The organism is Streptomyces sp. G45 (genome assembly GCF_049542095.1).
In the GTDB taxonomy this organism is placed as follows: Bacteria; Actinomycetota; Actinomycetes; order Streptomycetales; family Streptomycetaceae; genus Streptomyces.
Genome location: NZ_JBMUZU010000001.1, coordinates 857708 through 915378, shown reverse-complemented (window position 1 = coordinate 915378; position 57671 = coordinate 857708). Strand labels below are relative to the sequence as shown.

The following is a 57671-nucleotide window of genomic DNA, read 5'->3' as shown; positions in this document are numbered from 1 at the left end:
GCTGTGCTTGAGCTGCTCGCCGCGCGCCCGTGCCCAGCCCGCGTTCTCCCCGATGACGACCATGTCGTTGCCGTAGCTGAGCGCGGTGCGGCCCCGGCAGAAGCCGAGGAAGTCGCCCAGCGCCTCGGCGGGGGCGCGGCCCTCGCGGTCCACCGCCTCCTGGGTGATGCCCGTGAGCCCGGTGAAGTACGGGGACAGGCGCGGGTTGACCACGGGGCGCACCAGGGCCTCGTACTCCTCGACGACGGACAGGTCCGCGTCCAGGCGCAGCGCGCCGATCTGCACGATCTCGCGCAACTGCCCCGGCTCCGCCCAGTCCTGCTCCAGGGCTCCCGGCCAGGTGGTGAACTCCAGATCGAAGACGACGAACGTCGACACACGCGACACGTGCGCAACTCCTTGCCTTGGGGGCGGGGTGCGCATCCTAGGCACGCCGGGTGACCGCCGGGCGGACGGTCACCCGGGGGAGCCGGTCGCGCCCCGCCCTTCCCCCTTACTGGAACACGTTCTACTGTGTGCGCCGACAGGCCGGGACACCGCGGAAGGCGCCGTCACAGGGGCCGACACTGGGACCGTCAGGAGGGGCCGTGCACCTCGAACACACGCCTGAGCAGCAGCGGTTGCGCGCCGAGTTGCGCGCGTACTTCGCCGGACTCGTGCCCGACCACGGCGCGGCGCGGTACGCCGAGCCCGCCGCCCAGAAGCGGTTCTACCGCGAGACGATCCGCCGCCTCGGCGCCGACGGCTGGCTCGGCGTGGGCTGGCCGAAGGAGTACGGCGGGCGGGGCCTGACGGCCGTCGAGCAGTTCGTGTTCTTCGACGAGGCCGCCCAGGCGGGCGTCCCGCTGCCGCTGATGGCCCTCAACACCGTCGGGCCCACGCTCATGCGCTACGGCACCGACGAGCAGAAGGCCGCCTTCCTGCCGAAGATCCTCTCCGGCGAGATCGACTTCGCGATCGGCTACAGCGAACCCGACGCGGGCACCGACCTCGCCGCGCTCAGGACCCGGGCCGTGCGGGACGGCGACACGTACGTCGTCAACGGCCAGAAGATCTGGACCACCAACGGCGACACCGCCGACTGGGTGTGGCTCGCGGTGCGCACCGATCCCGACGCCCCGCCGCACAAGGGCATCACCATCCTCCTGGTGCCGACCTCCGCCCCCGGCTACTCCTGCACCCTCATCCACACCCTCGCCGGGCACGACACCACGGCCAGCTACTACGAGGACGTACGCGTGCCCGTCACCCACCGCGTCGGCGAGGAGAACCACGGCTGGCGGCTGATCACCAACCAGCTCAACCACGAGCGCGTCACCCTCGCCGCCCACGGCACCATGGCGATCCGCGCCCTGCACGACGTGCGCCGCTGGGCCGCCGGGACCAAGCTCACCGACGGCCGCCGCGTCATCGACCTGCCGTGGGTGCGCCGCCGCCTCGCCCAGACCCACGTCCGGCTGGAGGCGATGAAGCTCCTCAACTGGCAGATGGTCAGCTCCGTCCAGGACGGCACCCTCACCCCCCAGGACGCCTCCGCCGTCAAGGTCTACGGCTCCGAGGCCCGCCGCGACGCCTACGCCTGGCTGATGGAGGTCGTCGGCGCGGCCGGAGCCCTCAAGGAGGGCTCACCGGGCGCGGTCCTCCACGGCGAACTGGAACGCGGCTACCGCTCCGCCGTCATCTTCACCTTCGGCGGCGGCAACAACGAGATCCAGCGCGAGATCATCTCCTGGATCGGCTTGGGAATGCCACGCGTTCGACGCTGAGACCGCCACGGGGAGGGCGCCCGGCCCGCGTGCCAGCGGGATGCTTGGCGCTCGCTCCACCGTGCGCCCTCCCCGGGGCGCCCGCGGCACCGCCCGTTCGCGCGCGGCCATCCCCTCGCCAGGCGCTCGCCGCTTCCGGGAGCCAGGCCGGGGACCTGGCCGTGAAGGCCACCTTCGAGAGGGGCTACGGGTGGCCCATGGGGAGCCGAAGCGTTCGGCTCGCTCGCCAGTCCGTTTCGTCGCCCTGCCGCTCATGGCGGCCCGGCTCGGCCGCGACGAGAAGGCGGCGGAGGACCTGCTGGAAGGCTTGGTGGACGCGGGACTCCTGACGTCGACGGGCCCGGGCTGCTACCAGATGCACCACCTGGCCCGGCTCTACGCTCAGTCGCGTACGGGCTCCATGGGGCCCGCGGAACCTGTGGAGCGTACGGACGGTGGCGAGCCGCCCACGTGGGGGCTTGCCTGACGGCCTCTCAGGCTCCCCTGCCCGAGGGGGCGGGCGTCCGGCGTCGCTGGCCGGTGGGCCGTTCCGCCTTCAGGGACAGCGCAGCGGGCAGCGCCGCGAACGCGGTGCGCAGTTCGGCCGCCAGGGCCGGGCGGTCCGGGGCCTCGGGGAGGTGCACCCAGGTCTCCAGGGCGCGCTGGTGGGCGGCCACCAGGAGGTCGACGGCCAGGCGCGGGCGCAGGTCGCGGGGGTCGTCGAGGGCGAGTTTGCGGCGCAGGACCTCGGCCGCCGCGCGGCTCGTGCGGTCGCAGAAGTGCAGGCCGTGGGCGTCCATCGACGGGGTCCTCGCGGCGAGTCGACGGCTCAGCCGGACGCGGTGCGCCCAGCCGTCGTCCGTCATGCGGTCGAGCGCGGCGAACAGCGACACCTGGAGCATCCCGAGAGCCGTCCCGCCGTCCGGCTCCCGCCCCTCGAAGTCGTCGAGGAACGCCGCCCACAGGTCCTGGGTCGGCGCCATGGCCACGTCTTCCTTGCTCGTGAAGTACCGGAAGAACGTGCGCTTGGAGACCTCCACCGCCTCGCACAGGTCGTCGAGCGTCGCCCCGTCGAAGCCCCGGTCCGTGAACAGCTCAAGGGCGGTGTCGATCAGGGACTGGCGGGTGCGCAGCTTCTTGCGCTCGCGCAGGGAGAGCCGCGGGGCGGTGTCGGCGCCGGTCGTCGGCGCATCGGTGCTGGCCATCGAAGGGAGTGTAGCGCGGGCGCCAATGCCTCTTGTAGGTTAATGCCACTCAGTGGCACATTTCAGTGCCGCGCCGATCCCCTGAAGGGCTGCTTCGCCATGCGTGCACTCGTCGTCGACCCCGCCGCCCCCGGCCGCCTGCGCCTGGGGCAGGTCCCGGAGCCGGAACCCGGCCCCCACCAGGCGCTCGTCCGCGTCACCGCCACCTCGCTCAACTTCGGCGAGGTCAAGCACGGTCTCGCCGAGGCGCCCGCCGGATCCGTCCTCGGCTGGGACGCGGCCGGTGTCGTCGAGCGGGCCGCGGCCGACGGGTCCGGGCCCGCCGCCGGAACGCCGGTCGTGACCCTCGCCGCCGACGGGGCCTGGGCCGAGCTGCGCGCCGTCGACACGGACTGGATCGGCGCCGTCCCGGCCGGGGCCGACCCCGGCGCGCTGAGCACCGTCCCCGTCGCCGGTGCCAGCGCCCTCCAGGCGCTGCGCCGGATCGGCCCGCTCCTCGGCAGGCGCGTCCTGGTCACCGGCGCCACGGGCGGCGTCGGCCGCTACGCGGTGCAGCTCGCCCGCCGGGGCGGCGCGCACGTCATCGCGTCGACCGGTGACCCCGCGGCGCACGGCGAGGGCCTGCGGGCGCTCGGCGCGCACGAGGTCGTGACCGGCCCCGACGCGCTGACCGCCCCCGTGGACGGCGTCGTCGACAACGTCGGCGGGCGCCAGCTCGTCGAGGGCTACGCCCGGCTCGCCGAGCACGGCACGCTCGTCTCGGTGGGGCGGGCGGAGCAGCGGCCGGACGAGTTCCCCGCCGGGGCCTTCAGCGGCGCGCCCGCCGCGCACGACCGGGCGCTCGTCAGCTTCTACCTGCTGCGCTGCGCCGGGGTCGGGGCCGATCTGGCGACGCTGGCCGGGCTCGTGGCGTCGGGGGAGCTGGACGCGCAGGTCGCCTGGCGCGGCTCCTGGGGCAAGGCGGCCGAGGCCTGCGAGCTGCTGCTCGGGCGCCGCCTGCACGGCAAGGCGGTGCTGGACCTCGACTGAGGGGGCGGGGCCGGTCGCTTGAGGGGGAGGGGCCGGTCGCTCTCCGGCGCGTCCATGGCGCCGGGGGCCGCGTGGGCCCCGCCGGTCCCGCTCCGGTCGCTTCGGCTTGACATGCAGCCGAATGGCTGCCTAGCGTTTTAGGCAGCTAAACGGCTGCATGTGGGAGGGGTGGAGCGGAGATGGACAGCGGGATGGACGAGGTCTTCAAGGCGCTCGCCGACCCCAGTCGGCGGCGGCTGCTCGACAGCCTCAACGCCCGCAACGGGCAGACGCTGCGCGAGCTGTGCTCCGGCCTCGACATGGCCCGGCAGTCCGTCAGCAAGCACCTCGCCCTGCTGGAGGCGGCCCACCTGGTCACCACCCTCCGCCGGGGCAGGGAGAAGCTGCACTACCTGAACGCCGAGCCGATCAACGCCATCGCCGACCGCTGGATCAGCCGCTACGACCGCGCGCGGGTGCACGCACTCGCCGACCTGAAGCACGCACTGGAGAGCATCCCCATGACCAGCACCGACAGCACCGACAGCATCACCGGCACCGACAGCACCACCGACGTGCCCCGGGCGGACGCCACCGCCTTCGTCTACTCCACCTACATCAGGACCACCCCGCAGCAGCTCTGGCGGGCCCTGACCGAACCGGCCTTCACCCGCCGCTACTGGAACCTGGAGTTCGTCACCGACTGGCAGCCCGGCTCCGTGATGGCCTGGGAGGGGCAGGGCCTCACCGGCGCCGACCCCGAGCAGGTCGTCCTGGAGTCCGACCCCTACCGGCGGCTCTCCTACACCTGGCACACCTTCACGCCCGCGTTCGCCAAGGCCGTCGGGCTCGACGACGACACCCTCGCCGCGATCGCCGCCGAGCCGCGCTCCAAGGTGACGTTCGACATCGAGCAGGTCGGCGAGACCGTCAAGCTCACCGTCGTCCACGACGGCTTCGAGCCCGGCAGCACCGTCCGCGCGATGATCGACGACGGCTGGACGCTGCTCATCTCCAGCCTCAAGACCCTCCTGGAGACCGGCGAGAAGCTCCCCGACGCCCCGGAGTAGCCTGCGGGCAGGAGGTGGGGCATGCCCGCTGCGGACCCCGGGCTCTTCGGGCCCACGTCGGTGACCTGGCAGCTGCACGGCGACCCCATGATGTGGGTCGCCGGAGTGCGCGCCCTGTACCTCCAGGCGCTGCACCCCCGCGCGGTCCGCGGCGTCATGCAGAACTCCGACTTCCGCAGGGACGCCTGGGGCCGCCTCATGCGCACCGCGCGGTTCGTCGGCACCACGACGTACGGCACCACCGAGGCCGCAGAGAAGGCCGGGGCCCGCGTCCGCAAGATCCACACGATGCTGACCGCCACCGACCCGGACACCGGCGAGGTCTACGGCGTCGACGAGCCCGCCCTGCTCCTGTGGGTGCACTGCGCCGAGATCGACTCCTACCTCCACGTCGTACGCCGCTCCGGCTTCCCGATGAGCGACGCCGCCGCCGACCGCTATGTCGCCGAACACCGCGAAAGCGCCCGCCTGGTCGGCCTCGACCCCGCCCGCGCCCCGGCGTCCACGGCCGAACTCGCCGCGTACTTCGAGGGGGTGGCGCCGGAACTCGCCGCCGGGCCCGAGGCGCGCGCCGTCGACGCCTTCCTGCGGCGCCCGCCCACGCCACCGCTGCTCGTCCCGGCACGCGACCTGCTGTGGCGGCGCGTGGCCGACCTGGCCTACGCGTCGCTGCCCCGCCACGCCCACGCGCTCTACGGCCGCCCCGCCCCACCGCCCGCGACGGTCACCCGCCGCCTCGTGCGCACCGGCGCCGCGCTGCGCCGCGTCCCCGCCCGCGTGCGCTGGCAGCTGCCGCCCAAGCACATTCTGCGCGCCATGGCCCGGCTCGGCCCGGGCAGCCGCCCGGCCCCGTACAAAGTCGACAGACAGGACGCCATACTGGACGGGCCGGGGAGGGCACAGCGAGGCGACGGGGGCGATGGCGCGAGATGCCGGAAGAGGGGGACACCAGGCTGATCCAGGGCCGGTACAGGCTGCTCGACCTCATCGGCCGCGGCGGCATGGGCGAGGTGTGGCGCGCCCGCGACGAGTCGCTCGGCCGCCGGGTCGCCATCAAGTGCCTCAAGCCGCTCGGCCCCCAGCACGACCCCGGGTTCACCCGCGTCCTGCGCGAGCGCTTCCGGCGCGAGGCGCGGGTCGCGGCGGCGCTCCAGCACCGCGGCGTCACCGTCGTCCACGACTTCGGCGAGAGCGACGGCGTCCTCTTCCTCGTCATGGAACTGCTGGAGGGCCGCAACCTCAGCCAGCTCCTGGAGGACGTCCAGGCGCACCCGCTGCCCGTCCCCGACGTCGTGGACATCGCCGACCAGGTGGCCGCCGCCCTCGCCTACACCCACGAACAGGGCATCGTGCACCGGGACCTGAAGCCCGCGAACATCATGCGCCTCGCCGACGGCACGGTGAAGATCTGCGACTTCGGCATCGCCCGCCTCGGCCACGACATCGGCTTCACCTCCCGCCTCACCGGCACCGGCATCGCCATGGGCACCCCGCACTACATGTCGCCCGAGCAGATCAGCGGCGCCGAGGTCGACCAGCGCAGCGACCTGTACTCCTTCGGCTGCGTCCTGTACGAACTGGCCACCGGGGCGCCGCCGTTCGACCTGGAGGACGCCTGGGCGATCCTCGTCGGCCACCGCGACACCCAGCCCGAGCCGCCGCGCCGGCGCCGCGGCGAACTCCCCGAGTACTTCGAGCGGATCGTCCTCGACCTGCTCGCCAAGGAGCCCGACCAACGGCCCCCCGACGCCCGGGAGCTGGGCCGCCGCATCGCCGCGGGCCGCATCGCCTCCGGCGCGCCCGCGCCGCCCGGGGCGTCGTCGCTGTGGTACGTGCCCACCGTCGTCACCTCCCCGGCGCGCCGCCCGGCCCCGCCCCCGCCCGCCCGGCGCGAGCCCCTGCTGCCGTCCTGGACGCGGGGCATGACGACCGGTCACAAGGCGACCGGCGCCGCCCTCGGCGCCGCCCCGCCGGACGCCGCCGCGGGCCTCACCGGCGAGTGGATCCCGCGCGCCACCGGGCGGCCCACGGTCGTGCCGCCGCCCCCGCCCGAGCGCCCGAAGCCGTCGGCGGACGTCCTCGCCACCCTGGCCGGGCGCCACAACGCGGGCCTGAGCCTGGCCCGGCTCGGCCGCTGGGCGGAGGCGGGCGAGGTGCACCGCGCCGTCGCCGCCGAGCGCGAGCACGTCCTCGGCCCCGACCACCCCGACACGCTCGCCAGCCGGTACGAGGTCGGCTTCACCCTCAGCCGCACCGGGCGGCCCGCCGACGCGCTGCGCGAGTACGGCCGCGTCGCCGACGGCCGCGAGCGCGCCCTCGGCCCCGAGCACGGCGACACCCTCGCCGTCCGCCAGGAGATGGCGTACGTCCTCGGCCAGCTCGGGCGGCACTTCGAGGCCCACCAGGTGTACACCTCGGTGCTCGCCGCGCGGGAGCGCACCGCGGGCCCCGACCACCCCGACACGCTGCGCTGCCGCCACAACCTGGCCTTCAACCTCAGCCGCCTCGGCCGCCTGGAAGACTCCTACCGGCTCGCCCGCCAGGTCGCCGACGCCCGCGCCCGCGTCCTCGGCCCCGACCACCCCGACACCCTCGTCACCCGGTACGAAGTCGCGTACGCGCTCGGCCAGTTGGGCCGCTGGCCCGAGGCGCTCCAGACCTATCGCGACGTCGCCGAGGCACGCACCCGGGCCCTCGGCGCCGACCACCCCGACACCCTGGCCGCGCGCTACGAGGTCGGCATCAGCCTCGGCCGCCTGGGCCGCAGCGCCGAGGCCCTGGAGCTGTACCGGGCCCTCATCGACGACCGCACGCGCGTCAGCGGCCCCACCGACCCCGAGACGCTGCGCGCCCGCCATGGCCTCGGTGTCAACCTGGGCCGCCAAGGCCGCTGGGAGGAGGCCCTCGCCGAGGCCCGCGACGTGTGCGCCATCCGTGAGCGCGTCCTCGGCCCGCACCACCCCGACACGCTGGTCAGCCGCCGCGAGGTCGCCGTCGGCCTCGGCTGGCTCGGCCGCTGGACGGACGCCCTCGCCGAGTACCGCCGCGTGGCCGCCGCCCGCGAACAGGTCCTCGGCACCGGCCACCCCGACACGCTCGCCAGCCGCAGCGACGAGGCCCACTGCCTGGAGCAACTGGGCCGGGGGAGCGAGGCGGTGGCGCTCTACCGCAGGGTCGCGGCACTGCGCCAGCAGCGCGCCACCCAGGGACGCTGACCCGTCCGGCGCGGCCCGCACGGCGGGCGCACGGCGGCTTACGCATGCCGATCCGTGTTACGAAGGACCATGCGAACCAGCTACGACGCCGTCGTGCTCGGCGGCGGCCACAACGCCCTGGTGGCCGCCGCCTACCTGGCCCGCGCGGGCCGCTCCGTGCTGCTCCTGGAACGCCTCGGCGAACCGGGCGGCGCCACCGTGTCCAGCCGCCCCTTCCCCGGCAGGGACGCCCGCGTCTCCCGCTACTCGTACCTCGTCAGCCTGCTGCCCAGGAAGATCGTCCGGGATCTGGACCTGGACTTCCGGGTGCGGACCCGCGCCGTCTCGTCGTACACCCCCACCGTCCGCGACGGGCGGCCCACCGGACTGCTCGTGGGCGGCGGCGAGGCCCGCACGAGGGAGTCCTTCGCCCGCCTGACCGGCGACGACCGGGAGTACGAGGCCTGGCGCGCCTTCCACGCCCTCACCGCCCGCGCCGCCACCCGGATCTTCCCGACGCTCACCGACCCGCTGCCCACCCGGGCCGAGCTGCGCCGCGCCGTCGACGACGAGGCCGCCTGGCGCACCCTCTTCGAGGAGCCGATCGGCGCCGCCGTCGAGGCCCGCTTCGCCGACGACCTGGTCCGCGGGGTGATCCTCACGGACGCCCTGATCGGCACGTTCGCCGACGCGCACGACCCGACGCTGCGGCAGAACCGCTGCTTCCTCTACCACGTCATCGGCGGCGGCACCGGCGACTGGAACGTCCCCGTCGGCGGCATGGGCGCCCTCACCCGCGCCCTCGTCGACGCCGCCCGCGCGGCGGGCGCCGAGCTGCGCACCGGCCACCAAGCCGTCCGCGTCGCCACCGACGGGCGGCACGCCGAGGTCACGTACCGCACCGGCGACCAGGAAGCCACCGTCGGCGCCCGGCACGTCCTGGCGGGCACCTCGCCCCACGAACTGGCCGCCCTCACCGGCCGCACCCCGCCGCCGCCCGCCGAGGGCGCGCAGCTGAAGGTGAACATGCTGCTCAAGCGGCTGCCCCGACTCCGCGACCCGCGCGTGGACCCGCGCGAGGCGTTCGCCGGGACCTTCCACGTCGCGGAGGGGTACGAGGAGCTGGCGCGCGCCCACGCCGAGGCCGCCGCGGGCACGCCGCCCACGGCCCCGCCGTCCGAGATCTACTGCCACTCGCTGACCGACCCCACGATCCTCGGCCCGGACCTCGCCGACAGCGGCCACCACACCCTGACCCTCTTCGGCCTGCACACCCCCGCGCGCCTGTTCACCGAGGACACCAACGACGCGGTGCGCACCGCGCTGCTGGCCGCCACTCTCGACCGGCTCGACCGGCACCTCGCGGAGCCGATCGCCGACTGCCTGGCCACCGACGCCGACGGCCGCCCCTGCGTCGAGGCGAAGACCCCGCTCGACCTGGAGCGCGACCTGCGCCTGCCGGGCGGCCACATCTTCCACGGCGACCTGTCCTTCCCGTACGCCGACGAGGAGCGGGACTGCGCCGGGCAGCGGTGGGGCGTGGCGACCGCGGACGCCAACGTGCTGCTGTGCGGCGCGGGCGCCGTCCGCGGCGGCGGGGTCAGCGGGATCGCCGGGCACAACGCGGCGATGGCCGTCCTTGAGGCGGCACGGGAGCGGTGACCCGGGGGCGTCCGCGCTGGTGTACGGTCGGATGACCATGGCTTCCCGACGAGACGACCGCAGCGCGGACACCCTCACCTTCACCGAGCGGGCCCGCCGCAAGCAGCTCATCGAGTGCACCATCGACCTCATCTCGACGCGGGGCTACCCGGCGACGTCGCTCGCCGCCATCGCCGAGCACGCGGGCCTGTCCAAGGCGGCCGTCCTGTACCACTTCGCCTCCAAGGACAACCTGACGCAGGCGGCCCTGGCGCAGGTCCTGGAGGAGTTCACCGCGTACGTCAGCGAGCGCGTCGCCGCCGAGAGCGACCCGCGCGCCGCCGTGGTCGCCTACGTCCGGGCGATGGTCGGATACCAGCAGGCCAACCGCCGCCACGTCCGCGTCATCACGGAGATGCTCCTGGACGACGGCGGCGGCACCCGACTGAAGACCCCCGGCAGCCATGACACGGCGGGCCGCTGGCAGGCCCTGGCCGAACTGCTCGCGGCGGGCCAACGGGCGGGCCGGTTCCGCCCGTTCGACCCCACCGTGGTGTCGCTGGCCGTCGGCGGCGCCATCGACGGCGTCATCAGCCACTGGCTGGCCCACCCGGACCTGGACCTGGATGCGGCGGCCGACGAACTGGTCGCGTTCACGCTGCACGCGATCGAACCGCGCACGCCGTAGGAAGCGAACGGGCCGCCGCGACACGGTAGTTGACGACGGAGGGTGACGACGGAGGGTGACGACAGAAGCTGACGGCTGATCAGCCCGGCGGCGTGAGCAGGCCCTCCACCACCCGGCGCGCCTTGTCCACCGCGCCCGTGTCGCCGAGGCGCAGCGCGATGTTCGCGGCCGTGAGCACCGCGTCGATCTGGAACGCGGCGAGATCGGTGTCGAGCGCGGCGATCTCCCCGGTGTCGACGGCGTGCCGCAGCTCCCGCGCCAGCAGCGCCAGCCACTCCTGGTGGTGGCCGAACAGGGCGTCGTGCACCGGCCCCGGGCGGCTGTCGAAGTCGGGGCGGTTCGCCGCCCAGAAGCAGCCGCCGGTGAACAGCGGCGCCGTCGCGTACCCGATCCAGCTCTCCAGGAGCGCCCGCAGGCGCGCGGCGCCGTGCGGTGTGCCCGCCACCGGCCGCACCACCGCGTCCACGAACGCGTCCCGGGCCGCCTCGACCGCGGCGAGTTGAAGCTTCTCCTTGGACCCGAAGAGCGTGGCGACACCGCTCTTGCTCAGGCCGAGGTCGGTGGCGAGCCGCCCGATGCTGAGTCCGTTGAGCCCCTCCAGGGAGGCCACGTCGGCGGCGTGCCGGGCGATCGTCCGCCGCGTGCGGGCACCGCGCAGCAGGCGCCGGTCGGTCGTCGCCCCGCCCGGGGCGCGCGTCGGGTTCGGGGGCGGGGGTGCTGCTGGCTCACTCATGCGGCCATCCTCCCATGCCTTGCAGAGAAGTACGAACGATCGTACGGTCACTTTGTGACCACGACAGCGCACGACCCCGCCGCCCCCGCCGATCCCTCCCCTCTGACCGAGGAGACCGACCCGCCCTCTCCTCTGACCGAGGAGACCGACCCGCTCTGCCTGCCGCCCGCCCGCGCCGCCGAACTCCTCGCCGCGGCGCCCTGGCGCCGCTTCGCCGCCCTCGGCGACAGCCTCTCCGCGGGGGTCGGCGACCCCAGCCCCGGCTACGCGTCCCTGGGCTGGCCCGACCGCCTCGCCGACGTCCTGCGCCGCGTCCGGCCCGACCTCGCGTACCACAACACGGGGGTGGTCGGGGCGACGGCCGAGCAGACGCTCGCCGACCAGCTCGACGCGGTCGCCGCGTTCCGGCCGGACCTGCTGCACGTGTCGTGCGGCGCCAACGACCTGTTCCGGCGCAAGCTCGACTTCGCCCTCCTGGAGAAGACCCTGCGGCTCGTGTACGAGCGCGCCGCCGCGACCGGCGCGCGGCTCACCACCTTCGCCTTCGGCAGGGCCTTCGCGGTCCCCTCGGTCCCCGACTGGGGCGACCGGATACGGGCTCTGAACGCCCTCATCAGGGAGCTGGCCCGCACCCACGACGCCGTCCTGGTCGACTTCTGGGACCACCCCCTCAATACCCGGCCGAACCTGCTGAGCGCCGACCGCATCCACTTCAACGCATCGGGCCAGGCCATCGTCGCCGCCGAGCTGGTCAGGGAACTGGCCGCGCTGCTCGCGCGGACCGACCCCCGGCGTGCCGACCTGCGCGGCACCGGCGGCGGGCGCACGCTGGAGGCATGACAGCAGCACAGGGACCACCCATCGTCGTGCACCGCCCGTCCCCGACGGGCGGCCGCCGCGTGGAGGTACGCGGCCAGCCCGTCGGCCTCGCCCACGACCTGGCGGACGTCGCCGAGTTCCTCCGCCGGGCGGGCCTGGACGTCGACCCCGTGGAGATCGCCGTGTCACCGCTGATCGACTGGCGCGGCGGCGGACCTGAGGAGTGGGAGGCGGACGACGGGAGTTGAGCCCCCGCGTCCCTCACCCGGCAGGCCTCAGCGCACCGCGCCGGGGCCTGCCGCACGCTCGAAGCCTCCCGCCCCCGGGGCCCGTTCGGCGCGGCTGTCCAGACTGTCAAACTTCGCCGCGCCCGTTTGTACACATACGGCTCATGACGGAACCCCAGGTCGGAGCGGTAGCCTGGTCAGGACGTCACCACGGGGCCGCGCACACGGGCGGAAGCCCGAAGCGCGCTGTTCGCGCAGCGGTGCCGGACCGGCCGCGGCCGAGAGCGCACCGCTCTTCGCGCACGCGGCCCCAGTGTTCCTTCCCGGGCGGCGAAAGAGCTCCCACTGCGCCTCCTGGCTCGCGACCTGCGGCGCGGTGAGGGCCCAACGCCGGGAATCCCACCCGAATCGACGAGGGGTACTCCCATGAGTGAGTCTACGGACGCCAACCGCTTACCACGACGTGCCGCATGGACCCGCAGAGCCAGGGGCCTCCTGGCGCACGCCGCGAGGGGCGCCGCGTACTCCTCGGGGAGCGCGGCACTGTCCGCGCTGGTGCTGTGGTGGCAGAGCCGCCACTGACCGGCGGCGGAGCGACGGCGGCGGGAGATCCGCCCCACGGGTGGATTGCCGGGCGTCGGCCACCTCCAAGGGGGACGGCGTCACGTGCCGCGGTGAAGCCGTGCGGCAGAGTGCCACTGCCAGCCCATTCCCCGAACCAAGGAGCTGACATGGCCAAACGTGCCGCAGCAGTGGCCGCGGCGGCGATCATCGGCCTGACGGCGGTGTCCGCCGCCACGGCGTCGGCCGCCGCCGTCCCGTCGAAGACGACCGGAGCGCCCGCCGCGCACCAGTCCTTCGCCCACGTGTGCACGGTCAACGACAATGGAGTCAACTACCGGGGCGGACCAGGCCCGGAGTACCCGGTCCTCGGACAGGTCAACCGGGGGCAGAACCTCAACTACCGCGGCCACCAGGGCAACTGGGTCATGGGTGACCTGTGGGGCGGCGCCACCGGAGTGTGGATCCACACGGCCTACCTGGACAACTGCTGAACCCGGCCCTGTGACAGGGCGCGGCGGCGTCCAGGCACCGAAGACGGCCTGGGCGCCGCCGCGTTCATGAGCGTCCATGGGAGCCCATGGGGGTTCATGAGAGCGGTGTGCGAGGGGTGCCGTTCCGGCCGGGCTCCCGGTACTCCTCGCTTCGCCCGTCGCGTAAACCCGTCGCCTCGCGCCGCTCCGCTTGCGACGATCTCCCCATGGCGACGACCGTGGCGATACGCCGACTCGACCTGGGATACTTCGTGCGGCCCGCGGGGGAGACCGGAGGACCGGAGCCCCGGGTGGAGCCCGCGCTGGCCTATCTGGTGCGGCACGCGCGGGGGTACCTGCTGTTCGACACCGGCATCGGGGACGCGGGCGCCGAGACGGAGGCGCACTACCGGCCCCGGCGGCGATCGCTGCCCGAGGCCCTGGCCGCCGCCGGGGCGAGCCTCGCCGACGTCTCCCTCGTCGTCAACTGCCATCTGCACTTCGACCACTGCGGGGCAACCCGCACTTCGCCGGTACCCCCATCCTCGTCCAGCGGACCGAACTCGCCGCCGCCCGCGAACCGGGCTACACCGCCCGGCAGTTGGTGGACTTCCCCGGTGCGGTGTACGAGGAGCTGAGCGGCGAGGCGGAGGTCTGGCCGGGGGTGCGGGTCGTGCCGACGCCCGGGCACACGGCCGGGCACCAGTCCCTGGTCGTCGACCGCGGCGACGGTGAGGTGGTGCTCGCGGGGCAGGCGCGCGACACCGCGTCCCAGTTCGCCGCGGACCAGCTCGCCCTGCGGGCGGAGCGCGACGGCGTCGGCCCGCCGCTGCCGTCGTACCCGGAGTGGCTGGAGCGGGTCGCCGACGCGCGGCGGGTGTGCTTCGCCCACGACCACGCGGTGTGGGACCGCGCCGGTGTCTGAGCGTCACACGGGGCGCTCCCTGCCCTCCCAGTACGGCTCGCGCAGCCGTCGCTTGTAGAGCTTGCCGTTGGGGTCGCGCGGCAAGGCCGCGACGAAGTCCACGCTCCTGGGCCGCTTGTAGCCCGCGAGGTGCCGCGCGCAGTGGCGCAGCAGGTCCGCGGCGAGGGCGTCGCCCGGTGTGTGCCCGTCGGCGGCCTCCACGACGGCCTTGACCTCCTCGCCCCAGTCGTCGTGCGGGACGCCGAACGCGGCGGCGTCGGCGACGGCGGGGTGGGCGAGCAGCACGGACTCGATCTCGGCCGGGTAGATGTTGACCCCGCCGGAGATGATCAGGTCGATCTTGCGGTCGCGCAGGTAGAGGTAGCCGTCCTCGTCCAGATAGCCCAGGTCGCCGACGGTGAAGAAGTCACCGATGCGGTTGTCGCGGGTCTTCGACGCGTCCTTGTGGTACGAGAATCCGCCGGTGGTCATCTTCATGTGGACGGTGCCGAGTTCCCCGGGCGGCAGCCGGTTGCCGTCGTCGTCGAAGACGGCGAGTTCGCTGATGGGCCAGGCCCTGCCGACCGTGCCGGGCCGCTTGAGCCACTCCCGTGCGGTGGCGAAGGCGCCGCCGCCCTCGCTGGCCGCGTAGTACTCCTCGACGCACTCGCCCCACCACTCGATCATCGCCCGCTTCACCTGCTCCGGGCAGGGCGCCGCCCCGTGGATGGCGTGCCGCATCGACGACACGTCGTACGCCGCCCGCACCTCCTCGGGCAGCGCGAGCAGCCGGTGGAACTGGGTCGGCACCATGTGGGTGTGCGTGCACCGGTGGGCCTCGATCAGGCGCAGCATGTCGCGGGGCGTCCACTTGTCCATGACGACCAGGGGATGGCCGATGTGCAGGGCCGCGCCCGCGAACTGGAGGACCGCCGTGTGGTACAGCGGCGAGCACACCAGGTGCACGTTCCCGTCGAACGGCCTGATGCCGAAGAAGCCGAGGAAGCCGCCGAGGTGGGACTCCTCCGGGAGTCTGCCGGGCAGCGGGCGACGGATGCCGCGGGGCCTGCCGGTGGTGCCGGAGGTGTAGTTCATGACCCAGCCGAGGGTGCGGTCGTCGGGCGCCGACTCGCGCTGCCCGGCGAGGAGTTCGGGGTAGGGGCGGAAGCCGGGGACCTCGCCGACGGCGTAGCGGTGCGTGGCCGGGAGCCCCGCCTCGTCGGCCGCGGCGACGGCGGCGTCGGCGAACCGCTCGTGCGCGATGAGCGCTTTGGCGCCGGAGTCGGAGACGATCCAGGCGACCTCCGGGCCGACCAGGTGGTGGTTGACGGGGACGAGGTACAGGCCCGCCTGCGTGGCGGCCAGATAGGCGGTGAGGAGTTCCACGCCGTTGGGCAGGACGGCGGCGAAGGCGTCGCCGCGCCGCAGGCCCGCGGCGCGCAGCCCGTGCACCAGCTGGTTGGCGGCGGCGTGCAGCCGCCCCGCGGTCCAGCGGGACCCGTCCGGCGCGGTGAGGACGACGCGGTCCGGGTCGGCGTCGGCCTGGGCCCAGAAGCCGTTGGGTGGGGTGCTCATGGGGCTGCCTCCTCGGTGGCGTGGCGTCGCGTGGCATCCAGGGGGCGCCGCCCGGTGCGGCGGCGCGTGATCCGTGCGGTGCGCCGTACGGCGTCACCCGCCCCGCTCGGCGATGCGGTGCAGGCGCTCCACGGCCCGCTCGAAGCCCCGGGTCAGGTCGTCGAAGACGGCCTGGACGCCGCGTTCGCCGGTCATCCGGCCGACGATCTGCCCGACGGGCGTGCCGAGCAGCGGCTCCACCTCGTACTTCTGGATGCGGGACACGGCGTCGGCGACGAGCAGCCCCTGGAGCGGCATGGGCAGCGGCCCCGGGCCCGCCGGGTCGTCCCAGGCGTCGGTCCACGCGGTGCGCAGCTGCCGTGCGGGCTTCCCCGTCAGGGCGCGGGAGCGCACCGTGTCGCCGGACTCCGCGGCGAGCAGCTTCTCGGTGAGGGCGCGCGAGCGCAGCTCGGCCTCCGTGGTGGTCAGCCACAGGGAGCCCAGCCAGACGCCCTGGGCGCCGAGCGCGAGCGCCGCCGCGATCTGCCGCCCGCTGCCGATGCCTCCGGCGGCGAGCACCGGCAGCGGCGCGACGGCGTCGACGACGTCGGGCGTGAGCACCATCGAGGCGATCTCACCGGTGTGGCCGCCCGCCTCGTAGCCCTGCGCGACGACGACGTCGATGCCCGCGGCGGCGTGCTTGCGGGCGTGCCGGGCGCTGCCCGCCAGGGCGGCGACGAGGACGCCGTGGTCGTGGGCGCGGGCGACGACGTCGGCGGGCGGTGAGCCGAGCGCGTTGGCGAGCAGCTTGATCGGGTAGTCGAAGGCGACGTCGAGCTGCCCGCGGGCGACCTCCTCCATCCAGCCGGTGATGCGCCAGCCGGACGCCTCCCCGTCGGCCAGCTCGGGCACGCCGAACCGGGCGAGGACGTCCTTGACGAACTGCCGGTGGCGCTCGGGGATCATCGCCTCCACGTCGGCCTCCGTGACCCCTTCGACCTTCTTGGCGGGCATCACCACGTCCAGGCCGTAGGGGCGCCCGTCGGCGTGCTCCTGCACCCAGTCGAGGTCGCGCGCGAGGTCGCCGGGCGCCGTGTACCGCACCGCGCCCAGCACCCCGAAGCCCCCCGCCCTGCTGATCGCGGCGGCGACGGCGGGGAACGGCGTGAAGCCGAACACGGCGTACTCGGCGCCGAGGCGGCTGCTCAGCTCGGTCTGCATGCGCGCAGGATGCCGCAGCGGCCCGGCCGACGGAAGACACTTTCTGATACAGCGTCAGATTTCTTGGCCGCGACCGCCGCGTGGGCCCCGCCGCCCTCGGCTAACCGATCGGTCAGACTGCTGACCGATCGGTCAGACTGCTGACCGATCGGTTAGAGTGCTCGCGTACGACGCTCGTACACGACGAGGGAGGACGTGAACCATGGAGCGCACGACGTGCTGTGTCGTGGGGGGCGGACCCGCGGGGATGATGCTCGGTCTGCTGCTGGCCCGCGGCGGGGTGGACGTGACCGTCCTGGAGAAGCACGGGGACTTCCTGCGGGACTTCCGCGGGGACACCGTGCACCCGTCGACGCTGCGGCTGCTCGACGAACTGGGCCTGGGCGAGCGGTTCGCCCGGCTTCCGGCGCGCAGGCTGCACGAGATGCGGATGCACATCGACGGCAGCACGGTCGTCGCGGGCGACTTCCGCCGCATCCCCGGCCGCCACAAGTACATCGCCATGGTCCCGCAGTGGGACTTCCTCGACCTGCTGGCCACCGCCGCCGCCAAGGAGCCGCACTTCAGCCTGCGGATGCGCACGGCGGTGACGGGACTGCGCAGGGACGCGGCGGGCCGGGTCACCGGCGTCACCTACACGTCCGACGACGGCGGCGCGGGCGAGCTGGACGCGGACCTCGTGGTCGCCTGCGACGGGCGGGACTCGCTGGTGCGGGACGCGGCCGGGCTGCGGCCCGACTACGTCGACGTGCCCATGGACGTCTGGCAGGTGCGGGTGCCCGCGCCGCGCGACGAGCTGAAGAGCGGGCGGGTGTTCCTCAGCGTCCGCGACGGCCAGGTCGCCGCCACCATGGACCGCGGCGACTACTACCAGACCTCCTACCTCATCGCGAAGGGCGCGGACGCCGCGCTGCGCGCCCACGGCGTCGACTGGTTCCGCGACCGCCTCGGGGACCTGCTCGGCTGGGACCGGGACGCGACCGGTGAGATCCGCTCCTGGGACGACGTGAAGCTCCTGGAGGTCACCATGGGCCGGTTGCGCCGCTGGTACGCCGACGGGCTGCTCTGCATCGGGGATGCCGCGCACATCATGTCGCCGGTCGGCGGTGTCGGCGTCAACCTCGCGGTCCAGGACGCCGTCGCCGCGGCCCGCATCCTCGCGGCCCCGCTGCGGCGCGGCACCCTCACCGTCGCCGACCTGCGGCGGGTGCAGAAGCGGCGCTGGCTGCCCATGGCGGTGACACAGAAGTCCCAGCAGGGCGAGCACGACATGCTGGTGGGCCCCGCCCTGGCCGGAACCCTCCGGGGCGACCGGCTGCCGCCGCCGTTCAGGCTCCTCCAGAAGGTGCCGCCGCTGCGCACGGTGACGGCGTACCTGGGCGGCGTGGGCGTACGGCCCGAGCACGCGCCGCCGTTCGCGCGAAGGGCGCCCGAAGCGGCGTGACTCCGGGGCGCGGCCCGCTTCACCCGGCGGCGGCCAGCCACTCCAGGGCCGCCGCCGTCAGCGCCGTCACGCCGGTGGTGAGCGTCGGCTCCGGGACGGGGGCGAAATGGGGGAGTGGTTGGACGGGACGTCCTGGTCGATGGTCCCCGCGGCCGCCGCGGCGGCGTACCGGCCGGGGTCGCAGCCGCCGAACAGCCAGTAGCACAGGGGCGCTCCGGACGCCGTGCCGAAGGCGCCGACGTCCTCGCTCCCGGTCACCGGCCCGGGGTCGATCACCTTGTCCGCGCCGAGCACCGCGGCGATCGCGCCCATGGTGCGCGCCACCGCCGCCGCGTCGTTCTCCACGGCCGGGAAGGCGTCGAGCACCGTGAACTCCGGCTCCCGGTCCGCCCCGGCGACCAGGGCCTCGCCGCGCACGATCCGCTTCACCGCGGCGTGCACCCGGGCCCGTACGCCCTCGTCGTACGTACGGATGCTCAGCCGCAGCTCGGCCCGGTCCGGGATGACGTTCGCCGCGTCGCCCGCGCGCAGCGCGCCGACCGTGACCACCGCCGTCTCGCCGCCCGGCACCTCCCGGGACACGACCGTCTGGAGCCGCATCACCGTCGCCGCGGCCATCACCACCGCGTCGACGGACGTCTCGGGCCGCGAACCATGCCCGCCCCTGCCGTACATGACGACCCGCCAGGAGTCGGACGCCGCGAACGCCGGGCCCGCATGGCAGGCGACGGTGTCCGCCGCGAACGGCGCCACGTGCTGCCCGAGGACCACGTCGGGCCTGCCGAAGCGCTCGAACAGCCCGTCGTCGACCATCGCCCGCGCGCCGCGCCCGGTCTCCTCCGCGGGCTGGAACACGGCGACGAGGCGCCCGCGCCACGTGGCCCGCGCGTCGGCCAGCAGCCTTAACGCGCCCAGCAGACACGTCACGTGCATGTCGTGACCGCAGGCGTGCATGACGCCTTCGGTGCGCGACGCGTAGGGCAGCCCGGTCCGCTCGGTGACCGGCAGCGCGTCGCAGTCGGCCCGCAGCAGCACGGTCGGGCCCGGCCCGTGGGCGAGGACGGCCACGACGCCCGTGCCGCCGACCCCCCTCGTCACCTGGTACCCGTACCGCTCGGCGCGGCGCGCGATCTCGGCCGCGGTGCGGTGCTCCGCGAAGGCCGGTTCCGGGTGGGCGTGCAGGTCGCGGTAGAGCGCGGTGAGTTCCCCGCGGACGCCGTCGAGCCCGGCGAGCGCCGCTGGTTCGCGGACCGTGTCCATGTCCGTCCTCCTCGCTCCGCCGTACGGTCACCGGGCGCGCAGCCACGCGTCGAGCGCGACGAAGTCCGCGTCCGTCAGTCCCCGCCGCGGGTCGACGCGGTGCGCCAGCGCGGGCGCCGCGTAGTGGTCGGCGACCCACGCGCGGTCGGCGTCGGTGATCTCGTCGTCGACCCAGGCGAAGGGCCGCCCCGCCGCCCACGCGCACAGACCCCGCGTCTTCCAGTGCACCCCGCCCACCCCCTCCTGAACACCCTCACCGCCGCCTTCGGCACCCGGCCAGCTCACGACGGGCAGCGGCCCCAGGCCCAGGCGCGGCGCCACGCAGGCGTTGGCGTCGTCCATCCAGGTGGTGGCCCACACCAGCTCGCACGGCAGCGCCGCAAGACGCGGACCGTGAGCGGGGTCGACCCGGGCCAGCAGCGGGTTCCCCTCGTCGTCCGGCGACACGGGAGCCGCGGCCCCGCCGAAGGGGATGAGGGGGCCGTCGACGTCGAGGAACAGCAGAGGGCGGGGTCCGTTCACCGCAGCACGGTATCCCCGCGCGGGCCGGTACGGGGAGCGGTCCGGGGCCGCGCTTCCCGGAACGGTGGGTCAACTGGGCTTCTTCCGGGGCCACTTGCGGGTGTCGCGTGGTTCCACGTATGGCTCGCGCGTCTCCGGCAGGCCCCCGCTGATCGCCCGCTGCCGGGCCAGTTCGGCGTCGAACTCCAGGCCGAGCAGCACCGCCAGGTTGGTCAGCCACAGCCAGACCAGGAAGACGACGACGCCCGCCAGCGTGCCGTACGTCTTGTTGTACGAGCCGAAGTTGGCCGCGTACAGCGCGAAACCGGCGGAGGCGACCAGCCACAGGAAGACGGCGAGGGCGCTGCCCGGGCTGAGCCAGCGGAAGCCCGCCGTACGGGCGTTGGGCGCCCGCCAGTACAGCAGCGCGATCATCAGCACCACCAGGGCGAACAGGACCGGCCACTTCAGCACGGACCACGCGGTGACCGCCGCGTCGCCCGCGCCGAGGGCGTCACCGGCGCGCTCGGCCAGCGGCCCGGTGAACACCACGATGAGCGCGCTGGCCGCGAGCAGCACCAGCAGCACCACGGTGAGGCCGATGCGCAGCGGCGTCAGCTTCCAGACGGGGCGGCCCTCCGCCATGTCGTAGACGGCGTTGGCCGCGCGGATGAACGCGGCCACGTACCCCGAAGCGGACCACAGTGCCGCCGCCAGGCCGAGCAGGGCCACCACACTGCTGGCGCCGCCCCTGTCCTGCAACTGCCTGACCGCGTCGGTCAGCAGGTCGCGCACGGGCCCCGGCGCCAGCTTCTCCAGGTTGTCCAGGACGGTACGGGTGGCCGACTCGCCGATCACGCCGAGCACGGACACGAGGACGAGCAGCGCCGGGAACAGCGACAGCACCCCGTAGTAGGTGAGGGCCGCGGCACGGTCGGGCAGGTCGTCGTCCATGAACTCCGAGACGGTGCGGCGCAGCACCGCCCACCAGGAGCGGGCGGGCAACTGGCCCGGCTCGTCGGGGGCCGCCGCCTCCACCTCGGGCCCCGGGCCGGGATCCGGCGGCGCCTTCTCCCCGCCCGTGCCGTGCGCGCCGCCCGTGCCGTGCGCCCCGTCCCTGTCTGGTGCCCCGTCCGTGCCCCGCGCGGGGTCCGGTGCCGTGGTGCGCCCTCGGTCCTTCTCGTCTCCCTCTGTCATACGGGCGCGGGTTACCCCGGTGGGCCCCGCCATTCCGGTCCGTGCGCCCGGCCGCGCGGATGGTGTCGCGTTCGGGGCGGCGCACGCCCGTGAGGGGGGCGCGTCAGCGGGCGAAGCCCCCTCACGGGTGTGCCGGGCCGGTCAGCGCTCGCGCACCGAGACCGTCCTCATGTCCGGCGCCTCGCGGATGTCCTTCTCGCAGAACCGCCACGTCACCCAGCGCTTGGCGGCGTACAGCCGGGTCTGGTCGCTGGAGTGCGGGGACGTGGGGTCGGAGGACTGGGAGTAGGACAGGAGGGTGCGGGCCCGGGGGCAGGCGGAGGCGTCCCAGCCGACGGCCTGGAGGTGGCTGGTGCCGTGCCGGATCTCCGTATAGGCGCCGCTCCGCGGGTCCCACTGCCCGTCGATCTTGTTCCAGACGCCCAGGGACTCCGTCCCGCCGTGGACGGGCAGCCGCTCGCCGCCCCGGACGGCGTACTGGTGGTCGCCGAGCCGGGCGTCGAGCGGGACGCCCGCCGCCCTCAGCTCGGCGACCGCGTCGGCGAGCGCGGTGGCGAAGCCGGGGTCGTCCGTGTTGAGCGTGTGCGGGGTGCGCACCGGGTCGGACGCGGAGAACGGCACCTTCCACCGGCGCGCGTCCGGCACCTTCGCCGTGAGCGCGCGCCAGAAGCGGTCGAAGAACAGCGCGCCCCGGCTGTGCGGGTTCATCGTGCGGTCCCAGGACTTGAGCACCGCGCAGGCCTCGCGTACGTCGACGGCCTTGCCGTCGCTGGTCGTCGCCGTTTGGGAGGGGAGCGCGGCGCAGGCCCGCGCGGCGTCGGCCGCCGCGAGGTCACCGGCGGGCGCGCGGTTGGCGAACTGCTGCCGCTGGAGGTCCCGGACGGTCAGGCCGCCGCGCTCGGCCATCGCGGCGACGTCCTCGATGGCGCCGCGGGTGCGCGCGGAGCGCTGCGTGCCGACGGTGCCGAAGATCCGCTCGTACCCGGTGAGGGGCCGGTCGGCGTTGGACAGCCAGGCGCTGTCGTTGGAGTTCTCCGCGTACGGGGCGTCCCGCAGTGTCGGCGCGCGCGACGGGCCGAAGACGCCCGGCTGCACGGCGTCCTTGTCGGAGCCGAGCGCGCAGGAGCGGCGCGCGCCGTCCAGGACGGCGACGCCCGACGCCGGGTAGGTGAGCTTGCCGAGCGCCGTGGAGCAGCGCGCGGCGAGGCCGTCGGTGACGCGCGGCAGGACCTGCGACTGGGTGAGCAGCGAGTGGCCGTTCCGGTCGGCGGCGACGGTGTTGACCCACGGCAGGCCCTGGGTGCGGCGCAGCGCCCGCTGGACGTCCCCGACGGAGCGGGACGCGGCGAAGCCGAGGGCGGTGTCGCTGCCGCGCAGGTTGGCCGCGTTGGGGTCGTTCAGGGCGTACGCGGTCCTCGCCGTCCAGGGCAGGGCGAGGTCGGGGCCGAGCGCGGAGACGACCGGGCCGTAGCGGGTCCACCACTGGGTGCGGGTCACCGGCGGTCCGTCCTTGACCGGCACGGTCACCGTGCGCCGCGTCATCCGCTCGCGCCTGCCGTCGACGACGTACGCGGTGGGGTCGGCCGGGTCCAGGGTCAGCTGGTGCAGCGTGAAGGGGACGCCCGTGGCGACCGTGTGGCTCCACGCCACCCGGCCGTTGAAGCCGATGCTGACGCTCGGCATGCCGATCAGGGTGCCGCCCGCGACGTTCAGCTCGCCGGGGATGGTCTGCTGCGCCTGCCAGAAGCGGCGGCCGCCGTGCCAGGGGTAGTGCGGGTTGCCGAGCAGCAGGCCCCGGCCGCCCGCGGTGGTCGCGCCGCTGAAGGCCACCGCGTTGGAGCCCATGTCGGCGTCGGCGGGGGAGAACGCGCGGCGGACCGCCTCGGCCGTGCGGCGCGTGCCGGGGGCTTCGGGCGCGCCCGTGGCGCCGGGGGGCCGCGCGGCGGTGATGCCGTCGACGGCCCGCCCCTGACCGCCGAGCACGGCGATCGCGAACCCGAGCCGGGCCTGGTCGAGGGCGGTGACCGGCCGCACCCAGGCGGCGCCCGCGCACGCCGGGTCCGTGACGCGGTGCTGCCGCAGCCAGGCGTTGTAGCCCGCGGCGAAGCCGCGCATCAGCTCCCTGGCCGCGCGGCTCGGGCCCTGGGGCGCGGGCTGCTTCAGTAACCGCTCGACGGTGCCCGCGGCCCGGACCCCGCGGAAGTACTGGTCGCTCGCGAGGTTCGTGCGCGCCGACGACAGCTGGCCGCCGGGATCGCCGTCGGGGCCGAAATGGCGCGAACGCTCGCCGCGCACGGTGAGATAGCTCTCCGCGAGGACGCAGACCTGGTCGGCGGCCTGCGCCCAGCCGGTGCCGAAGCCCAGGTCGGCGTAGCTGTCGGCGCGGATGTGGGGGATGCCGTACTCGGTGTAGCGGATGGTGGCGGACAGGCCGCCGCCCGACGGGTGGGCGTCGCCGCGGGGTGCGGCCGCCTGGGCGGGCGGCAGCAGTGCCGCCGCGGTCACGAGGGCCGCGCCCAGCGTCATGAGGGGTCTGGTGTGGAAGCGCACGATGCCTCCCAAGTGGTGCGAGATGAGGGGTTGTTGGAGCGTACCAACCGGTATGCCGCCTGTCCGGGCACGTCGGACGGCGGCGCGGGCACGATGGCTGGAACGCGCCGTGCGCGCCGCACGCGGCCCGGCGGCGGCACGCGTCTTGACCGCGGGCGGAGCGGCCCGGAGGATCACGCCATGACGACGGGTGCACACGGCGACACGGTCGACGCGATCCTGCGGCGCAGCGCGCGCCGCACCCCGGACCGCACGGCGCTGCGGTACGGCGACCGGGCGTGGACGTACGCCGAGCTGGACGACGCGGTGTCCCGCGCGGCCCGCGTGCTGCGCGAGGCCGGGCCCGCCCGGGGCGACCGCGTCGCCGCCTACGGCCACAACTCGGACGCCTACGTCATCGCCTTCCTCGCCTGCGCCCGCGCGGGCCTGGTGCACGTCCCCGTCAACCAGAACCTCACCGGCGACGACCTGGCGTACCTCGTCCGGCAGTCCGGCAGTACGCTCGTCCTCGCCGACCCCGGCCTCGCGGACCGCCTGCCGGACGGCGTGCGGACGCTGCCGCTGCGCGACGCCGCCGACTCGCTCCTCGCCCGCCTGCCCGCCACGGCCGCGTACGACGGTGAGGCGCCCGGCGGGGAGGACCTCGCCCAGCTCCTGTACACCTCCGGCACCACGGCCCTGCCCAAGGGCGCGATGATGACGCACCGCGCCCTGGTGCACGCGTACATGAGCGCGCTGCACGCCCTGGACCTGCGGGGGACCGACCGGCCGGTGCACTCGCTGCCGCTCTACCACTCGGCGCAGACGCATGTGTTCCTGCTGCCGTACCTGGCGGTGGGCGCCGAGAACACGATCCTGGACGCGCCCGACGCCGTACACATCTTCGACCTGGTGGAGGCGGGGCGCGCGGACAGCCTCTTCGCGCCGCCCACCGTGTGGATCGGCCTGGCGCAGCACCCCGAGTTCGCCACCCGCGACCTGAGCGCCCTGCGCAAGGCCTACTACGGCGCGTCGATCATGCCCGTGCCGGTCCTGGAGCGGCTGCGGTCGCGCCTGCCGGGGCTCGCCTTCTACAACTGCTTCGGGCAGAGCGAGATCGGCCCGCTCGCCACCGTCCTCGGGCCGGACGAGCACGAGGGGCGCCTGGAGTCGTGCGGGCGGCCCGTGCTGTTCGTCGAGGCGCGGGTCGTCGACGCGTCCGGCACCGAGGTGCCCGACGGCACCCCGGGTGAAGTCGTCTACCGCTCGCCGCAGCTGTGCTCGGGCTACTGGGACAAGCCCGAGGAGACCGCCGAGGCGTTCCGCGGCGGCTGGTTCCACTCCGGTGACCTCGTGGTGCGCGACGCCGAGGGCTACTTCACGGTCGTCGACCGGGTGAAGGACGTCATCAACTCCGGGGGAGTGCTCGTGGCCTCGCGGCAGGTGGAGGACGCCCTGTACGAGCACCCCGCGGTCGCCGAGGCCGCGGTGATCGGGCTGCCCGACGCCCGCTGGATCGAGGCGGTGACCGCCGTCGTCGTCCCCGCGGGCGAGGTCACCGAGGCCGACCTCGTCGCCCACACCCGCGAGCGGCTGGCCGCCTTCAAGGCACCCAAGCGGGTGGTCTTCGTGGACGCCCTGCCGCGCAACGCCAGCGGGAAGATCCTCAAGCGGGAACTGCGGGACCGCTTCGCGGACGACTGAACCCGCCGCGGCCCCCTTCTCCCGTCGCGAGCAGCCTCGTAGGCCCAGGTGAGCCGCGTCTCACCTGGGCGGCGGCACTTGTCTATGCAACGAGTTGCATAGAACGATGCGGGCATGGCGCTTGAGCACGCGATCCTCGTCTCCCTCCTTGAGCGGCCGGGCTCCGGCTATGAGCTGGCCCGGCGCTTCGACCGGTCCATCGGGTACTTCTGGGCCGCCACGCACCAGCAGATCTACCGCGTCCTCAAGCGCATGGAGAGCGCCGGGTGGGTCGAGGTGCGCGAGGTGGCGCAGCGGGACCGGCCGGACAAGAAGGAGTACTCCGTGGCCGCTTCCGGCCGCGACGCCCTCTCCGCCTGGCTGCACGAGCCGATCGAACCGGAGAGCGTCCGGCACGAGCTGGCCGTGAAGATCCGCGGCGCGGCCTTCGACGACCCGGCCGCGCTGATCGACGAGGTGGAGCGGCACCGCGCGGCCCACGCGGCGCGCCTCGCGCACTACCTGGCGGGGGAGCGCCGCGACTTCACCGGCCCCGAGGCCCCCGCGGCGCTCGACACCGGGCAGCAGCTCCAGCACGCCGTGCTGCGCGGCGGCATCGCGTACGAGCGCATGACGCTCGACTGGCTCGACGACGTGCTCGCCACGCTCCGCCGCCTCGGCGCCGAGGGCTGACGCCCCCGGCCCCGGGCGCCGACCCTTCCCCTGGTCCCACCATCCCCACGTCCCGCGCAGGAAAGGCGAATCCCCATGGCCGACCCCCTCCTCTTCCACCCCCACACCTACGACCCGAGCCACTTCGACCCCGAAACCCGCAGGCTGCTGCGCGCCACGGTCGACTGGTTCGAGGCGCGCGGCAAGCGCAAGCTGATCGAGGACTACCGCTCGCGCGCCTGGCTGGCGGAGTTCCTGGAGTTCTCCGCCAAGGAAGGGCTGTTCGCGACCTTCCTCACCCCGGCCGCGGCCGCCGACGGGCACGAGGACAAGCGCTGGGACACCGCCCGGATCGCCGCGCTGAATGAGATCTTCGGCTTCTACGGCCTCGACTACTGGTACGCGTGGCAGGTCACCATCCTCGGCCTCGGCCCGGTCTGGCAGAGCGACAACGCCGCCGCCCGCGCCCGCGCCGCCGAACTCCTCGACCAGGGCGAGGTGTTCGCCTTCGGCCTGTCCGAGAAGACGCACGGCGCCGACATCTACTCCACCGACATGCTCCTGGAGCCCGACGGCCGGGGCGGCTTCCGCGCCACCGGCTCCAAGTACTACATCGGCAACGGCAACGCCGCCGGGCTCGTCTCCGTCTTCGGCCGCCGCACCGACGTCGAGGGCCCCGACGGCTACGTCTTCTTCGCCGCCGACAGCCGCCACGAGGCGTACCACCTGGTGAAGAACGTCGTCGACTCCTCGAAGTACGTCAGCGAGTTCCGCCTGGAGGACTACCCGGTGCGCGCCGAGGACGTGCTGCACACCGGCCGCGCCGCCTTCGACGCCGCCCTCAACACCGTCAACGTGGGCAAGTTCAACCTGTGCACCGCCTCGATCGGCATCTGCGAGCACGCGATGTACGAGGCCGTCACGCACGCCCACCACCGCGTTCTCTACGGCCGCCCCGTCACCGCCTTCCCGCACGTGCGCCGGGAGCTGACCGACGCCTACGTCCGGCTCGTCGGGATGAAGCTGTTCAGCGACCGCGCCGTGGACTACTTCCGCTCCGCGGGCCCCGACGACCGCCGCTATCTGCTCTTCAACCCGATGACGAAGATGAAGGTGACCACGGAGGGCGAGAAGGTCATCGACCTGATGTGGGACGTGATCGCGGCCAAGGGCTTCGAGAAGGACACCTACTTCGCGCAGGCCGCCACCGAGATCCGCGGCCTGCCCAAGCTGGAGGGCACGGTCCACGTCAACCTCGCCCTGATCCTGAAGTTCATGGGCAACCACCTGCTCGCCCCGGCCGAGTACCCGCCCGTGCCGACCCGCCTGGACGCGGCCGACGACGCCTTCCTGTTCCGGCAGGGCCCGGCCCGCGGCCTCGGCGCCATCCGCTTCCACGACTGGCGCGCCGCCTACGACGCGTACGCCGAGGTGCCCAACGTCGCCCGCTTCCGCGAACAGGCCGACGCGCTCTGCGAGTTCGTCACCACGGCCGCCCCCGACGAGGCGCAGAGCCGCGACCTGGACCTGCTCCTGGCCGTCGGCCAGCTCTTCGCTCTGGTGGTGCACGGGCAGCTGATCCTGGAGCAGGCCCGTCTGACCGGCCTGGACACGGACGTCCTCGACGAGCTGTTCGCGGTCCTCGTACGGGACTTCTCCGCGCACGCGGTCGAGCTGCACGGCAAGGACTCCGCGACCCGGGCCCAGCAGGGCTGGGCCCTTGCCGCCGTGCGGCGCCCCGTCGTTGACGGGGCCCGCTCCGCGCGGGTGTGGGAGCGGGTCGCTGCGCTGGCCGGGGCGTACGAGATGACTCCGTAACTTCCGGTGCGCCCCCTAAGGGGCGCGGGGAACTGCGCGACCAGCCCAAGAAAAGCCGCAGACGCGTCTGCGTGGTCACCCAGCAGGCGCGTCTGCGGCTGTGTCCGTGGCTGAGCGCGCAGTTCCCCGCGCCCCTTTCGGGGCGCTGGTGTCAGGGGCGGCTGGTGAGGTAGCCGCCCATCGACGTGAAGTACTCGTTCGCGGTCAGCTCACGGCCGTCCTCGGTGCGTACGCGCGTGATGGCGAGGCCGTGGTTGCGGCCGGTGCGGGCGTCCGCTCCGGCGACGATCACGACGCCGTCGCCCTCGCGGTAGAAGATGCGGCCGGGCGTGCCGCCGTAGCGGCCCTTGGAGACGTCCGCCGCGAGGACTTCGAGGCGCTTGCCCTTGTGGAAGGTGAAGGCGCTCGGGTACGGCTCGGACTGGGCGCGCACCAGGCGCTCCAGGTCCTCGGCGGGCCAGGTCCAGTCGATGCGGATGTCGTCCTCGGACCGCTTGTGGAAGAAGCTCGCCTGGGAGCGGTCCTGCGGGGTGAAGTCCGTGTCCCCGGCGGCGATGCGGTCCAGGGCGGCGACGGTCACCGGGGCGATGAGATCCACCGTCTTGTGGAACAGGTCGGTCGCGGTGTCCTTCGGCCCGATCGGGACCGCCTCCTGCCGGACGATGTCACCGGCGTCCAGCTCGTCGTTCATCATGTGCGCGGTGACGCCCACCTCGGACTCGCCGTTGATGAGGGCCCAGATGATCGGGGAGAACCCGGCGTACTTCGGCAGCAGCGAGTCGTGGACGTTCAGCGTGCCGTGGCGCGGCAGGCCGAAGATGCGCGGGGGGATCCAGGTGCGCCAGTTGTTGGCGACGATGATGTCCGGGTCCGCTGCCTTGAGGGCCTCGAACAGCTCGTCGTCGTCGGGGCGGTTGCGGATCAGCACCGGGACGTCGTGCTGTTCGGCCAGGTCGGCGACCGAGTCGCTCCAGATCTTCTCGTAGGCGTGGTCGCTCTTGGGGTGCGTCACGACCAGGACCACGTCGTGCTCGGAATCCAGGAGGGCCTGAAGGGTCCGGTGCCCCCAGGTCTGATAGCCGAACATGACGACCCGCATGGGGTTCCTCCTCAGGGCAGGGATTGATCGTCGTCAGTAAAGCAAGGCTTCCCTTAGTAATCAATGTGCACCCTGGGCGTCACCGCTGGCAGGTAGTCGCTCCAAGTAGTCCGATTTGTCCGTCGACACCTGTGCCCGTTTAACTTAGGCTCACCTAAACTCCATTGTGTGGCGTTCCGTCAGCGCGCCCAGAGGGCCCGAGCGTCCCCCATGGATCAGAGGGATAACGTACTTCGACATGAGCACGACTGAACTGGCGCGGCCCGCGCCCGTGGGCACGGAGGTTCGCCGACGGCGGGTCACGGGGCTCGGCCTGCTGCTGGTGGTCCTCACGGTCGCGGCGATCGCCTCCCTGGCCGTCGGCGCACGGGCGTTGACCCCCTCCGAGGTGTGGCACGGACTGTTCGCCGGACCCGAGGCCGACCAGCGGCTCAACGAGATCAGGCTCATCGTGCAGACGGTGCGCGTCCCCCGCACGGTGCTCGCGATCGTGGCGGGCATCGCCCTCGGAGTCGGCGGCGCCCTCATCCAGGGGTACACGCGCAACCCCATCGCGGACACGGGCCTGTTGGGCGTGAACGCGGGCGCGTCGTTCGCCGTCGTGTCGGCGGTCACCCTGTTCGGGCTCTCCAACCCCTTCCAGTACGTGTGGTTCGCGTTCGTGGGGGCGGCGGTCGCCGGTGTCGTGGTGTTCGGGCTCGCGTCCATCGGGCGCGGGGCCGGGAACCCGCTGACGCTCGCCCTGGCCGGGCAGGGCCTCACGGTGTTCCTCACGGCGATGGCCACGGCGGTCGCACTGTCGGACCAGGCCGCCCTGAACGCCTTCCGGTTCTGGAACTCCGGCTCCGTCGCCGGGGTCAAGTTCGACGTCATCTGGCCGATCGCCGGATTCGTCTCCGTCGGCCTGGTGCTCGCCGCGGTCACGCTGCCCGCCGTCAACCTGCTCAACCTGGGCGACGACGTGGCCCGCGGCCTCGGCGTGAACATCGCGCTGAGCCGGACCGTCGGCATCGCCGCCATCACGCTCCTCGCGGGCGCGGCCACGGCGGCCTGCGGCCCCATCGCCTTCCTCGGCCTCATGGTCGCCCACGTCGCCCGCCACCTGACCGGCCCCGACTACCGCTGGCTGGTGCCCTACGCGGGTCTGCTCGGCGCGGTCGTGCTGCTGGTCTGCGACATCCTGGGCCGACTGGTGGTGCGGCCGGGCGAGCTGGACGCCGGAGTCGTGGTCTCCCTCGTCGGCGCCCCGTTCTTCGCGGTCCTGGTGTGGCGCGGAAAGTTCAAGAACGCATGACGCGGCGGCGCGGAGAGCCCCACGGCGGCGAAGAGTCCACGAGCGGCGAAGACCCCCACGGCGGCGGAGAGTCCACGAGCGGCGAAGAGCCCCACAGCGGCGGAGAGTTCGAGAGCGCATGAACGGGACAGAAGTGAAGCCGACGGTGGCGCCGGGCGTGCGGCTCGGCAGCGTGTCGTTCGTCTGGCGGCCGTGGCTGGTGCTCGTGACGCTGCTGCTCGCGGCGGCGACCTTCCTGGTGTTCTGCCTGTCCATCAGCACGGGCGACCTCCCCATCGGGCTGCCCCAGGTGATCGCCACCCTCTTCGGACAGGGCGAGCGCGTCGACGAGTTCGTCATCATGGACCTGCGGATGCCCCGGGCCCTGGCCGGGCTCGTCGTGGGCGTCGCGCTCGGCGTGTCCGGCGCCATCACTCAGTCCGTCGCGCGCAACCCGCTGGCCAGCCCCGACATCCTGGGCATCACCGGCGGCGCCAGCGCCGTGTCGGTGTTCCTGGTGACGGTCTCCGGCGGGGCGAGCGCGGCGGTCGCGGGCACCCTCGGCCTGTCCACCGCGGCCCTCGTCGGCGGCCTCTGCACGGGCCTGCTCGTCTACTTCCTGGCCTGGCGGCGGGGGATCGACGGCTTCCGGCTCATCCTGATCGGCATCTCCGTGAGCGCCGTCATGGAGGCGCTCACCACCTGGCTGCTGACCACCGCCGACATCAAGGACGTGGCCCGCGCCCAGGCATGGCTGGTGGGCTCCCTGGACAACCGCTCGTGGGACGAGGTGTGGCTCGCGCTGTGGGGCACCCTCGCCGTCCTGGTCGTCGTGGCGGGCGTCGCCTTCCAGTTCAAGCCCCTGCACTTCGGGGACGAGGTCGCCGCGGGCCTGGGCGTGCGCTACACCCGCGTGCGCGCCGTGCTGCTCCTGTGCGCCGTGCTGCTGGCCGCGTTCGCGGTGAGCGCGGCGGGCCCGGTGCCGTTCGTCGCGCTGGTCGCCCCGCAGGTGGCGATGCGCCTGGCGCGCTGCCCCACCCCGCCGATGGTCGCCTCGGGCCTGGTGGGCGCGCTGCTGCTCATCGGCTCCGACCTCGTCGCGCGGACGGCCCTGTCGGTGACACTGCCGGTCGGCGTGGTCACCGCCGCGTTCGGCGGCCCCTTCCTCATCTACCTCCTGGTGCGGGCCAATCTGAAATAGCTGGTACAAAGGTGAGGCAAACCTAAATAAATGCATGGAACGAGGGGGGCCTGTGGTCGCTCAGTACATCACCGAGACCGAGTCGAAGGTCGATGAGGCCTCGCGGCTCGCCGCCAGGGGCGTCACCGTCGGCTACGGCGCCCGGACCGTCATCGACGGCCTCGACGTGGCGATACCGCCCGGCGTGATCACCACGATCATCGGCCCCAACGGCTGCGGCAAGTCGACCCTGTTGCGCACCCTCGCCCGCCTGCTCAAGCCGACCAGGGGCTCGGTCGTGCTCGACGGCGACGACATCGCCAAGCTGAAGACCAAGGACGTGGCGAAGAAGATGGGCCTGCTGCCGCAGGCGCCCGTCGCCCCGGAGGGCCTCACCGTCGCCGACCTGGTCGCCAGGGGCCGCCACCCGCACCAGAGTTGGCTGCGCCAGTGGTCGTCGGACGACGCCGCCGTGGTGGAGCGGGCCCTGGCCATGACCGGCGTCTCCGACCTCGCCGACCGGCCCGTGGACGCCCTCTCCGGCGGTCAGCGCCAGCGCGTGTGGATCTCCATGACCCTGGCCCAGGGCACCGACCTGCTGCTCCTCGACGAGCCCACCACCTACCTCGACCTGGCCCACGCCGTCGACGTGCTCGACCTGGTGGACGACCTGCACGAGTCGGGGTGCGCCGTGGTGATGGTGCTGCACGACCTCAACCTCGCGACGCGCTACAGCGACAACCTCATCGTGATGAAGGACGGGACGGTCCTGGCGCAGGGGCATCCGCGCGACGTCATCACCGCCGATCTGCTGTACGAGGCCTTCGGCTTGCGCGCCAAGGTGATCGACGACCCGGTGGGCGACCGCCCGCTCATCGTGCCGATCGGCCGGACCCACGTCCTGGCCGACTGAGCCGGTGCCCTGTCGGGCCGTGCCCCGCAGAGCGGTGCTGTGCCGGGCGGTGCTGTGGCGGACGGGCGACCTCGCCGCCGTCGAACAAGTGACCTCCGCCCAGCACCTCTTGACGTCGTCGTATTGAGGGTAAGGCTAGGCTTACCTCAATTTGCAGGATAAGGTTTGGCTGCCCTGAGACCGGGGCGCAGCGGACAGCGTGAAAGCAAGGGATGTCGGATGCACCTCCATGGAACGACTCGGATGAGGCCCTGGCGGCGAGTGGCGACGGTCGTGTCCGCCGCGGCCCTGGGCGTCGGTCTCCTCACGGGATGCGGTTCGGACAAGGACGAGGCGGACAAGGGCGGCGACAAGGCCCCGGCCGCCGCGGCCGGAACGTTCCCCGTGACCGTGGAGCACGCGTTCGGGTCCACGAAGATAGAGAAGGCCCCCCAGCGGGTCGTCACCGTCGGGTACACCGACGACCAGGCCGTCCTGGCGCTCGGCACCAAGCCGGTCGGCATGACCGACCAGTACCCGAACCCGGAGGGCAAGAAGCCCGACATCAACACGCAGTGGCCGTGGGTGAAGGACAAGTGGGGCGACTCCCGCCCCGAGGTCATCATGAAGAACGGTGACTCCGGGCCCAACTACGAGAAGATCGCCGCCCTGCGCCCCGACCTGATCATCGCGGTGTACTCGGAGATCGACAAGGCGGCCTACGACAAGCTCTCCGAGATCGCCCCGACGGTGGGCCGCACCAAGGGCGAGAAGGAGCTGTTCAGCGCCCCCTGGCAGGACAACGCGGTGCACATCGCCAAGGCCCTCGGCCAGGAGAAGAAGGGCCAGGAACTGGTCAAGGGCATCGAGGACAAGCTCGCCGCGACGAAGAAGGCGCACCCCGAGTTCGCCAAGGACTCCGCGGTCGCGCTGTCCTGGTACAAGGACTCCGTGGCGCCCTTCACCTCCACCGACGTCCGCGGACGCCTGCTCTCCGGCATGGGCTTCCGGTACACGACCAAGGTCGACAAGGTCGCGGACGGCAAGTTCTTCACCGTGCTCTCCCCCGAGCGCATCGACCTGGTCAACACCGACCGCATCTTCGTCATCAACGACGCCGCGGACACCAAGGCCCTGAAGAAGTCCAAGCTGTTCACCAACCTCGACGCGGTGAAGAAGGACAAGGTGTCCTACCTGCTGGACAGCGAGGGCCCCGCCGTCGGCGCGGCCATCTCGCAGGGCACCCTGCTCTCCCTGCCGTACGCCATCGACGAACTCGTCAAGTCGGTCGACTAGGTGTGAGCACGACCGACACACGGGCCGCCGCCCCGGCGGCCCTGCGCACGGCGACCGGACGCGAGGCCACCCGATGGGTCGCGGCGCACTGCCGCGAGGTGCCCTGGCTGACGGTCGCCACCGTGCTCACCACGGTGGCCGGGGCGGCACTCCAGGTGCTGCCGGTGCTCCTCCTCGGCCGGGTGGTGGACGGAGTGGTCGACGGCGAGTCCCGCTCGGTCCTCACGCGGACCGGTGTGCTGATGGTCGCCGCCGCGCTGCTCGGCGCGGTGGCCACCGCCGCGTCGACGTATCTGATCGGGCGTCTGGGCGCGGAGCTGCTCGCCACGTTGCGCGAGGGCGCCGTCCGCGCGGTGCTGGGGATGCCGAGCGCCCGCATCGAGCAGGTCGGCCGCGGCGACGTGCTGTCCCGGGTCGGTGACGACGTGGCGGTGCTCTCCAAGGGCATCCGCATGGCCATCCCCACCGTGTTCTCGGCGGGGGTCCTCGTCTTCATCGCCACGGTCGGCATGTTCGGCCTCGACTGGCGGCTCGGCCTCGCGGGCGCGGGCGCCCTGCCCGCCTACGCGTTCGCCCTGCGCTGGTACCTGCCCCGGTCCGCCCCGCTGTACCGGAAGCAGCGGACGGCCCAGGCCGACCGCGCGCAGGCGCTGATCAGCGGTCTCAACGGGATCGACACCGTCCGCGCGTACCGCCTGGAGGACTCCGTCCGCCAGCAGGTCACCGACCAGTCGTGGCGGGTGCGCACCTACGGCATCGACGTGTTCCGGTTCTTCGGCCGGTTCGTCGGCCGGGAGAACCGCGCCGAGTTCATCGGCCTCGTCCTCATCATCGTGGTGGGGTACGCCCTCCTGGAGGCCGACGCCGCGAGCCTGGGGCAGGTCTCGGCGGCCCCGCTGATGTTCCACCGCCTGTTCACGCCGCTGGGCGCCATCATGTTCACCTTCGACGAGGCGCAGAAGTCGGGCGCCAGTCTGACCCGTCTGGTCGGCGTGCTCAGCGAGCCCGCGCAGGAGCGCCTCGTGGGGGACGCGGCCGTCGCGACGGCGGACGCCACGGCCTGCCCGGTGACGGTGCGGGGGCTGACGTTCAGCTATCCCGACACCGAGGAGCCGGTCCTCAGGGACGTCGACCTGACGATCCCGGCGGGCGGCTCGCTCGCCCTGGTCGGGGCGACGGGCGCGGGCAAGTCGACGCTCGCCGCGCTGATCGCGGGCATCGGCACCCCGCAGGCCGGGTCCGTGCGCATCGGGGAGACCGACCTCGCCGACGTGGACGAGGCCGAGGCCCGGGCGTTGGTGAGCATCCTCACGCAGGAGACCCATGTGTTCTCCGGCTCCCTCGCCGACGACCTGCGCCTGGCCGCCCCGCGCGCGACCGACGCCGAGCTGCTGGCCGCGCTGCGCACGGTCGGCGCCGACGGCTGGGTGGAGGCGCTGCCCGAGGGCCTGCACACCCTGGTCGGCGAGGGCGGCGAGCGCCTGGACGTCACCAAGGTCGCCCAGGTAGCGCTGGCCCGGCTCGTGCTCGGCCGGGCGCCCGTGGTGGTGCTCGACGAGTCCACCGCCGAGGCGGGCAGCGCGGGCGCCGCCGAGCTGGAGCGGGCGGTGCTCGCCGCGTGCGCGGGCCGCACCACGCTGTTCGTGGCGCACCGGCTCACCCAGGCCATGGCGGCGGACCGCATCGCCGTGCTCGACGCGGGCCGCGTCGTGGAGCAGGGCACCCACGACGAGCTGGTGGCGCTCGGCGGCCGGTACGCGCGCCTGTGGCGGGCCTGGCGCGAAGGCAGTTAGGCACACCTTCATCAGGGTGTGCCGACGTTCGTTCCTTGGAAGGAAATGCTGAGTCTCGATGAACGCTGAGTCTTCGGTGAACGCTGAGTCCTCGACGGTGAACGCCGAGTCCTCGACGAGGGAAGCGCGCGCTCGTCTCGCGCTGCTCACTCCCGCCCGGCTCGACGGCGTACGGCGCCGCATGGGCGACTACGGCGACTGCTCCGACAGGACCATCACCGAAGCCTGCGCCATCGCGCTCGCCTACTGGGCGACCGGCCAGGGCCCCGACGGCATCGGCCTCACCGACGACACCCTGTTCGCCGACGTCCTCGGCCTGGCCGACAACGGCGGCACCGCGCCCGCCGACTGGCGGGCCGACGCGGACGGCCGCAGCGTCTCCGTACCCGAGGGGACCGACCTCGCCGAGGCGCAGCGCGCGCTCGACGACCTGGCCGACTTCCCGGACCGCCCCCTCGGCACCATCGGCCCCTCCAGCGTGGCGGACCGGCTCGCCACGCTGGCCGAGTGGAACGACACCGGGGCCGAGCGGGTCCGGCCGACCATCGTGGAACTGTTCCTCGAACAGGCCAGGTCCCGGCCGGACGCCGTCGCCATCGTCGACGAGCGCCGCACCCTGACCTACCGTCAGGCGGCCGAGTTCTCCAGCCAGTTGGCCCACCACCTGATCGAGCGCGGGCTGCGGGCGGAGCAGGTCGTCGGCATCTCCCTCGACCGGTCCGCCGAGATGGTCATCGGGCTGCTCGGTGTGCTCCAGGCGGGCTGCGCGTTCGTGCCGCTGGACCCGCGGTGGCCCGCCGCGCGCCGGACCGTGGTCATCGACGACGCCCGGGTCGTCGCGCAGCTCAACGACTCCGGCCGCCACGAGCCGGGCGAGCCGGACGCCGTGGCCGTCGACCTCGACGACTGGCGGTACGGCGCCTACCCCACCGGCGGGACCGGCGTCGCCGTGCGCGGCGACGCCCTCGCCTACGTCATCTTCACATCCGGCTCGACCGGCCGCCCCAAGGGCGCGATGATCCGTCACGAGGCGATCAGCGAGCGCCTGCTGTGGCAGGTGGGCGAGATCCTGGGCTTCGGCCACGACGACGCCTCGCTGTTCAAGGCGCCGCTGTCCTTCGACATCTCCCTCAACGAGATCTTCCTGCCGCTGGTGAGCGGCGGCCGCCTGGTGGTCCTGCGCCCCGGCGGCGAACGCGACCCGCACCACCTGCTGAGCGTCATCTCCGAACAGCGCGTCACCTTCACCTACCTGGTGTCGTCCATGCTGGACGTGCTCCTGGAGATGGCGGGCGACTCCGGGCGCCTGGACAGCCTGCGGCACGTGTGGTGCGGTGGCGAGGTGCTCACCCCGGAGCTGTACGAACGGTTCCGCACCCGGCTCGACATCCCCATGTACCACGGCTACGGCCCGGCCGAGACCACCATCGGCGTCTCCCACGTCATCTACCGGGGCGCGGCCGAGCGCCTGTCGACGTCGATCGGCAGGGCCAACCCCAACACCCAGCTGTACGTCCTCGACGACGAGCTGCGCCCGGTCCCGGTCGGCGTCGGCGGCGAGCTGTACGTGGGCGGCTTCCTGCTCGGGCGCGGCTATGTGAACGCGCCCGGCCTCACGGCGTCCCGGTTCGTGGCGAACCCTTTCGCCAGCGACGGCTCCCGGCTCTACCGCACCGGTGACCTCGCCCGGTTCGCGCCCGACGGCTCCCTGGACTTCCTCGGCCGCGCCGACAACCAGGTCAAGATCCGGGGCATGCGCCTGGAGATCGAGGACGTCGAGGCCGGTCTCGCCGAACACCCCGGCGTACGCCACACCTGCGTCGTCGCCAGGAAGAACGCGGCGGGCGGCACCTACCTCGTCGGCTACGTCATCCCGGCCACCGGGAGCGAGGGCCTGCGGGCCGACGACGTCAAGGCCTGGGCCGCCGCGCACATGGTCGACTACATGGTGCCCGCGCACATCGTCGTCATGGCGGAGTTCCCGCTGACCGCGAACGGCAAGCTCGACCGGAAGGCGCTGCCGGAGCCCGTGGTCGGCACGGGCGTGCTCGCCCCGCCCGCCACCGACAACGAGCGCGCGGTGTGCGCGGCGGTCGCCTCGGTCCTCCAGCTCGACGCGGTCGGTGTCGACCAGGACTTCTTCCAGCTCGGCGGCGACAGCATCCTGGCGATCTCGCTGCTGAGCGCGCTGCGGGACGCCGGTCTGTACGTCACCGCGCGGCAGATCTTCACGCACAGCGTCGTGGGCGCCCTCGCGGCGGTGGCCAGCGGCGAGGACGCCACGGCCGTGGACCACGCCGACGCCCCCACCGGCACCGTCGTGGGCTCGCCCATCGTGCAGTGGCTCGGCGAGACCACCGACGCCGTCGACGGCTTCGTGCAGTCGGTGGTCCTCAACACCCCCGGGACCTGACCGCCGACGCCCTCGACGCGATCCTCACCGCCGTCGTCGCCCGGCACGACATGCTCCGCGCCCAGCTGGTGCGCGGCGACCGCTGGGGCTTCGACATCCCCGACGCGGACGGGGCGAGCGCCGCGTGGCAGGAGAGCGACCGGCCGCTGGAGGAGTGCGTCGCCCTCGCCACCGACGGCCTCGACCCCGACGGCGGCGTCATGCTGCGCGCCGTATGGCGCCGCGCGGCACGGCAGTTGGTCCTCGTCGCCCACCACGTGGTGATCGACGGCGTGTCCTGGCGGGTCCTGATGGAGGACCTGGCCACGGCCTGGCGGCAGTTCACCACCGGCACCCCCGTCGAACTGCCGCCCGTGGGCACCTCGTTCCGCCGCTGGACCCAGCTCCTTCAGCGCGCGGCGGCCGACACGGACGGCACCTACTTCCACCAGCCCCTGCCGGGCGTGGACCAGCCGCTGGGCAGGCGGGCCCTGACCGAGGCGGACACCGTGGCGCGGGAGCGGATACGGACCGTCTCCGTCGGCCCCGAGGTCACCGCCGCGCTCCTCGGCGAGATACCCGCGAAGTTCCACGCGGGCGTCAACGACGTCCTGCTCACCGCGCTCGCCGTGGCTCTCGCCCGCTGGCGCCGCGACCTCGGCCAGGACCAGACGTTCGCCCACATCGAACTCGAAGGCCACGGCCGCGAGGGCCAGTTCGTGGCGGACGCCGCCGGATTCGACCCGGATCTGTCGCGGACCGTGGGCTGGTTCACCACCCTCTTCCCGGTGACCGTCGACCCGGGCCCCGCCGAGGACCCCACCGCGCCCGCCTACCTCGCCGCCGCCCTCAAGGCCGTCAAGGAGGACCTGGCCCGGGTGCCCGACAACGGCGTCTCCTACGGCGCCCTGCGCTACCTCGCCGACACCGCGTTCGACGCGCCCGCGCCGCAGGTGCTCTTCAACTACCTGGGCCGCTTCGACGCGGGCGCCTCCGGCGACTGGCAACTCGCCCGCACCACGGGCCAGTTGGGCGAGAAGCGCGACCCGAGGATGCGCCTGCCGCGCGCCCTGGAGTTCAACGCCATCGCCGAGCCCGCCGCCAGCGGCGCCTACGAGCTGGTCACCACCGTGTCCTGGCCCGACGGCGTGTTCACCGACGACGACATCAAGACGCTCGGCGGGTACTTCCGCCAGGCGCTTGCCGGGCTCGCCGCCCTCGACGAGGGCGGCCACACGCCCAGCGACTTCCCGCTGGTGCCGCTCACGCAGGCCGACGTCGACGCCCTCGAAGGACCCGGGCTGCGGGACGTGCTGCCGCTCACGCCGCTCCAGGAGGGCCTGTACTTCCACTCGGTGTTCGACGACGACACCGCGGGCGCCTACGTCGAGCAGCAGCTCCTCACCCTGGACGCGGCGGACGGCGAGGTGGACGCCGACCGGCTCGCGGCGGCGGCCACCCGGCTGCTCACCCTCTACCCGAACCTGGCCGCGCGGTTCGTGGCCCTCGCCGACGGGCGCGTGGTCTCCGTCCTGGAGACCGGCGCCGAAGCGCCGTTCACCGTGCTCGACCGGCCCGGCATCACCGACGCGGAACTCCGCGACCTCGCCGAACGCGACCGGCGCGCCGGGTTCGACCTGGCCACCGGACCGCTGATGCGGTACACCCTGGTCCGCGCGGGCTCGGGCCGCACCGTCCTGGTGCAGACCGTGCACCACATCATCGCCGACGGCTGGTCGGTGCCGCCGATGCTGCGCGCCCTCCTGGCCGAGTACCACGCGCCGGGCACCGTCCACCCGCTCGGCGGCTTCCCCGACTACGTACGCTGGCTCGCCGGGCGCGACGCCGACGAGAGCGACCGGGTGTGGGGCGCGGAACTCGCCGGGCTGCCGGGGCCGTCGCTGGTCGCCGAGGGGCACACCCCCTCGGACCGGTTCGCCGACGTCGCCGCCGAGCCGCAGGACGACATCGACGCGGCGGTCCGCGCGGCGGGCGTGCCGCTGAGCGTGGCCGTGCACAGCGCCTGGTCGGTCACGCTCGGCGGCATCCTGCACGGCCAGGACGTGGTGTTCGGCTCCACGGTGTCCGGCCGCGACGCGGACGTACCCGGCATCGAGGACATGGTGGGCCTGTTCATCAACACCATCCCCGTGCGCGCCCGGTGGACCGACGCCACCACCGCCCGCGACCTGCTGGCCTCGGTGCGGGAGCACCAGAGCGCCGTCCTGCCGCACCAGCACGTGTCACTGGGCCGGATCGGGCGGCAGGCGAACGCCGGGTCCCTGTTCGACACCCTCGTGGTGTTCGACGTCGCCACCGACGTCACCGCCCTGCGCCGCCCCGGCGACACGCTGACCATCGCCGACGTCACCAACGAGGGCGCTCCGCACTACCCGCTGACGCTGGTGGTGGAGCGCGCGCCCGACGGCCGCCCGCGCTTCAACCTCATCTACGACGGCGAACTGCTGCGCGAGTCCACCGCCCGGGCGGTCCTGGGCACCTTCACCCGCACCCTCACCGCCCTGCTCGGCCGCCCGGACGCCCCCGTCGCCGAGCTGGCGGCCGGGGGCGACCGGCGCCCCGCGCCCGTCACCCCCACGACCCTGGCCGGTCTCTTCGACGCCGCCGCGGACCGCGACCCGGCCGCCACCGCCGTCACCCAGTGCGGCCTCGACGGCGCCACCAAGTCCCTGACGTACGGTCAACTGGCCGCCGAGAAGGACGCGTTGGCGGCAGTGCTGCGCGCCGCCGGGGTCGGCCCGGGCGAGCGGGTCGCGGTCGCCGTGCCGCGCTCCGTGGAGCAGGTCGTGGCGCTCGTCGCGGTCGTCAGCGCGGGCGGCGCCTATGTGCCCCTCGACCTGGCGTACCCGGACGAGCGCCTGGAGTACGTCATCGCCGACGCCGCCCCGCAGGTCGTCCTCGTGGACGCCGGGCAGCGGGACCGCTTCACCGGCCTGCTGGACCGGACGGGCGTCGCGGCGCGGGTCCTCACGCTGGGGGAGGAGCCGCCACAGAACGCCCCAGACGCCCCAGACGCCCCGGACGCCGCCACCGCCACCGGCCCGCTGCGCGCGCCGAGCTGGCACGACCCCGCGTACGTCATCTACACGTCCGGATCGACCGGCCGCCCCAAGGGCGTCGTCGTCCCGCACTCCAGCGTGGTGACCCTGCTGGCGAACACCCAGCCCGACATGGGCTTCGGGCCCGACGACGTGTGGGTCCAGTTCCACTCGTACTCCTTCGACTTCGCGGTCTGGGAGCTGTGGGGCGCCCTCGCGCACGGCGGTGAACTCCTCGTCCCCGACTACGCGCTGACCCGCTCGCCGGTCGACTTCCACCGCCTGGTGCGCGAGCGCCAGGTGACCGTGCTCAACCAGACGCCGTCCGCGTTCTACCAGTTCATCGAGGCCGACCGGCACGCCGACGGGCCCCTCACCGCGCTGCGCCGGATCGTCTTCGGCGGCGAGGCCCTCGACCTCGGGCGGCTGCGCGGCTGGGTCGAGCGGCACGGCACGGGCACGCCCGAGCTGGTCAACATGTACGGGATCACCGAGACCACCGTCCACGTCACCCACCGCGTGCTGACCGACGAGGACTTCGCCCTCGGCGCCGACGCCAGCCCGATCGGCGGCCCCCTGCCCGGCCTGGTCACCCATCTGCTCGACGACCGGCTCCGGCCGGTGCCGCCGGGGAAGGTCGGCGCCATCTACGTCGCCGGTGACCAGGTGTCCCTCGGCTACCTGGGCCGCCCGGGGCTGACGGCGGGCCGGTTCGTCGCCGACCCGTTCGCGGCCGACGGCTCCCGCATGTACCACACCGGTGACCTGGCCCGCCGCACGCTCGACGGCGAGCTGGAGTTCGCGGGACGCGCCGACGACCAGGTCCAGCTCAAGGGCTTCCGCATCGAACTGGGCGAAGTCGAGTCCGCCGTACGGGAGGTGCGGGGCGTCGTGGACGCGGCCGTCACCGTCGCGGACAGCGGAGACCACCTCGTGGCGCACGTCGTGGGCCGGGCGCCGGACGACTTCGCGGCACTGCTGTCCGCGAAGCTGCCCGCGCACATGGTGCCGGGCCGGGTGCTCGGCGTGGACGCGCTGCCGCTGACGGTCAACGGCAAGCTGGACCGCGCGGCCCTGGCCGCTCGCGCGGCCCAGGACGGCCCGCCGCCGCCCGCCGGTGACGCGACTGCTTCCGGGCCGCTCGTCGAGGTCTTCGCCGAGACGCTGCCCGGCGCCGCCGTGGACGAGGACACCGACTTCTTCGCGGCCGGAGGCGACAGCATCGTCGCCATCACCCTGATCAACCGGGCCCGGGCGCTCGGCCTGGCGATCGCGCCCAAGGACGTCTTCCTGCACCGCACGCCCCGCGCGCTCGCCGCGCACCTGGCGACGACCGCCCCGCAGACCCCAGCGGCCGCGGCACCCGCGCGGCGCGACGACGGCCCCCTCCCGCCGACGCCCATCATCCTGCGCCAGCGCGAACTCGGCGGCTCCCTCGCCCGGTTCGCCCAGGCCAGGACGGTCCAGGTGCCCGAGGGCACCTCCCTCGCCGACGTCGAGCGCGCCGCGCGGGCCGTCGTGGCCGCCCACCCGGCGCTGCGCCTGAGGCTGCGCGCCGAGCACGGCGTCTGGACCCTGCGCACCGAACCCGCCCGCGAGGTCACCGTCGTACGCGCCGACACCACCGACGCCACGGCCGTGGCCGACGAAGCCGCCGGGCGCCTCGACCCGGAGAACGGCGACGTCGTCGCGTTCGCCTGGCTGGAGACGTCCCGGGCGCTCGTCGTCACCGTCCACCACCTCGCCGTCGACTCGGTGTCCTGGCTGGTCCTCCTCGACGACCTGGCCACCGCCCTGCGGGGCGCGCCCCTGGCCCCGCCGACCACGTCGTACGCCGAGTACGCCGAGGCGCTGGCCCTGGGCGCCACCGAAGCCGTCGACGGCCTCGGGCACTGGGTCACCACGCTCCAGGCGCCGCCGCTGCTCCCGGCGGTCGGGGAACTGCGCGAGACCACCGTCACCCTCGCGGCCGACATCAGCGACCGCGTCACCCGCACCGCGCCCACCGCCCTCGGCGTCGGCCTCACCGAGCTGCTGTGCGGCGCGCTGCGCACCGCGCTCACCGGCGTCCAGGCCGCCCCCACCGACCTCGCGGTCGACCTGGAGCGGCACGGTCGGGTGCCGGTGCGCGAGCACCACGACTACACGCGCACCGTCGGCTGGTTCACCGCCATCGCGCCCGTGCGGCTCACGGCGCACACCGACCCCGTCGCCGCGGCCCGCGAGGTCGCCGAGCGCCAGCCCGACGAGCGCGGCCACGTCGCCTACGGGCAACTGCGCTACCTCAACCCGCAGACGGCTCCGCTCCTGACCGCCCGCCCCCAGGTCCTGTTCAACTACCTGGGCCGGGGCGGCGAGTCCGAGGCCCTGCGCCTGACCGCCGGGGACCAGGGCAGCCCGTACGCCGTCGAGGTCAACGCGTGGACCGACGCGGCCACCGGCGCCCTGCACGCCACGTTCACGCTCGCCGACGGCGTCCCCGACGCGATCACCGCGCACTGGCTGGCCGCCCTGGAGCGCGTCGCCGACGCCGCCACCACCGCCGAGCGCACCGCGCCGGTCACCCCGCTCCAGCGCGGCCTGTTCTTCCAGGCCCAGCTGGCGGGCCAGGCCGGGCACTACGTGGCGCAGAGCTGGTTCACCTTCGACCGGCGCCTGGACACCGACGCGCTCGCCGACGCCATGGCGCAGGTGATCGCACGCCACCCCGTCGTGGGCGCGGGCTTCGCCACCGACGACGACGGCGACCCCGTCCAGGTCCTCAAGGCGGGCCGCCGCGTCGCCGTCCGCACGATCGAGCTGGCCACGGACGCCGAGGTCGACGCACTGCGCGCCCAGGACCGCGACACGGGCTTCGACGTCGGCCAGCCGCCGCTGATCCGGCTGACCGTGGTCCGGCTCCCCGACGGCCGTGACGGCCTGCTGTTCAGCTACCACCTGCTGCTGTGGGACGGCTGGTCCCGCGAGATCGTGCTGCGCGACCTGTTCGCCGCCTACGAGGCCGTCCTCGCGGGCGAGCCGCTGGACGCGACCCCGGCCACGCCCGCCTTCGAGGACCACGCCCGGGCCCTGGCCGCCAAGGACCCCGCCCCGTCGGAGCGCTTCTGGGCCGGGCACCTGGCGGGCCTGCCCGGTCCCACGCTGCTCGCCGGACCGGCGCCGGTCCTCACCGACGACCTGCCGCGCGCCCTCGTGCACACGCTGACCGCCGAGCAGTCCGACCAGCTGCGCACCGCCGCCAAGACGCACGGCGTCACCCTCAACTCCGTCCTCACCGGCGCGTTCGGGCTGCTGCTCGGCGCGCACACCGGGCGCGCCGACGCCGTGTTCGGCGTGACCGTCTCCGGGCGCGACGGCGAGGGCCTGGAGGGCCTGTCGGAAGTCGTCGGCGTGCTCCTCAACACCGTGCCGATGTGGACGCGGGCCCGGCCCGAGCACACCGTCCGGGACTACCTCGGCGCCGTCCAGGCGGCCAGGGTCGCGGCGATGGAGCACGAGCACCTGGGGCTCGGCGAGATCCAGCGGGCCAGCGGCCACGACACCCTGTTCGACAACCTGTTCGTGCTCCAGAACTTCCTGGACCTGGACGCGTTCGCCGAGATGAACGCCCGCCACGGCATCACCTCGGTCAAGGCCGACGACTCCACGCACTACCCGTTCACCTGGGTCGTCACCCCCGGCGACCAGCTCACCGTCAAGCTGGAGTACCGCGACGGCGACACCGCGCACGCCCGCCGCCTCCTCGACGACTACCTGCGCGTCCTGCGTGACCTGGCCCGCGCGAACGGCCCCCTCGGCACGCTGCCGGGCCTCGGGAAGCAGCCCGAACCGGCCCTCCGCACGGACATCGGCACCGACACCGTCGTCGACCGGTTCGACCAGGCCGCCGACCGCGCCCCGGACCGCGTGGCGCTCGTCGCCCACGGCGCGACCATGACGTTCGCCGAACTTCAGGACCGCAGCCGCGCGGTCGCGGGCGTGCTCGCCCGGCGCGGCCTCGGCCCGGAGACGACCGTGGGCCTCGCCGTGCCGCGCTCCTTCGACTCGATCGTGGCGCTCTTCGCCGTCCTGCGCGTCGGCGCCGCGTACGTCCCCCTGGAGCTGGACCACCCGGACGAGCGGATCGCGGCGATCGTCACGGACGCCCGCCCGGACGTGATCCTCACCGTGAGCGCGGTGACGCCCCGCCTCACCGGCGGCCCGGTCACGGCCGACGACCTGATCGAGCTGGACCGGCCGCTGCCCGCCGCCGAGCCGTTCACCACCTTCGACCCGCACGACCCCGACCGGTTGCGTCACCCCGCGTACACGATCTACACCTCCGGCTCCACCGGAAAGCCCAAGGGCGTGGTGACCGAGTACGCCGGGCTCACCAACATGCTGATCAACCACCAGCGGCGGATCTTCGAGCCGGTCCTCGCCGAGCACGGCCACCGGATCTTCCGGATCGCCCACACCGTGTCGTTCGCCTTCGACATGTCGTGGGAGGAACTGCTGTGGCTCGCCGACGGCCACGAGGTGCACATCTGCGACGAGGAGCTGCGCCGCGACGCGCCGGGCCTGGTCGCCTACTGCCTGGAGCACGGCATCGACGTCATCAACGTGACGCCGACGTACGCCCAGCAGCTCGCCGCCGAGGGCCTGCTCGACGACCCCGAGCGGCGCCCCGCCCTGGTGCTGCTCGGCGGCGAGGCCGTCACGCCGACGCTGTGGCAGAAGCTCGCCGACACCGAGGGCACCGTCGGCTACAACCTGTACGGGCCCACCGAGTACACCATCAACACCCTGGGCGTCGGCACCTTCGAGTGCCAGGACCCGGTGGTGGGCGTCGCCATCGACAACACCGACGTGTACGTCCTCGACCCGTGGCTCAGGCCCCTGCCCGACGGCGTCCCCGGCGAGCTGTACGTGGCGGGCGTCGGCATCGCGCGCGGCTACCTCGGGCAGCCCGCGCAGAGCGCGCACCGCTTCGTGGCCTGCCCCTTCGGGGAGCCCGGCGCGCGCATGTACCGCACCGGGGACCTGGTGACGCGGCGGCCCGACGGCAACCTGACGTACTTGGGCCGCACCGACCAGCAGGTCAAGATCCGCGGGCACCGGGTGGAACTCGGCGAGGTGGAGGCCGCGTTCGCCGCCCACCCGGCGGTGCGCTTCGCCGCCGCCGTCGCCCAGCCGGACCCGCAGGTCGACGGGGCGCACCGGCTCGCCGCCTACCTCGTGCTCGACGGCGCCGACCTCGCGGCGGTCGCCGCCGACGTGGGCGGTGCCCTGCCGGACTTCCTGCGCCCCACGCACTACGCCCAGGTCGACAGCATCCCCCTCACCGTGAACGGGAAGGCTGATACGAAGGCGCTGCCCGAGGCCAAGCCGCTCGGCGCGCTGACGACGGCGGGGGAGCGCGGTCCCGAGACGGAGACGGAGACCGTGGTCTGCGAGTTCTTCGCCGAGGCCCTGGACCTGGACGACGACGAGGTGAGCGCCGTGAGCGACTTCGTGTCCCTCGGGGACACTCCATGCTGGCGGTGCGCCTGATCGGGCTGCTCCGCCGCGAGTTCGGCCCCGTCGTCACCATCCGTGACCTGTTCACCCTGCGAACCCCGGAAGCGATTGCCCGCCACCTCGATGACCAGTCCTGACACCCAGCGGCCCCGACCGGGGTCCGACATCCTGCGCACCGCGCTGCGGCGCAACGTCGGCGCCATGGCCGGGGGCACCGTCCTCATGGGCCTGTACCAGGCGGGAGAAACCGCCTTCCCCATCGCGCTCGGCCTGATCGTCGAGCACACGATGCGGGACGACCGCAGCCTCGCCTCCCTCGCCGTGTCCATCGGCGCGCTCGCCGTGATCATCACGACGGTGTCGCTGTCGTGGCGGTTCGGCATGCGCATCCTGCAGAAGGCCAACACCACGGAGGCGCACCGCTGGCGGGTCAAGGTCGCGGCCTGCGGCCTTCAGCCGGTGGCCCGCGACGTCGACCTGAAGTCCGGCGAGATCCTCACCATCGCCACCGAGGACGCCGACCAGACCGCCGACATCGTCGAGGTCGTGCCGATGCTGATCAGCTCGATGGTCGCGGTGGCGGTCGCGGCCGTCGCGCTCGGCCTCGCCGACCTCAGGCTCGGCCTGCTGGTGATCGTGGGCACCGTCGCGATCCTGTCGATCCTCAGCGTGCTGTCCCGGCGCATCGGCTCCAGCACGCAGGAGCAGCAGGCGCGGGTGGCGCGGGCCGGGGCGAAGGTCGCCGACCTGATCACCGGCCTGCGCCCGCTGCACGGCTTCGGCGGCAACCACGCCGCGTTCGGCTCCTACCGCGAGGTCAGCACCGAGGCCAAGCAGCAGGCCGTCACCGTCGCCAAGGTCAACGGCGGCTACGCGGGCGCCGCCCTCGCCCTGAACGCGGTCCTCGCCGCCGCCGTGACCCTCACGGCGGGCTGGCTGGCCTTCGAGGGGCAGATCAACATCGGCGAACTCGTCATGGCCGTGGGCCTCGCGCAGTTCATCATGGAGCCCCTGAAGCTGTTCTCGGAGATGCCGAAGTACGTGATGATGGCGCGCGCCTCGGCCGAGCGGATGGCCCTCGTCCTCACCGCGCCGCCGCTGGCGACCCCGGGTTCCGGACGCCCGGAGGCGGGCGCGGACCTGGACGTCGACTACGTCCGGCACGGCACCCTGCGGAAGCTGAAGTTCCAGGTGGCGGCGGGCGAGTTCGTGGCGATCGCGCCCTATCAGCCGCGCGCCGCCGCCGACCTGGCGGCGGTCCTCGCCGTGCGCGTCCCGCCGCACGCGTACGAGGGCGCGGTCCGGCTCGGCGGGCGGGACCTCGGCGAGCTGTCCGTGGAGGCCGTCCGCGAGCACCTGCTGGTGAACCCCTACGACGGGGAGATCTTCGCGGGCACCCTGCGCAGCAACATCGACCCGTCCGGCACCAGCGAGACGGTCCCCGAGGCCGTCGAGGCGTCCATGCTCACCGACGTCGTCGCCCTGCACCGCGAGGGCCTCGACTACGGCGTCCGCGACCGCGGCGCGAACCTCTCCGGAGGCCAGCGCCAACGCTTGTCCCTGGCCCGCGCCCTGGCCGCCGACACCGACATCCTGGTCCTGCACGACCCGACCACCGCCGTGGACGCGGTCACCGAGCAGCTCATCGCCCGCAACGTCGCCAAGCTGCGCCGGGGCCGCACCACCCTGGTGATCACGAGCAGCCCCGCCCTCCTCGATGCCGCCGACCGGGTCCTCGTCCTGGACGACGGCGTCATCACCGCCGAGGACACCCACCGCAACCTCCTCGCCACGGACGAGGCCTACTGCCGCGCGGTCGCCCGCTGACCCGACCCCGTACGCGGCCGCTCCGGGCCCGAGGCCCCCTTGGCGGCGCGGCCCGTGCGGGCCCCGGTCGCCCGCAGGTGGCGCGCCAGGGCGACCGCCGTGAGCGCGGCGACGAGCGCGCACACCCCCCACCAGCCGGTGCGGCCCCAGATCCGCACCCCGAGCCAGGAGCCCGCGCTGCCGCCCAGATAGGCGCACGTCATATAGGCGGTGTTGAGCCTGCCCCGCGCGTCGGCGCGCAGCGCGTACACGCGCGCCTGGTTGGCGACCATGCCGGACTGCATCGCCACGTCCAGCATCAGCGTCCCGAGCGTCAGCGCGACGAGACCCGGTACGCCGCCCAGGGCACCGGCGGTCAGGACCGCCGCCGAGGCCAGTACGCCGAGGAAGCACACGAGGTTCACCGGATCCGGACCGTGGCGGTCCACCAGGCGCCCGGCGAACGGCGTGCAGAACACGGTCGCCGCCCCGACGAGCGCGATCACCCCGACCGCCTGCGCGCCCAGCCCGTACCGAGGGCCCGCGAGCAGCAGCGCCAGGCAGGTCCACACCGCGGAGAACCCCGCGAACACGGTGGCCTGGTACAGGCAGGAGCGGCGCAGCTCGGGCTCGGCGCGCAACAGGCGCAGCGGCCCGGCGAGCAGGGCCGCGTAGCCCTGCCGGGACGGCGGCGTGCTGGACGGCACCGCGCACGCCAGGACGGCGGCCAGGAGCAGCACCACGACCGCGGCGACCACATAGGGCGCCCGCCAGCCCAGCCACTCGCCGAGCGTGCCGCTGAAGGTGCGGGCCAGGAGCATGCCGCAGGTCGAGCCGCTCAGCAGGGCGCCGAGCACCGCGCCCTGGCGGTCGGCGCCCACCAGGCCGACCGCGAGGGGGCCGACGACCTGGGCGCCCACGGTGGTCAGGCCGACGACGGCACTGGCGGCGACCAGCGGCGGCAGCGCCGGTGCGCACCCCGCGGCGAGCAGGGCGAGGCCGGTCAGGGCCAGCAGCGTGACGAGGAGCGGGCGATGCGGGAGCCGGTCGCCGAGCGGCACGAGCAGCACCGTCCCGGCCGTGTAGCCGAGCTGCGTGGCGGTCACCACCTCGGTGGCCGCGCCCGGCGGCACGTGCAGACCGGTGGCGATCAGCGGGCCGACGGCCTGGGGGAAGTAGAGGTTGCCCACCGCCACCGCGCAGGTGACGGCGAGGAGCAGGGTCAGACGGCGGTTCACGGCCGGACCGCCGTTCCCCGCCGGACGTGCCCAAACGGCGGGCCGACCGGAGAGGGGGCCGGGAGCCGCACGGCCGGTGCGCGGAGCGCGGAGAACGCGTGTCTCATGGGCGGAAGTCCACGGCATCGACCCGCCGCCGCCAATCGATGTAGCGTACGGCTTAATGATCAGCTTCGTACTCGACGTCGAGGACCTCGCGGACACCCGCTTCGCCCTCTCGCCGCTGCACGAGACGCTGCTCAGCCTGCGGGTGCTCCAGGACCCGGGCCTGTCCGCGCTGCATCTGCCCTGGCGCAGGTCCGTCCTCGGCCGCCTCGGGGAACTGGACACCGGCCTGCTGCTGTCCCTGGTCGCCCGGCGGCGCACCCTGCCCGACTTCCTGACCCCGCACCCCACGGCCTTCGCCCCCGCCTTCGACGAGGAGATCGCCGCCGTCCGCCGCACACCCCCGGCCCGCGTCCGCCACGACCTGCTGCTCACGCACGCACCCGACCCCCTGCCGGAGGCCCTGCGCGCCGCCGAGGGGGACGACGCGTCCGCCGCCGGACTCCGCGACGCGCTCTGCGCGCTGCTGCGCCAGTACTGGCAGGTGGCGCTCGAACCGCTGTGGCCGCAGGTGCGGTTGGTCCTGGAGGCCGACATGACCTACCGGGCCCGCCAGCTCGCCCTCGGCGGCGCCCGGCTGCTCTTCGCCGACATGCACCCGAACCTGCGCTGGCAGGGCGGCGAGCTGCGCGTCCACGACATGATCGGCCGGTTCCGCGTCGCGGTGTCCGGCCGGGGGCTGCTGCTCGTGCCGTCGGTGTTCGCCCACAAGCCCGCGCCGCCCGTCAGCCCCGACGCGCCGCCCAGCCTGGTCTACCCCAGCCGTGGCGTGGCCACGCTGTGGGGCGCGCCACCGCCGACCGCCGACCCGGCCGCCCTCGTGGCGCTGCTCGGCGCGCCCCGCGCCCGACTCCTCGGCCTGCTCGACGAACCGCTGCCCACGGTGGAACTCGCCCGCCGCCTCAGGGTCACGCCCAGCGCCGTCTCCCAGCACCTGCGGGTACTGCACGCCACGGGCCTGGTCACCCGCGCCCGCGACGGCCGCCACGTCCTGTACCGCAGAAGCCCCCTCGGCGACCAGCTCACGGCGTCCGGCGGCTGAACTCCCGCGGCCGGGGCCCGCCCCGGCCCTCAGGCCGCGCCAAGGGGCGCCCTAGGCGAGCGCCCAGGCCACGTCCCTCAGCAGGGCGTGCCGCCAGCCCGCCCGGTCGTGGCCCGCGGCCGAGCGCGACACCCGCACGGTCGCCCCGGCCCGCTCCGTCAGGGTCTCGGTCAGCTCGCAGTGCGGCAGCATCCGCGGCTCGTGCTCGCCGACGTCGAAGGCGACCCGCAGCCCGGACAGTTCGGGCCGCTCCCGCAGCCGCGCCGCGAGGGCGCCGCCGACCGGGCCGCGCTCCAGGTCCGGCACCCCGGCGGCGTCGGCCGCCCACTCGGGCGTCCACCAGAACGAGGCGGACTGGACGGCGACACGCCGCACCAGGTCGGGGAACTCCAGGGCCGCGTACATCGCGCTGAGCCCGCCGAGGCTCTGCCCGGCGACCACCAGACGGTCCACGTCGGCGGGCACCCCGGACTCCGCGACCAGCGGCAGGAGTTCGTCCCGCACCGCCTCCCACAGGCCGGGCGCGCACCCGAACTCGGCCTCGCGGTCCTTGCTCGGCAGGAACACGAGGGTCACCGGCTCCATCTCACCGGCGGCGACGGCCGCGTCGAACGCGGTCATCGCGGGGTGCAGATGCAGCCAGTCGTCGCCGTCGAGCAGCAGCACCACGGGACCGCCGCCGCCCGCCGGGTGCACCCGCACCGTCCGCCGCCCGCCGAGCCGCTCGCTCGCCCAGCGGATCCGGGTGCGCGGCAGGGGCAGGACGTCATCGGGGCCGACGACGGGCCAGTGCGGCTGCGGCGGGGCGTCCGGGGTCGCGGCGATCGACCGGTCGACCCCCGCGCCCGCCGGGTTGAGCGGGTCGGCGTACGCGCCGTCGGCCGCGCGGAACTGGTAGGTCACCCGCAGCCGCGCGGGCATGGGCACCTCGGCGTACCAGCAGTCGGTGTCCCGCCAGCAGCGCAGCGGCACCGGCGGCGACCAGCTCTCGAACTCGACGCTCGCCGGGGACCCGCGCCACAGGAACAGCGTCAGCCAGCCGCCGCCGTCGGCGGGCACCGACACGGGCGCCCCCGCCGCCGCCCAGAACGCGTCGCTGCCGGGGGCGGCCCCGAGCCCGTACGCGGCGAAGGGGGAGTCGGTCGCGGCGGCGGCCGTCAGGCCGGGGGCGGGATCGGTCATGACCGGCTGGAGTCTCCTTGTGAGGGGTGCGGAGCGGAAGCTACGCTCGCCATGATTAGGTAACCCTAACCTCGTGGGGGCGCGGCTCGCCATCCTCGATCCACTTCCGGTTCCGGAGGGCCGCCACGCCACACGCCCGCGCCACGCCCCCGCGTGCCGCGGCTCCTCCTGACCCTTTCCTGACCTCCTCCTGATCCTTCGAAAGCACGGGTGAACATGAGCACCAACCCCTTCGACGACGCCGACGGCCGCTTCCTGGTCCTGGTGAACGACGAGGGCCAGCACTCCCTCTGGCCGTCCTTCGCCGAGGTGCCCGAGGGCTGGACCACCGCCTTCGCGGAGAACACCCGCGAGGCCTGCCTGGAGTACGTCGAGACCCACTGGACCGATCTGCGCCCCCGCTCCCTCGCGGCCTCCATGGACGCCTGACGCCCGCCGCGCTCCGGGCGGCCCAAATACGGTTGTCGGTCCGTCCGGCACACCGTTAGGTTGCCGGTGTGGATCTCTTCTTACCGTCATGGGCGGCCCTGCGCACCGCGGTCGCCGACCTCTCCGACAAGGACTTCGAGCAGCCCTCCGGCTGCGCGGGCTGGCTCGTGCGGGACCTCGCGTGCCACCTCGTCATCGACGCGCAGGACGTCCTCATCACGCTCGTCACCCCCGCCGACGCGGAGCCGACCGTCGACGCCGTGACGTACTGGAAGGTCGGCGGCGAGCCGCCGACCGGCGACGACCCGCTGGACGCGCTCATCGTGCGGCTCGCCGCCGCGTACGAGGATCCGGCCCTGCTCAAGTTCCACTTGGACGACGTCGGCGCCGCCGCCGGGCGGGCCGCCGAACTCGCCGACCCCGGCGCCCGCGTGACCACCCAGGACGAGGTGCTCACCGTCGGCGACTATCTGTCGGCGTACGTCCTGGAGTGGACGCTGCACCACCTCGACCTGGTGGCGCACCTCCCGCACGTCCCGGGGCCGTCCGACGCGAGCCTGGCGCGGACCCGCGAACTGCTCGAAGCGATCGCCGGGTTCGCGTTCCCCGCGTCGTTCGGCGACACGGACGCCCTGCTCGTCGGCACGGGCCGCCGCGCCCCGACGGACGCGGAGCGGACCGAACTCGGCGCGCTGGCGGAGAAGTTGCCGCTGGTCATCGGCTGAGCCGCCGGGTGCGGCCGCTGGCCCCCGCCGCGGCGCGGGGGCCGTCAGCCCGCTTGGTCCCGCAGGTCCACGATCCGCTTGAACTTGCCCACGGACCGCTCGATCGTCTCCGGGTCGACGACCTCGACGCCGACCGTCACGCCGATGCCGTCCTTCACCGCCGACACGATCTCGCGCGCGGCGGCCTCCCGGCGCCCCGGCGGCGTGTCGGCGCGCGACTCCACGCGCACGGTCAGCGCGTCCATGCGGCCCTGCCGCGTCAGCCTCAGCTGGAAGTGCGGGGCGAGGCCCGGGGTGCGCAGCACGATCTCCTCGATCTGCGTGGGGAACAGGTTCACCCCGCGCAGGATCACCATGTCGTCGCAGCGGCCCGTGACCTTCTCCATGCGGCGGAAGACGCGGGCCGTGCCGGGCAGCAGGCGCGTCAGGTCGCGGGTGCGGTAGCGGATGACGGGCATGGCCTCCTTGGTGAGCGAGGTGAAGACCAGCTCGCCCGGCTCGCCGTCCGGCAGCACCTCGCCCGTGACGGGGTCCACGACCTCCGGGTAGAAGTGGTCCTCCCACACGTGCAGGCCGTCCTTGGTCTCCACGCACTCCTGGGCGACGCCGGGGCCGATCACCTCCGAGAGCCCGTAGATGTCGACCGCGTCGATGGCGAAGCGCTCCTCGATCTCCGCGCGCATCTCCTCCGTCCACGGCTCTGCGCCGAAGACGCCCACCTGGAGCGAGGTGGTGCGCGGGTCGACGCCCTGCCGCTCGAACTCCTCCAGGAGCGTCAGCATGTACGAGGGCGTGACCATGATGATCTCGGGGCGGAGGTCCAGGATCAGCTGGACCTGGCGCGCCGTCATGCCGCCGGACGCGGGGATCACCGTACAGCCGAGCCGCTCCGCGCCGTAGTGCGCGCCGAGGCCGCCCGTGAACAGGCCGTACCCGTACGCGATGTGCACCTTGTGACCCGGCCGGGCGCCCGCCGCGCGCAGGGAGCGGGCGACGACGTCCGCCCACATCGACAGGTCCTGCTCGGTGTAGCCGACGACCGTCGGCCGCCCGGTGGTCCCGCTCGACGCGTGCAGCCGCCGCAGCTCCGACTGCTCGACGGCGAACATCCCGAACGGGTAGTTGGCCCGCAGGTCCGCCTTCGTGGTGAACGGGAAGCGCGCCAGGTCGGCGAGCGCGTGGCAGTCGTCGGGGGTGAGCCCGGCCGCGTCGAACGCCGCCCGGTAGAAGGGCACGTTCTCGTACGCGTGGAGCAGGGTGTCCTGGAGGCGCTCCAGTTGCAGCGCCTCCAGCTCCGCACGACCGAGCCGCTCCGCGGCGTCCAGCAGTGCTGGTGTACGCGCCATGTGGTGATACCCCCTTCCAGGCCGGGCGACCGACCGAGCGTTCGGCCGATCTTGTGTCGGGGTCAGTAATTCAAGGTTTCAGGGCTTCTGGCAAGGGTCTCGTACGACGAGTCCGGGTGCCTATGCCAACGGGCGAGGGCGTGCGGGCCGCCGCCACGGCGCGCGGGGCCGGTCGGCCGCGGGCGGCGGGCGGTGGCCGTGGGGCGGCGCGGGTCGGCTGTGGGGCCGTGTGCGGCGCGGCGGTCCGGGTACCCGGCAGGCTCCGCACGGTATGACAACACGGCACGACAACAGGGAGGTTCGCATGACCAGCACGACGGAGACCGGCGACGTCACCGGCACGCGGGACAAGGACTACAACCTGATCTGGTACGTCGAGGCGTGCCTCAGCAACGCGCTGCGCCTGGAGACCTACGTCAAGGACGCGGAACGCGACAAGGACACCGAGGTCGCCGAGCTCTTCCGCAAGGCGCAGGCCGACAGCCGCAAGGGCGCGGAGCTGGGCAAGAAGCTCCTGCGCAAGCGGCTCCAGGGGTGACGTCCGGCCCGCGGCCGCACGGGTGACACCCCCGGCGGCCGCCGTGTGCGGGGCCCGGAGCCGCGGCTCGGACGACGGGCCCGCGGCGGCGCTCCGGGTGACGGGCCCGCGGCGGCGCTCAGGTGACGGGCTTGTGGCGGCGCTCAGGTGACGGGCTTGCGGTAGACCTGCCGTGACCCGCCCTCCGGGCCCGGCTCGGCGGCCTCGCCCGGGGTGAAGCCGAGCCGCTCGTAGAAGACCCGGGCCCCGCTGGCGACCGCCCCGGGGTGGTCGGCGCCGAAGGTGATGACCTCCATCGTCCCCGGGCCCCGCACGAACCGGGCCTCGGCGTCCGCCATCAGCGCCTGCCCGACGCCCCGGCCGCGGGCGGCGGCGGACACCACGAGCCAGTGCACGTGGTACGTCGGCGCGTCGGCGCCGAACAGCAGCCCGCCGAGGGCCGTGCCCTCCGGCGTGGTCGCGAGGAGCGCGGCTCCGCCGGATATGTGCTCCCGCACGGCCGCGTGGAAGCCGGGTTCCTCGACCATGGGGCCGAACCAGTGCTCCACCTCGGCCGCCAGGCCGAGGAATGCGGAAAGGTCCTGTTCCTGCGCGAGTCTGACGATCATCCGCACAGTGTCGCAGGGCGGCGCGCGCGGACCGGCCCCCGGCCGGGTCGGCCGGGGCGCCGCCAGGGGTCAGCCCGAGCGCCCCAGTTCCGCGAGGCGGGTCAGCGCGGGCAGGGCCGCGGCGATCGACCGCTGCTCCTCGGGCGTCAGCCGGGCGACGAGCGGGAGCAGGTGGCGGGTGCGGTCGGCGTGCCGGGAGCGGCCGATGGCGCGGCCCGCCTCGGTGATGTGGACGAGGACGGCGCGGCCGTCGCTCGGGTCGGGGCGGCGCTCCACCAGGCCCTCGCGCTCCAGGCGGGTGACCAGCTGGGTGACGGCGGGCTGGGTGATCTGCTCCGTCCTGGTCAGTTCGGAGAGCCGCTTCGGGCTGCCGGTGAACGCGAGCGTGTCCAGGACCGACAGGGTCGTGAAGGGGTGCTTCTCCAGCGTCGGCAGCCGGATGTAGAAGCGGTTGAAGTTCTCGATGGCCGCGGTGAAGGCGTCCACGTCGAGGGCGCCGTCCCCGGGGGAGCCGGGCGCGCGGCCGTCGTTCGGCGCGGCACCCGGCGGTGCGGCTGGCGCGTCCGGCACATCTGCCGCGTCCGGCACGTCTGGGGTGTCTGGGGTGTCTGGTGCGTCGTCCATGGCGGGCATGGCGGAAATATATCGCGCCACTTATATAAGTAGCTTATGGTGTGGGGTCGTGGGGGCCGTCCCGTGGCACGCGGGGCGCGGCCCGGCTCAGTGGTGTGCGCGGCGCGCCGCGCCTCCCCGGCGCAAGGAGAGACCCATGACTGTCCGCATCGGCATCAACGGATTCGGCCGCATCGGCCGCAATGTCTTCCGCGCGGCCGCGGCCCGCGGCGAGGACCTGGAGATCGTCGCCGTCAACGACCTGGGCGACGTGGCCACGATGGCCCATCTGCTGGCCTACGACTCGGTCCTGGGCCGCTTCCCGGGCGAGGTCGTCGCGGAGCCCGGGCTGATCCGGGCCGGGGGCGCGAGCGTGCGGTACCTGTCCGAGCGGGACCCCGGGGCGCTGCCGTGGGGAGACCTCGGCGTCGACGTGGTGATCGAGTCCACGGGCGTGTTCACCGACGCCGCCCGCGCCCGCGCGCACCTGGACGGCGGCGCCCGCAAGGTCGTCATCGCCGCCCCGGCCACCGGCGAGGACGTCACCGTCGTGCTCGGCGTCAACGAGGACGCGTACGACCCGGCCCGCCACGCGGTGATATCCAACGCGTCCTGCACCACCAACTGCCTCGCCGTCCTGGCGAAGGTGCTGCACGACGCGGTCGGCGTCGACTCCGGGATGATGACCACCGTCCACGCCTACACCCAGGACCAGAACCTCCAGGACGCCCCGCACAAGGACCTGCGCCGCGCTCGCGCCGCGGGCCTGAACATCGCGCCCACCTCCAGCGGCGCCGCCAAGGCCATCGGTCTGGTCCTGCCCGAACTGCGGGGCCGACTCGACGCGTTCGCGCTGCGCGTGCCCGTCCCCACCGGCTCCGTGACCGACCTGACGGTCACGACGCGGCGCCGCACCACGGTGGCGGAGGTCAACGAGGCGTACGCGCGGGCCGCGGCTGGGGCGTACAAGGGGCTGCTGTCCTACACCGAGGCGCCGCTCGTCAGCACCGACATCGCGGGCGACCCGGCGTCCTGCGTCTTCGACGCCGGGCTCACCCGCGTCCTCGACGGCCAGGTCAAGGTCGTCGGCTGGTACGACAACGAGTGGGGGTACGCCAACCGGCTGATCGACCTGGGGCTGCTGGTGGGGCGGGGCCTGTAGCGCGCGTGGCGGCGGCCGGGACGGCGTACGGAGCTGACCGGCCACGACGGTTCCCGCGCGTCCGGAGGCGGCGGGCGCGGCCCTGGGCGGTGGTCAGCGCGCCATGGAGCGGTCGAGTTCCCGCGCCCGCTCCTGGAGCCGCGCCGCCCACGCCTCGTCCTCCGACGCCGCGGGCGCCTGGGCGTCCTGTGCCGTCTCGGGGCGGGTGCCGCCGTGTGCCGCCCAGTCGACCTCGACGCCCGCGCGCT

At 74.0% G+C, this 57671-nt stretch carries 42 protein-coding genes and 3 pseudogenes (2 of these 45 running past the window's edge); 29 read left to right on the top strand and 16 right to left on the bottom strand.

The features are described 5' to 3' along the window. A protein-coding gene (locus ACOBQU_RS03780; protein ID WP_423634235.1) for an exonuclease domain-containing protein crosses the window boundary here: on the bottom strand, positions 1-378 show its 5' portion. The gene continues 225 nt to the left of window position 1, outside the view; 378 of the gene's 603 nt are visible here — the first part of the coding sequence; the start codon lies at positions 376-378; its stop codon lies beyond the left edge, outside the window. 209 nt (positions 379-587) lie between these two features. Here ACOBQU_RS03780 and ACOBQU_RS03775 point away from each other — a divergent pair, with 209 nt between their 5' ends. Continuing rightward, positions 588-1766, top strand: coding sequence for an acyl-CoA dehydrogenase family protein (locus tag ACOBQU_RS03775; RefSeq protein ID WP_423624473.1), 1179 nt, complete (start codon positions 588-590; stop codon positions 1764-1766). Positions 1767-2019: 253 nt separating this feature from the next. Then, a complete protein-coding gene (locus ACOBQU_RS03770) occupies positions 2020-2232 on the top strand; it encodes a hypothetical protein (protein ID WP_423624472.1) in 213 nt (70 codons plus the stop codon). A gap of 7 nt (positions 2233-2239) precedes the next feature. Here ACOBQU_RS03770 and ACOBQU_RS03765 read toward each other — a convergent pair whose 3' ends face one another. Next, the gene (locus ACOBQU_RS03765; RefSeq protein WP_423624471.1) at positions 2240-2950 is read right to left on the bottom strand and encodes a TetR family transcriptional regulator; all 711 of its coding nucleotides are present in this window, start codon (positions 2948-2950) and stop codon (positions 2240-2242) included. Between the two features lie 99 nt (positions 2951-3049). Here ACOBQU_RS03765 and ACOBQU_RS03760 point away from each other — a divergent pair, with 99 nt between their 5' ends. The 6 genes from ACOBQU_RS03760 (at position 3050) to ACOBQU_RS03735 (ending at position 10551) form a co-directional block, all read left to right on the top strand. Next, positions 3050-3979: a zinc-binding dehydrogenase gene (locus tag ACOBQU_RS03760; protein WP_423624470.1), complete on the top strand. Its 930-nt coding sequence runs from the start codon at positions 3050-3052 to the stop codon at positions 3977-3979. A gap of 191 nt (positions 3980-4170) precedes the next feature. Then, a complete protein-coding gene (locus ACOBQU_RS03755; RefSeq protein ID WP_423634233.1) occupies positions 4171-5028 on the top strand; it encodes an ArsR/SmtB family transcription factor in 858 nt (285 codons plus the stop codon). Between the two features lie 21 nt (positions 5029-5049). Further along, positions 5050-5985 carry an oxygenase MpaB family protein gene (locus tag ACOBQU_RS03750; RefSeq protein WP_423624469.1) on the top strand — a complete coding sequence of 312 codons (936 nt, stop codon included), beginning with the start codon at positions 5050-5052 and terminating at the stop codon, positions 5983-5985. Further along, positions 5958-8243, top strand: a complete 2286-nt coding sequence (locus tag ACOBQU_RS03745) for a tetratricopeptide repeat protein (RefSeq protein WP_423624468.1) — start codon at positions 5958-5960, stop codon at positions 8241-8243. Before ACOBQU_RS03750 ends, ACOBQU_RS03745 begins: the two co-directional genes overlap by 28 nt. A gap of 69 nt (positions 8244-8312) precedes the next feature. Next, complete coding sequence (locus ACOBQU_RS03740; RefSeq protein ID WP_423624467.1) at positions 8313-9884, top strand: phytoene desaturase family protein; 1572 nt, start codon at positions 8313-8315, stop codon at positions 9882-9884. Positions 9885-9921: 37 nt separating this feature from the next. Further along, positions 9922-10551 (top strand): TetR/AcrR family transcriptional regulator, encoded by a 630-nt coding sequence (locus ACOBQU_RS03735; RefSeq protein ID WP_423624466.1) that lies wholly within the window; start codon positions 9922-9924, stop codon positions 10549-10551. Positions 10552-10630: 79 nt separating this feature from the next. On the opposite strand, the gene ACOBQU_RS03730 is transcribed toward ACOBQU_RS03735, so the two are convergent. Then, positions 10631-11284, bottom strand: coding sequence for a TetR/AcrR family transcriptional regulator (locus ACOBQU_RS03730; RefSeq protein ID WP_423624465.1), 654 nt, complete (start codon positions 11282-11284; stop codon positions 10631-10633). A 54-nt stretch (positions 11285-11338) separates the two neighbouring features. Between ACOBQU_RS03730 and ACOBQU_RS03725 the strand changes: the two genes are divergently transcribed. The 5 genes and pseudogenes from ACOBQU_RS03725 (at position 11339) to ACOBQU_RS03705 (ending at position 14289) form a co-directional block, all read left to right on the top strand. Next, entirely contained in the window at positions 11339-12124 is a 786-nt protein-coding gene (locus ACOBQU_RS03725; RefSeq protein WP_423624464.1) for an SGNH/GDSL hydrolase family protein, read from the top strand. Then, positions 12121-12351: a hypothetical protein gene (locus ACOBQU_RS03720; protein WP_423624463.1), complete on the top strand. Its 231-nt coding sequence runs from the start codon at positions 12121-12123 to the stop codon at positions 12349-12351. Before ACOBQU_RS03725 ends, ACOBQU_RS03720 begins: the two co-directional genes overlap by 4 nt. A 405-nt stretch (positions 12352-12756) precedes the next feature. Continuing rightward, positions 12757-12912: a hypothetical protein gene (locus ACOBQU_RS03715; protein ID WP_423624462.1), complete on the top strand. Its 156-nt coding sequence runs from the start codon at positions 12757-12759 to the stop codon at positions 12910-12912. 149 nt (positions 12913-13061) lie between these two features. Then, positions 13062-13385, top strand: a complete 324-nt coding sequence (locus ACOBQU_RS03710) for an SH3 domain-containing protein (RefSeq protein WP_423624461.1) — start codon at positions 13062-13064, stop codon at positions 13383-13385. A gap of 206 nt (positions 13386-13591) precedes the next feature. Further along, positions 13592-14289, top strand: a pseudogene (locus tag ACOBQU_RS03705) (MBL fold metallo-hydrolase). Between the two features lie 3 nt (positions 14290-14292). Here ACOBQU_RS03705 and ACOBQU_RS03700 read toward each other — a convergent pair. Both ACOBQU_RS03700 and ACOBQU_RS03695 read right to left on the bottom strand, forming a co-directional pair. After that, positions 14293-15843: an acyl-CoA synthetase gene (locus tag ACOBQU_RS03700; protein WP_423624460.1), complete on the bottom strand. Its 1551-nt coding sequence runs from the start codon at positions 15841-15843 to the stop codon at positions 14293-14295. 93 nt (positions 15844-15936) lie between these two features. After that, entirely contained in the window at positions 15937-17043 is a 1107-nt protein-coding gene (locus ACOBQU_RS03695; RefSeq protein ID WP_423624459.1) for a nitronate monooxygenase, read from the bottom strand. 202 nt (positions 17044-17245) lie between these two features. On the opposite strand from ACOBQU_RS03695, the gene ACOBQU_RS03690 reads away from it, so the two are divergent. After that, on the top strand, positions 17246-18487 hold the full coding sequence (locus ACOBQU_RS03690; protein ID WP_423624458.1) for an FAD-dependent oxidoreductase: 1242 nt from the start codon (positions 17246-17248) through the stop codon (positions 18485-18487). Between the two features lie 19 nt (positions 18488-18506). On the opposite strand, the pseudogene ACOBQU_RS03685 reads toward ACOBQU_RS03690, so the two are convergent. From ACOBQU_RS03685 to ACOBQU_RS03670, 4 genes and pseudogenes are all read right to left on the bottom strand, one after another. Then, positions 18507-19747 (bottom strand): annotated as a pseudogene (locus ACOBQU_RS03685) (amidohydrolase). Between the two features lie 27 nt (positions 19748-19774). Further along, a complete protein-coding gene (locus ACOBQU_RS03680; protein WP_423624457.1) occupies positions 19775-20269 on the bottom strand; it encodes an HAD domain-containing protein in 495 nt (164 codons plus the stop codon). A 69-nt stretch (positions 20270-20338) separates the two neighbouring features. Then, positions 20339-21445: a YihY/virulence factor BrkB family protein gene (locus ACOBQU_RS03675; protein ID WP_423624456.1), complete on the bottom strand. Its 1107-nt coding sequence runs from the start codon at positions 21443-21445 to the stop codon at positions 20339-20341. 141 nt (positions 21446-21586) lie between these two features. Then, positions 21587-23971 (bottom strand): penicillin acylase family protein, encoded by a 2385-nt coding sequence (locus ACOBQU_RS03670; protein WP_423624455.1) that lies wholly within the window; start codon positions 23969-23971, stop codon positions 21587-21589. Between the two features lie 204 nt (positions 23972-24175). On the opposite strand from ACOBQU_RS03670, the gene ACOBQU_RS03665 reads away from it, so the two are divergent. The 3 genes from ACOBQU_RS03665 to ACOBQU_RS03655 all read left to right on the top strand — a co-directional run bounded on the left by ACOBQU_RS03665 (position 24176) and on the right by ACOBQU_RS03655 (position 28147). Then, on the top strand, positions 24176-25678 hold the full coding sequence (locus tag ACOBQU_RS03665) for an acyl-CoA synthetase (RefSeq protein ID WP_423624454.1): 1503 nt from the start codon (positions 24176-24178) through the stop codon (positions 25676-25678). 114 nt (positions 25679-25792) lie between these two features. Then, positions 25793-26350: a PadR family transcriptional regulator gene (locus ACOBQU_RS03660; RefSeq protein WP_423624453.1), complete on the top strand. Its 558-nt coding sequence runs from the start codon at positions 25793-25795 to the stop codon at positions 26348-26350. A 75-nt stretch (positions 26351-26425) separates the two neighbouring features. Beyond that, positions 26426-28147, top strand: coding sequence for an acyl-CoA dehydrogenase family protein (locus tag ACOBQU_RS03655; RefSeq protein WP_423624452.1), 1722 nt, complete (start codon positions 26426-26428; stop codon positions 28145-28147). Between the two features lie 151 nt (positions 28148-28298). Here the strand turns inward: ACOBQU_RS03655 and ACOBQU_RS03650 are convergent, their stop codons facing one another. Further along, on the bottom strand, positions 28299-29246 hold the full coding sequence (locus tag ACOBQU_RS03650; RefSeq protein ID WP_423624451.1) for a methionyl-tRNA formyltransferase: 948 nt from the start codon (positions 29244-29246) through the stop codon (positions 28299-28301). A gap of 238 nt (positions 29247-29484) precedes the next feature. Between ACOBQU_RS03650 and ACOBQU_RS03645 the strand changes: the two genes are divergently transcribed. The 7 genes and pseudogenes from ACOBQU_RS03645 (at position 29485) to ACOBQU_RS03615 (ending at position 48457) form a co-directional block, all read left to right on the top strand. Continuing rightward, positions 29485-30540, top strand: a complete 1056-nt coding sequence (locus tag ACOBQU_RS03645) for a FecCD family ABC transporter permease (protein WP_423624450.1) — start codon at positions 29485-29487, stop codon at positions 30538-30540. Positions 30541-30658: 118 nt separating this feature from the next. After that, a complete protein-coding gene (locus ACOBQU_RS03640; protein WP_423624449.1) occupies positions 30659-31720 on the top strand; it encodes a FecCD family ABC transporter permease in 1062 nt (353 codons plus the stop codon). 52 nt (positions 31721-31772) lie between these two features. Next, on the top strand, positions 31773-32612 hold the full coding sequence (locus tag ACOBQU_RS03635; protein WP_423624448.1) for an ABC transporter ATP-binding protein: 840 nt from the start codon (positions 31773-31775) through the stop codon (positions 32610-32612). A gap of 219 nt (positions 32613-32831) precedes the next feature. Continuing rightward, the gene (locus ACOBQU_RS03630) at positions 32832-33887 is read left to right on the top strand and encodes an iron-siderophore ABC transporter substrate-binding protein (protein WP_423624447.1); all 1056 of its coding nucleotides are present in this window, start codon (positions 32832-32834) and stop codon (positions 33885-33887) included. Positions 33888-33889: 2 nt separating this feature from the next. Beyond that, on the top strand, positions 33890-35680 hold the full coding sequence (locus ACOBQU_RS03625; RefSeq protein ID WP_423624446.1) for an ABC transporter ATP-binding protein: 1791 nt from the start codon (positions 33890-33892) through the stop codon (positions 35678-35680). 181 nt (positions 35681-35861) lie between these two features. Continuing rightward, positions 35862-46767 (top strand): annotated as a pseudogene (locus ACOBQU_RS03620) (amino acid adenylation domain-containing protein). Beyond that, complete coding sequence (locus ACOBQU_RS03615) at positions 46754-48457, top strand: ABC transporter ATP-binding protein (RefSeq protein ID WP_423624445.1); 1704 nt, start codon at positions 46754-46756, stop codon at positions 48455-48457. Before ACOBQU_RS03620 ends, ACOBQU_RS03615 begins: the two are co-directional and overlap by 14 nt. Here ACOBQU_RS03615 and ACOBQU_RS03610 read toward each other — a convergent pair. Further along, positions 48433-49674: an MFS transporter gene (locus ACOBQU_RS03610; protein WP_423624444.1), complete on the bottom strand. Its 1242-nt coding sequence runs from the start codon at positions 49672-49674 to the stop codon at positions 48433-48435. The two genes, ACOBQU_RS03615 and ACOBQU_RS03610, sit on opposite strands and share 25 nt — an antisense overlap. Before the next feature lie 163 nt (positions 49675-49837). On the opposite strand from ACOBQU_RS03610, the gene ACOBQU_RS03605 reads away from it, so the two are divergent. Beyond that, a complete protein-coding gene (locus ACOBQU_RS03605; protein WP_423624443.1) occupies positions 49838-50821 on the top strand; it encodes an ArsR/SmtB family transcription factor in 984 nt (327 codons plus the stop codon). Between the two features lie 51 nt (positions 50822-50872). On the opposite strand, the gene ACOBQU_RS03600 is transcribed toward ACOBQU_RS03605, so the two are convergent. Beyond that, positions 50873-52003 carry an alpha/beta hydrolase-fold protein gene (locus ACOBQU_RS03600; protein ID WP_423624442.1) on the bottom strand — a complete coding sequence of 377 codons (1131 nt, stop codon included), beginning with the start codon at positions 52001-52003 and terminating at the stop codon, positions 50873-50875. 216 nt (positions 52004-52219) lie between these two features. Here ACOBQU_RS03600 and ACOBQU_RS03595 point away from each other — a divergent pair, with 216 nt between their 5' ends. Continuing rightward, the gene (locus ACOBQU_RS03595) at positions 52220-52432 is read left to right on the top strand and encodes an MbtH family protein (protein WP_423624441.1); all 213 of its coding nucleotides are present in this window, start codon (positions 52220-52222) and stop codon (positions 52430-52432) included. Between the two features lie 68 nt (positions 52433-52500). Beyond that, entirely contained in the window at positions 52501-53157 is a 657-nt protein-coding gene (locus tag ACOBQU_RS03590; RefSeq protein WP_423624440.1) for a maleylpyruvate isomerase N-terminal domain-containing protein, read from the top strand. 44 nt (positions 53158-53201) lie between these two features. Here ACOBQU_RS03590 and paaK read toward each other — a convergent pair whose 3' ends face one another. Beyond that, complete coding sequence (gene paaK / locus ACOBQU_RS03585; protein WP_423624439.1) at positions 53202-54503, bottom strand: phenylacetate--CoA ligase PaaK; 1302 nt, start codon at positions 54501-54503, stop codon at positions 53202-53204. 304 nt (positions 54504-54807) lie between these two features. Here paaK and ACOBQU_RS03580 point away from each other — a divergent pair, with 304 nt between their 5' ends. Next, positions 54808-55041, top strand: a complete 234-nt coding sequence (locus ACOBQU_RS03580) for a hypothetical protein (protein ID WP_423624438.1) — start codon at positions 54808-54810, stop codon at positions 55039-55041. A 143-nt stretch (positions 55042-55184) separates the two neighbouring features. Here ACOBQU_RS03580 and ACOBQU_RS03575 read toward each other — a convergent pair whose 3' ends face one another. After that, the gene (locus tag ACOBQU_RS03575; RefSeq protein ID WP_423624437.1) at positions 55185-55649 is read right to left on the bottom strand and encodes a GNAT family N-acetyltransferase; all 465 of its coding nucleotides are present in this window, start codon (positions 55647-55649) and stop codon (positions 55185-55187) included. Between the two features lie 69 nt (positions 55650-55718). Continuing rightward, entirely contained in the window at positions 55719-56282 is a 564-nt protein-coding gene (locus tag ACOBQU_RS03570; protein ID WP_423624436.1) for a MarR family winged helix-turn-helix transcriptional regulator, read from the bottom strand. A 136-nt stretch (positions 56283-56418) separates the two neighbouring features. On the opposite strand from ACOBQU_RS03570, the gene gap reads away from it, so the two are divergent. Continuing rightward, complete coding sequence (gene gap / locus ACOBQU_RS03565) at positions 56419-57423, top strand: type I glyceraldehyde-3-phosphate dehydrogenase (RefSeq protein ID WP_423624435.1); 1005 nt, start codon at positions 56419-56421, stop codon at positions 57421-57423. Between the two features lie 93 nt (positions 57424-57516). Here the strand turns inward: gap and ACOBQU_RS03560 are convergent, their stop codons facing one another. Then, positions 57517-57671, bottom strand: partial view of a DUF6086 family protein gene (locus ACOBQU_RS03560; protein WP_423624434.1) — the 3' end only. The gene runs 268 nt beyond the window's last position; only the last 155 of its 423 coding nucleotides appear in the window; the start codon falls outside the window, past its right edge; it ends in the stop codon at positions 57517-57519.

Bases quoted from the DNA above. Each gene is read 5' to 3' on its own strand.
- ACOBQU_RS03770 (WP_423624472.1), top strand. From the start codon at position 2,020: ATGGCGGCCCGGCTCGGCCGCGACGAGAAGGCGGCGGAGGACCTGCTG.
- ACOBQU_RS03765 (WP_423624471.1), bottom strand. From the start codon at position 2,950: ATGGCCAGCACCGATGCGCCGACGACCGGCGCCGACACCGCCCCGCGG.
- ACOBQU_RS03760 (WP_423624470.1), top strand. From the start codon at position 3,050: ATGCGTGCACTCGTCGTCGACCCCGCCGCCCCCGGCCGCCTGCGCCTG.
- ACOBQU_RS03755 (WP_423634233.1), top strand. From the start codon at position 4,171: ATGGACGAGGTCTTCAAGGCGCTCGCCGACCCCAGTCGGCGGCGGCTG.
- ACOBQU_RS03750 (WP_423624469.1), top strand. From the start codon at position 5,050: ATGCCCGCTGCGGACCCCGGGCTCTTCGGGCCCACGTCGGTGACCTGG.
- ACOBQU_RS03745 (WP_423624468.1), top strand. From the start codon at position 5,958: ATGCCGGAAGAGGGGGACACCAGGCTGATCCAGGGCCGGTACAGGCTG.
- ACOBQU_RS03740 (WP_423624467.1), top strand. From the start codon at position 8,313: ATGCGAACCAGCTACGACGCCGTCGTGCTCGGCGGCGGCCACAACGCC.
- ACOBQU_RS03735 (WP_423624466.1), top strand. From the start codon at position 9,922: ATGGCTTCCCGACGAGACGACCGCAGCGCGGACACCCTCACCTTCACC.
- ACOBQU_RS03730 (WP_423624465.1), bottom strand. From the start codon at position 11,284: ATGAGTGAGCCAGCAGCACCCCCGCCCCCGAACCCGACGCGCGCCCCG.
- ACOBQU_RS03720 (WP_423624463.1), top strand. From the start codon at position 12,121: ATGACAGCAGCACAGGGACCACCCATCGTCGTGCACCGCCCGTCCCCG.
- ACOBQU_RS03715 (WP_423624462.1), top strand. From the start codon at position 12,757: ATGAGTGAGTCTACGGACGCCAACCGCTTACCACGACGTGCCGCATGG.
- ACOBQU_RS03710 (WP_423624461.1), top strand. From the start codon at position 13,062: ATGGCCAAACGTGCCGCAGCAGTGGCCGCGGCGGCGATCATCGGCCTG.
- ACOBQU_RS03700 (WP_423624460.1), bottom strand. From the start codon at position 15,843: ATGAGCACCCCACCCAACGGCTTCTGGGCCCAGGCCGACGCCGACCCG.
- ACOBQU_RS03695 (WP_423624459.1), bottom strand. From the start codon at position 17,043: ATGCAGACCGAGCTGAGCAGCCGCCTCGGCGCCGAGTACGCCGTGTTC.
- ACOBQU_RS03690 (WP_423624458.1), top strand. From the start codon at position 17,246: ATGGAGCGCACGACGTGCTGTGTCGTGGGGGGCGGACCCGCGGGGATG.
- ACOBQU_RS03675 (WP_423624456.1), bottom strand. From the start codon at position 21,445: ATGACAGAGGGAGACGAGAAGGACCGAGGGCGCACCACGGCACCGGAC.
- ACOBQU_RS03670 (WP_423624455.1), bottom strand. From the start codon at position 23,971: ATGACGCTGGGCGCGGCCCTCGTGACCGCGGCGGCACTGCTGCCGCCC.
- ACOBQU_RS03665 (WP_423624454.1), top strand. From the start codon at position 24,176: ATGACGACGGGTGCACACGGCGACACGGTCGACGCGATCCTGCGGCGC.
- ACOBQU_RS03660 (WP_423624453.1), top strand. From the start codon at position 25,793: ATGGCGCTTGAGCACGCGATCCTCGTCTCCCTCCTTGAGCGGCCGGGC.
- ACOBQU_RS03655 (WP_423624452.1), top strand. From the start codon at position 26,426: ATGGCCGACCCCCTCCTCTTCCACCCCCACACCTACGACCCGAGCCAC.
- ACOBQU_RS03650 (WP_423624451.1), bottom strand. From the start codon at position 29,246: ATGCGGGTCGTCATGTTCGGCTATCAGACCTGGGGGCACCGGACCCTT.
- ACOBQU_RS03645 (WP_423624450.1), top strand. From the start codon at position 29,485: ATGAGCACGACTGAACTGGCGCGGCCCGCGCCCGTGGGCACGGAGGTT.
- ACOBQU_RS03640 (WP_423624449.1), top strand. From the start codon at position 30,659: ATGAACGGGACAGAAGTGAAGCCGACGGTGGCGCCGGGCGTGCGGCTC.
- ACOBQU_RS03630 (WP_423624447.1), top strand. From the start codon at position 32,832: ATGCACCTCCATGGAACGACTCGGATGAGGCCCTGGCGGCGAGTGGCG.
- ACOBQU_RS03615 (WP_423624445.1), top strand. From the start codon at position 46,754: ATGACCAGTCCTGACACCCAGCGGCCCCGACCGGGGTCCGACATCCTG.
- ACOBQU_RS03605 (WP_423624443.1), top strand. From the start codon at position 49,838: ATGATCAGCTTCGTACTCGACGTCGAGGACCTCGCGGACACCCGCTTC.
- ACOBQU_RS03600 (WP_423624442.1), bottom strand. From the start codon at position 52,003: ATGACCGATCCCGCCCCCGGCCTGACGGCCGCCGCCGCGACCGACTCC.
- ACOBQU_RS03595 (WP_423624441.1), top strand. From the start codon at position 52,220: ATGAGCACCAACCCCTTCGACGACGCCGACGGCCGCTTCCTGGTCCTG.
- paaK (WP_423624439.1), bottom strand. From the start codon at position 54,503: ATGGCGCGTACACCAGCACTGCTGGACGCCGCGGAGCGGCTCGGTCGT.
- ACOBQU_RS03580 (WP_423624438.1), top strand. From the start codon at position 54,808: ATGACCAGCACGACGGAGACCGGCGACGTCACCGGCACGCGGGACAAG.
- ACOBQU_RS03575 (WP_423624437.1), bottom strand. From the start codon at position 55,649: ATGATCGTCAGACTCGCGCAGGAACAGGACCTTTCCGCATTCCTCGGC.
- ACOBQU_RS03570 (WP_423624436.1), bottom strand. From the start codon at position 56,282: ATGCCCGCCATGGACGACGCACCAGACACCCCAGACACCCCAGACGTG.
- gap (WP_423624435.1), top strand. From the start codon at position 56,419: ATGACTGTCCGCATCGGCATCAACGGATTCGGCCGCATCGGCCGCAAT.